This is a genomic window from Exiguobacterium sp. S22-S28, from assembly GCF_043359615.1.
In the GTDB taxonomy this organism is placed as follows: Bacteria; Bacillota; Bacilli; order Exiguobacteriales; family Exiguobacteriaceae; genus Exiguobacterium_A.
The window spans coordinates 1-57,671 of the sequence record NZ_JBHFFC010000001.1 but is presented as its reverse complement, the minus strand read 5'-3'; the positions used below and the strand labels follow the sequence as shown (position 1 = coordinate 57,671).

Below are 57,671 nucleotides of genomic sequence, written 5' to 3'. Positions count from 1 at the left end.
AAATTTCTTGAGAAAAAATTTGAGAATGAAGTCGATCGTATTACATATCTCTCGACATTGCTTGAGCCATTAAAAGATGACTTTGACTTCATCTTTATCGATGTGCCGCCAACGATCTCTATTTATACTGACGCTGCTCTCTATGCATCGAACTTCGTTGTAGTGGTTTTACAAACGCAAGAACGTAGTCTACAAGGGGCTGAAGTCTTTACACAATACCTTCAGGATCTATTAAATGACTATGACACGGACTTTGATGTTCTAGGCATCTTACCGGTTCTTCTGAAAAATGGAGCAGCTGTGGATCTTGCAACTCTTGAGAGTGCAAAAGAAATCTTCGGAGAGAACAACTTGTTCGAAGGGGTCATTAAAAACATGGAACGCTTAAAGCGTTATGATGTCGAAGGAATTAAAGAAGATGATATGCACGATCGTCGTGTCATGAGCACATATGATTCAGTGGCTGATGAATTTTTATCACGACTTGAGTATGAATTAGCTTATGCAGAACAAGAGGTGGAATAAAGAATGGTGAATAATCAAAATCAACCTCAAAGAAAGCGTCTACTTGAGCGTAAATCAGTGGCTACACCACAGAAGACTTATTCTCCGGAAGACGTAGTAGTTGAGAGTAATCCAATTGAATCCAAAGAAGAGGTAACTCAATCCAAGCGTAAAAAGACAACACAACGAGCAGTGACAAATGGAAGTACAACCGTTCGTGTGTCCACAAACACTAAAAATCAATTGGCTGCGCTGGTTACGATGGGAATGGGAGAGTCAGTTGACGCAGTCATTTCGACGTTCATTGACGACTACGTCGAAGGTATGGCGAGTGATCAGAAAAAAGAATACCAAATTCTGAAAGACATCATGATGATGAAAACGCGCAAATCATAAAAGAGACTCTGCTGAGAGTCTCTTTTTTTAGGAAAAAATAACACTAAAAACTGATCAGTCCAAACACGTCTACATGTAGACGCATCTACAAATCTACAAATCTACATGTAGACGCATCTACAAATCTACAAATCTACATGTAGACGCATCTACAAATCTACAAATCTACAAATCTACATGTAGACGCGACGTTTTTTGAATCCATTGGTACGTAAGGGATTAGACGATGTCCGATGACATCTACATGTAGACGCATCTACAAATCTACAAATCTACAAATCTACAAATCTACATGTAGACGCATCTACAAATCTACAAATCTACATGTAGACTAATCTACAAATCTACATGTAGATTTCAAACCTAAGCTTATAAAAAAACCTGTTGTGAAGCCGTTTTTTTTATGAAATGATACAGATAGTTGTAAACAGAAAGCATCTCTTCACGCAAAAAAATCTGATAACAAAGGTTATCAGATCCTTGATGCAACTGACCCGCCAGTCAGGAGTGCATCGATTAAACATCGCGAGCAGCACAGAAAAAAGAATCAAAAAATAACTCTTTACGACGTGAAAAAATTCACGCTTCATTGAGGGCTCTTTCTTATGCACTGAAATTAACTTCAGTGTAGCATGACGCAATTTTAGAGACAATTCTTTTTCGACATAAAACTAAATCATAGATCAATCAGAAAGGAGGAAGACGAATGGAGTCTTTACGTCAGTTGTATCGTGATCAGTTAACGGAAGCACCAAAGCGCGCGTCTCAAAAAGAACAAAGCGGTCCAAGCAACCATTTAGGTTGGGTCTTTGTTTGCAACGACTTCGCGCAGCCAAAAGCAGTCCGTACATACAGCTCATTGTTTCAAGCACAAGCTTCAGCAACGTACTTCACACCGAATACATTCTATCGTAACGATCAGCGTCATGCGGGAACGTTGCGCTGGCTAAATGCACTTGTCATTGATATTGACGTCAAGATTGCCAAGAACGCTGGCATGATCTATCCGGATGTGATGGAAATGGTCACAACAGCAGGTCTTCCGACTCCTTCTTTGATTGTCCAAACGCCATCAGGTGGCTTCCATGTGTACTGGTACCTGGCGGAGCCACGTCGTGCATTTCCAAAAGTCGTAGAACATTACAAACGGATTCAACAAGCGATTGCTGAAGAGCTGTCAGGTGATCTACAGGCTGTAGGTGCTGAACGGTGGTTCCGTTTACCGACGCCTCAAAACACTGTACATCGGTCTGCAGAGCGTGTTTCTTTTGACGCGCTTTGTAATTGGTATTCGGAGCGCAATGAAGAGCTATTACATCAACGAAAAGTCATGGTACGTAAGCAAGACATGATGCAACATCCTGCGATCCAGTCCCTCCTTCAAGGTGTTGAGCAAGGACGACGTGATAACACATGCTATACCTTGGCATTAGCTTTCAAAGCGACAGGATACTCAGAAGAAGATACGCAAATCTATTTGTATGCTTGGAATGAACGAAATACACCGGCTATGCGTCAGCTTGATGTTAAGCGAAAGGTTAAGAGTGCCTTTAAAGAAGGCGCACCACTAGGTCCTTCTGCGTACTGGATTGAGACATTGTCTGGAATGGAGTTTAAATATCAACTTTGGGAAGGTGCAAAGCCGCGAGAAGAGCGTACATATAGTCATTTAGAAGAGTGGAAAGAAGACGTCCTATCTATTTTAAGAGAAAATGGAGGGGTTCTTTGTGGTGCACAGCGTGACATTGCGAAGATGATCTGTTCTTCAGTAGACAGATCTAAAACGCTCTCATACGCGACATTTAAACGAGTAATTGAACTCTTGATTCAAGAATGCTTGATCGAGAAGACGGTTGAAGGAAGAGGTCGTGCAGCTTGTACAACGATCAAGATAATAAGTTATAACAACGTTATTCAGTTCCCCAACATAATCAAAAGTAATGGGCTCAATCCGTATACATTTATAGATACGGTGGTTGGCGGGTCTCTTTATCAGAACTACGGTACTAGAAATAATATTGATTGTTCTAATACTACTTAGAGAGATTTGGCATCTTCCGGTGTATCTTTCTCTAAACGGTCAAGTCGTATCCTTGACTTGTCAATACTTATTCCCTCAAGAGAATCTATGTTTTCCAATATATAATCTAATCTTTCATTTAAAGCAGTATTTCTCTCAATTATATATTCTTGAGCGGACATACCAACAGCTAATCTATTGCCTGTATTCTTAGTTTCATCCCAATTATCTTTAGTGACTAAGTATTCTTCAAAATCCTTATGTAACCTGCTTCCAGCAACCCATATATCTCCTGAACGGATATGGTTTTTTAATTCGGTTAATGCTGCTAATTCATAATACTTTCGATTAATATTTCCATCTTCATCATAGACATGTTTCTGCCATCTCTTTGGCACAAAATCCAATGGCGCGCCTTCGGGAATATGGCGTTTCTTATTATTGTTAATTTCACGCAAGACATTTAGAGCGCGCAATAAAGGCTCAGAACCCTGAGTCGTACGGAACTCCAATTTACTGAGAAGTACCGGTGTATACTTTCTAAGGTAACTAAACCGGGTGACCAACAAATCTAAGTAATCGTAGTCCATAGGACGAGCTAAACGTTTTGCTTCTTCTATAGAATCAACAATCCTTTCCCAAGGCATTATTTTCTCTAATACTTCAAATGGATCTAGCTCTTCATTTCGTGCTTTTACTAAAGCTTCACCAATATCCGCAAAGTGCAGTACTTTTTCATTGATAGATTTTCCATTTTGCTTTTGCAGTTCTTCTTGTGCTTTTCTACCCTTTGACTGTAAGATCATAATTTGGCGGTCATGAATTTCGATAGCTTGATCGATTAGATCTTGACTAAGAGTTAAAAGGTGAGCTACAAGAATAGCGTACCTTTTATTCTCATTAAACCTCCGAAAGGAATGAGGGTGATATCGGGCGCCTAGCCTAGCAAGCTGAAGCAGCCTATTCGAGTGAATATTTTCGGACTCTGTTGAAAGATTTAATAAACGAACATATTCTAATCTCTCAATTACTTTTAAAAAAGCATCTGGTGATGACTGACCTGGTATTTCCCTTAGCCATCCAAGCTTAGTTTTGGATTTATCGGAAGGGGTATCAATTAATTTCTCCAATTGTTGTTTTTGCCATGGAGATAACGGTTTATAGAGTGAATTATATACTTTCTCCTCTGCCCTTCGCCTTGTTTCCCATACTAATCTTTCAATCGTTGTCATAGCAGGCAGAATGATTTTTCGTTTTTGCATTTCTTCTAAAGTCATCCTTATTAGGAACAGTGCATTTGAATTTTTAATTGCATGGGGGAGTAATGCCTGTGAAATAATCCGATATGACTGTGCTGAAAAATTAGAAAAACCATAATAATTTCGTATTTCCTCCATATGTTCATGTTTCGTTTGCTCTCGTTCAGAATATAGCTTAAATTCACTTGCATCTACTTGTAACTGATTAGCAACATAGTTTATCACCTTATCAGGAACATTCTTGATATCTGAAAGAGACCAACCAGGGTAACGAAAAAGACAAATTTGAATAGCGAATCCCAATCGATTATGATCTCTTCTTCTACGTCTTATTACCTCAATATCATCTTGTGTAAGGGTATAGTAATACGCTAATTCCCAATTAATTAAAGTAGACGGGATTAACAAAAAATCCTTTCTTTGATCAGGTGTAAGTAGTTCTCTTGCTCTTAGATACACAGGAAAATCCCCCTAATCCAACCCGAAGGTTTAATTTTTTTCTAAAGCTCGATACAACACTGATTTACTAACACCCGTCATATCCGTAATTTCTTTGATGCTATATTGTTTAGATGAATGTAGTTTTAAAGCACGTTCCACCAACTTGGGGTCTTTGGAAGGTCTCCCCCCATTTCGGCCTCTCATTCTTGCAGATTGTAATCCTGATTTTGTACGCTCACTGATAATATCTCGTTCTAGTTCAGCAATATTCGCCATTGTTCGGAAGAAAAAACGTCCCATAGCTGTTGATGTATCAATATTATCCTGTATGGAAATAAAATTGACCTCTTTTTCTTCAAAGGTTTCAACCAATTCAATTAGATGTTTTGTAGACCTTGAGATACGATCCAACTTATAAACGACCACAGAATCACCTTTACTTATAGCCTTTAGGAGTTGTTCTAATTCTGGACGTTCTTTTCTCGTTCCAGTTATTTTCTCTTTGTAAATAACAGCTGCGCCTGCTTTTTCTAAAGCATCAATTTGAAGATCTAAAATTTGATCTTGAGTAGAAACACGAGCATATCCAAAAACTTTTCCCATTAAATTCCCTCCCCAAGAATAATTGTTCCCTAATTTGGATTATAAGTAAATTTTAGGGAAGATGAATATGGGAAGGGTTTAGGGATTAGAAAACGCCAAAAATCATGTGTACTATAGATAGGTAAAGTTTTTCCCTTAAACATTCGTTAACGGGAATTACTATTAGAAAAATCATTTTATGTTTTTCATTCAAATATTCACTTGAATATTAACCAAGGGAAGGTATATACTATATTCAAGTGAACACTTGAATATCAATGGGGTGATAATGTGAATAAGAAAGATACTTGTGAAATTTTTTGTTATGACGAGGAAAAGGTCAATCGAATACAAGGTGATTTAAAAACAATCGATATTGTTAGTGTTGCCCAAATGTTAAAAGCAATTGCGGATGAAAATAGGGCAAAGATTACCTATGCTTTGTGTCAAGATGAAGAGTTATGTGTGTGTGATATAGCAAATATTATTGGTATTACGGTGGCAAATGCTTCTCATCATTTAAGGACCCTTCATAAGCAGGGGATTGTAAGATATAGAAAAGAAGGAAAACTAGCGTTTTATTCGTTAGACGATGAACATATTAGACAAATAATGATGATTGTACTAGAACATAAGAAAGAAGTGAATGTCAATGTCTGATCAAAAGGCAATAACATCTGAACAAGAAATGAAGGCCTATCGTGTACAAGGTTTTACTTGCGCAAACTGCGCGGGTAAATTCGAAAAAAATGTAAAACAGCTATCTGGAGTTGAGGATGCAAAAGTAAATTTTGGTGCATCTAAAATTGCTGTTTATGGTAATGCAACGATAGAAGAACTAGAAAAAGCAGGTGCATTTGAGAATCTCAAAGTGACACCTGAAAAATCTGCTCGCCAAGCATCACAAGAGGTAAAAGAAGATACGAAAGAAGATAAAGTGCCGTTTTATAAAAAGCATAGTACTCTACTTTATGCTTCCTTATTGATTGCCTTTGGTTATCTTTCCTCGTATGTGAATGGAGAAGAGAACATTGTTACTACCTTATTGTTTTTAGCATCCATGTTTATCGGAGGATTATCACTTTTTAAAGTTGGTTTGCAAAACTTACTACGTTTTGAATTTGATATGAAAACCCTTATGACAGTGGCTGTTATAGGTGGTGCTATTATTGGAGAATGGGCAGAAGTTGCCATTGTTGTTATTCTCTTTGCAATCAGTGAAGCACTTGAGCGATTCTCTATGGATAGAGCAAGACAATCGATTCGTTCATTAATGGATATCGCTCCTAAAGAGGCACTTGTTAGACGTAATGGACAAGAAATAATGATTCATGTTGATGATATTGCTGTTGGGGATATCATGATTGTAAAACCTGGTCAAAAGATTGCGATGGATGGTGTAGTTGTAAGTGGGTACTCTGCCGTTAACCAAGCAGCTATTACAGGTGAATCAGTCCCTGTCGAGAAAACGGTTGATAATGAAGTATTTGCAGGTACCTTAAATGAAGAAGGATTACTTGAAGTAGAAATAACGAAACTTGTAGAAGATACAACAATTTCTAAAATTATTCATCTTGTAGAGGAAGCACAAGGGGAACGTGCTCCTTCGCAAGCATTTGTTGATAAATTCGCAAAATATTACACACCGATTATTATGATCATTGCAGCATTAGTTGCTATAGTCCCTCCATTATTCTTTGATGGCAGTTGGGAAACATGGATTTATCAAGGATTAGCTGTTCTTGTTGTTGGTTGTCCTTGTGCGTTGGTTATATCGACTCCTATTTCTATTGTTTCAGCGATTGGAAATGCTGCGAAAAAAGGGGTCCTTGTAAAAGGCGGAGTGTATTTAGAAGAAATGGGCGCCTTAAAGGCTATTGCATTCGATAAAACAGGAACATTAACAAAAGGGGTCCCAGCTGTAACTGATTATAATGTGTTGAACAAACAGATAAATGAAAAAGAATTACTATCCATTATTACTGCATTGGAGTATCGTTCTCAGCATCCTCTTGCTTCAGCCATCATGAAAAAAGCAGAAGAAGAAAACATTACTTATTCTGACGTACAGGTAGAGGATTTCTCTTCTATCACAGGAAAGGGTATAAAGGGTATCGTAAACGGGACGACTTATTACATCGGTAGCCCGAAACTCTTTAAGGAATTATTGACTAATGATTTCGATAAAGACTTAGAGCAAAATGTTACTACTCTTCAAAATCAAGGTAAGACAGCCATGATTATTGGAACCGAAAAAGAAATACTTGCAGTTATTGCAGTTGCTGATGAAGTTCGTGAGTCAAGTAAGGAAATTCTTCAAAAGTTACATCAACTTGGAATCAAAAAAACAATTATGCTTACTGGTGATAACAAAGGCACTGCGAATGCTATCGGAGGGCAGGTTGGAGTATCTGATATAGAGGCAGAATTAATGCCACAGGACAAATTAGACTTTATTAAACAGTTGAGATCCGAGTATGGCAACGTAGCAATGGTAGGAGATGGGGTCAATGATGCACCTGCATTGGCGGCCTCAACAGTTGGGATTGCAATGGGTGGAGTTGGTACAGACACAGCCTTAGAAACTGCAGACGTCGCTCTAATGGGAGACGATTTAAGAAAACTTCCATTCACTGTAAAACTTAGCCGGAAAACTCTTAATATCATCAAAGCTAACATTACTTTTGCAATTGCTATTAAATTAATTGCCTTACTATTGGTTATCCCAGGTTGGTTAACGCTCTGGATTGCCATCCTTTCTGATATGGGCGCAACCCTCCTGGTAGCTCTAAATGGTTTGCGACTAATGAGAGTGAAAGAATAAAGGAAAAAGTGCTAAAAAGGACTCTTCCAGACAGATGGAAATTCCTTTTTTAAAAAGGACTCATTATTAGTATAACTTCTAAATATAATAAAAAATCAGTTAGTGAGTTGATGTAATTGACTTTAATTTTGAACGTTATTTCTGCAATAGGGGCATTTATAGTTACCAATATTGATGATATTTTTGTTTTGATGCTGCTATTTTCACAGGCAAAAGCACAGGTGAAAACGAGTGAAGGTTTAAAAGGTAACCAGACAGAGAATAAGCATATATCCCCTAAGGATATAATTATTGGACAATATCTAGGTTTTACCTTGTTAGTAGTAGTTAGTCTCTTAGGAACTTTTGGAGTTATGTTAATTCCAGAGAAATGGGTAGGATTACTTGGACTAATCCCAATCTATTTAGGGATTATGTTGTTTATAAAGGGAGAAGATGAGGATGAAAATGCAATTCTTTCAAGTTTAAATTCTGGAAAGTATAATAGTGTCTTTTTAAGTGTAGCATTTATAACATTTGCTAATGGCGGAGATAACATTGGAATATATGTTCCTTTCTTCTCTACTTTAACCATGAACCAACTAGCAGTAACGGTTATTACTTTCTTTATTATGGTTGCGATTTGGTGTTTTATTGGATATCGTTTGGCAGCTTTTAAACATGTCTCTGAAACCTTAGAGAATTACGGTAGATGGATTATACCCATTGTCTTTATTGGTTTAGGAATCTATATCATGGTGGAGAACGAAACTTTCAGTGCCCTTTTGAGTTTAATAAATTATTAAAAAATAATCTGAACTGCCCCCCGTCAAGTAGACAGTGGAAATAATAAAAGTGATTTAAGCGGCTTTCGCTCTATATTCTTTAGGGCTGAGGCCGTTTAATCGTTTTTGGTATCTTTCGTGATTATAAAAATAGATGTACTCATTTATGGCAATGTTAAGTTCTTCAAAGGTCTGATACTTATGTAAATAATACTTTTCACATTTTAACGTGCCGAAAAAAGATTCCAATGGTCCATTATCAATACAGCGACCAACCCGTGACATACTTTGAGCCATTCCTGCCGCCTCTAATTTACGCTTGAACGCCTTAGAGGTGTATTGGAATCCACGATCACTATGAATCAGTGGGTGTTCTTGATGCAATCGTACGATTGCCTGGTCAAGCGTTTTAAATACCAGTTGATTATTATTAGAGTGTCCCAGCACATAGCTAATAATGGATCCGTCATAAAGATCACTGAGATAGGCCTTCTTAGATAGGCCATATTTAAATTCTGTCACATCCGTTACCCATTTCTCATTCGGCTTTTCAGCTGTGAATTCACGGTTTAATACGTTCTCTGCCACATGTTGAGGGGCAGAGGGTTTATATCGCTTTTTTTTGACACGAATGACAGAGCGTAAGCCAGCCAGTTTCATCAACCGATAGATTCTCTTGTGATTTAATGTCTCTTCAAACGTTCTATTCATATGAAGGGTCATCTGACGATAACCAAATATGCCCTCTACTTTTTGATAGAGCGCTTTGATCTCTTCAGTGATTTTCTGGTTCAGTCTTTCTCTGAACGAAGGGGTACGATTAAGCCATTTATAGTAGGCAGATCGTGCAATACCGGCAATGTCACAAAGCAGGGAAATGCTTAACCCTTTTTCCTGGTGAAGCGCTTGAATCGCAAGATACTTATCCTCAAATCGGATCTGACTTATTTTCGCCTCCTTTCGATCTCTTCTAACTTTTTTATGAATAAAAGCTCTGCACGTAATCGATCATTTTCTCTTTCTAACGCTTTCATTCTAAGATTCGCTTTATCTTCTGGCGTGAGTTGATCTTCCTCTTTCTTGTGCCCACGCTTATCCTTCAGTGCTTCATCTCCACCATCTTCGTACTTCTTCACCCATTGATAGACCTGTTGATAAGAAACCTGATGAGTAGAAGCTGCTTTTTGATAATCTTTTCCGTTCTTCAGACATTCAAGTACAATTTGTATGCGTTCATCCCAAGTTGTTTTTCTTCCTTCCTTTAGCCATAGAGCTCGTCCTTCCTTTTGAAGTATCTTTTAACTCTCTATGACTAGTATAATGGTTGATCCACCTTTGAAGGACACTTCTACTTGAGATTTCATATTTTTCAACAAGATCCCTTTGAGAATATTCCCCTGAGAGATAGTCATTTACAGCTGCTTCTTTTAACGCTTTTGAATATGGCTTCCATGTGGTCGAACGTTGTAACCCTTCTATACCGTACTTCTCATAAAGCTTCATCCACTCACTTAATGAATCCTCGTTAATATTGAAGTATGTGCAGAGCTCTTTTACAGTGCACTCTCTCTTTTCATAGGCTAGTAAAACGTCAGTTTTAAACTCAAGAGAATAACGTTTATAAGACATAGAAAAGCTCCCCCCCCTAGGCAAACAGATTTTTGTTTTAATCTGTCTACTTAGAGGGGAGCATATCATAACAGTTGGGACTTTTGTTTTTCTTATTTACAAATAACGGAACCTACCTTAACCAACTAACTATTGGATATAAGTAATTGCTTGTCTACCCAGTTGCACCCATGCAGCTTCAAAGTCTGCTATTTTGGCCTTTTTATTCTTTGTGTTTGCTAGTGGATCACTAAAGTAAATATAGCATTGGTCATATCATATCCTGTTACTAATACAGAGTGCAGCTTATGAAGCCCTATTAGATTAATTTGCAACACAGGTGAAATAGAAAAAACTGAGGAGTTACCACAAAGGAACCCTAAAAATGGTAAGTACCAGCATGTTTGGATTGATTGCATGAATAATCAAATGGAAATATGTCTGGAATTATACAGATAATAAAACTACTATAATAGTTACTAATAGGCCTATGATTTCTTAGCGTAGGAATCATAGGCTTATTTTATGTCGAAATTTGCTTAGCGTGGGTTTTATGTCAAACTGTTGGTGGTACCCCAATATGAAGAAGCATTACTTAAATATATACGTCGTGCCAAAAAAAGGTCTATGGATGCTGCTTTGCTTGTTGGAACAAGTAAAGATTTATTAGAAGCAGTCTCTTATCACGTGATTTTAAAAAAGATGGGAACATACAAGCAAAAGCATTTTCCTACCCTTTTAGGTCTGGCTTTCAATTGTTTGGGTATGACTACACCAGCGGATAAAGGAGAATTTTCTCATGTGGAAAGAATGGAGTCTTCTTTCTATGAACTAGGCTGTTCGATAAATAATTTAAGAAATCGAGAAGGGACTGGTCATGGAAGACCGTTTCTTCCGTCAATAGCAGATCATGAAGCGACTGCAGCGATTGAATCAATGGGGATGATCTCTGAGTATATGATGAAGAAACTTGAACAGAGTCATTAACCAAAACAAGCAGAACTTCATTTACGTTGTTCTGCTTGTTTTTTATATTTATAGAATGTGGCACGTGAGATATTCAAAGTACGAGTGATGTCTTCAACAGTCATATTCGCTTCATACATCATAAAAGGGGTACAGCCAACATTTCGGAAATTTTGTACGGTAAGCAAAATTCGACACGAAAAAAGCCAAATACCTGTACGCTAAGGGATTTGGCTTATGTTATGGATTAGTTTTTATTTAAGGGCCTTAGCGAATTAGCTGGTAATCTATTTGAATCAAATTTATATTCTCCAAGAAAATTAATATGTTCCCATCCTAAAGGTGAAATGTGTGGAAGTAATTCTTCTTTTAGGACATTATTTTTCTTAAATTCTTTTGTTACTTCACTTAAATACACAGTATTCCATACGCTAATTGCATTGATCAATATATTTAACGCACTGGCTCTTTGTAGTTGATCTTGTATGCCACGCTCTCTAAATTCTCCACGTTTACCAAAAAATAAAGCTCTAGCCAATCCATTCATGGCTTCTCCTTTATTTAACCCACGATGTATCCTTCTTCTTAATGTTTCATTAGTTATATAGTCAAGAATAAAGATTGTTTTTTTCAATTCTCCCAATCTCTCTAAGAGCTGTAGCTATTTTATTTTGTCTTGCATATGAACCTAATTTCCCCATGATTAATGATCCAGAAACTCTTCCTTCTCGAATTGAATGTGCCAGCCTTAATACATCATCAAAATTCTCTTTAATAACGTTTGTGTTAATCTTTCCTCGAAGTATGCCTTTTATGTTTGAAAAATTATTAGGAGAAGAAATGGTATATAATTTAGCGTCACTTATATCTCTTAGTCTTGGTGCAAAACGAAACCCTAACAAATGACTTAATCCGAAAACTTGATCCGTGTAACCAGCTGTATCAGTGTAATGCTCTTCAATTGAAAGGTCAGATTCATGATGTAATAATCCATCTATCACATGTACGGCATCCCTTGCATTTGTATTAATAACTTTTGCATAAAAGGAAGAAAACTGATCACTTGTAAAACGATAAATGGTCGTACCTTTCCCAGTTCCGTAATGCGGATTTGAATCTGCATGTAACGATGATACACCGACAGGAACACGCATACCATCAGAAGATGATGTTGTCCCATCTCCCCAATATGAAGTTAATGATATACGGTGCTGATAATTTACCAGTGTAGCTTGTGCGCGAGTCATCGCATCTTCATGTAATCTCCATTGCATAACATTGGCCATCTGGCGATATGAAATATCAGGAGTTGCTTCTGCCATTTTAGTTAATCCAATATTTGTCCCCATTGCCATTATTGAAGCCATCACAATAGACTTTTCCTCACCTTTAGGCGGTTGATTTGAAGAAGCGTGAACAAATGATTCGTCAAATCCAGTCCATTCAGCTACCTCCATTAATAAATCAGTAAGTTTAACTCTAGGAAGCATATTATAAAGCGATAAGCTGAAATTTCTAGCTTCTTCAGGAGTATCAGCTTGAAGTCTCTCAATATGTATCCTTTGTTTTTCAATGTTGATACTTTCAACTTTATCAATATTTTTAGAAATCGATTGAAGTTTAGTATTTAAAGTTTCGCATCTTTCCTGTATATACTGTTCAAAACTTATATTAACAGCTATATTAGTCCCTTTAGTCTTTGCTTTTCCCCAATCATCTTTTGACACTAAATATTCTTCAAAATCCTTATGTAATCGACTACCTTCAACCCAAACATCACCAGAACGGATAGAGTTTTTGAGTTCTGTTAAGGCAGCCATTTCATAATATTGACGGTTAATGTTACCTTCATCATCAAAAACATGTTTTTGCCAACGTTTAGGAACAAAACTCAAAGGTGAGCCATCAGGGATTTTCCTTTTTCCAGAATCATTTAATTCGCGTATGGTATCTAATGCTTTTAATAACGGCTCTGCTGATTTAGTAGATTTGAACACTAAAGAATCCAACAAGCTCGGAGTATATTTCCTTAAATAGTTATATCGAGTTTTTATTAAATCAAGGTAATCATAATCCATTGGTCTTGATAATAATTTAGCTTCCTCAATCGATTCTACAATTTTATCCCACGGCATTACTTGCTCTAGTGCCACATAGGGATCAATACCTTCCTCTTTGGCTTTAATTAAAGCCGTTCCTATATCTGCGTAATGCACAACTTTTTCATTTACTGACTTTCCATTTTGTTTTTGCATCTCTTCTTGTGTTTTTCTGCCTTTTGCTTGTAACACCATCATTTGTCTATCATGAATTTCAATGGCATGGTCAGTTAAGTCTTGGGAGAGAGTGATTAAGTGAGCGACTAATAATGCATATCTTTTATCTTCGTTAAATCTTCTAAAAGAATGGGGTTCATATCTTGCCCCAATTCGTGCCAATTGTAAAAGTCTATTGGGGTGTATTAATGCCGTATTGGCTGCAATATTCATTTCTTTAATGTACTTTAATCTTTTTATGACTTTTATGAAAGAATCTGGTGACGACTGTCCGGGAATTTCCCGAAGCCAAGCTAATTGGGTTTTATTATTATTTACCGTTAAATCGATTAACTTTTCTAGTTCACGCTTATGTCTTTCGGAAAGATTACTTGTTAGTATGGCATATATTTTTTTCTCTGCACGCGTTCTTGCTATCCAAACCATCCTTTCGATTGTTGGTATGGCAGGAAGAATTATTTTTTCCTTTCTTAATAAATCAATTGCTGTGCGTACTAGATACATTGAATTCCCATTTTCCAATGCGGCTTTTAAAAGAACATTAGAAATCGTACGATAATCACTGTTATTAAAGTTTCTATATCCATATACTTGACGTATTTCTTCTAAATGCTCACGTCTAGTTGTATCACGTTGAGCATATGAAGAGAAAACCTCTGGATCTACATTAATTTGATTAGCGATATATTTAATAAGGTTTTCGGGTATTTCTAACATATTAATTAAAGAACAACCGGGGTTTCTAAGAATGCATAATTGGAGTGCGAACCCTAAGCGATTATGATCTCTTCTATGACGATTTATAACATCAATATCATAGTCAGATAGATTGTAATAAGAAGTAAATTCAAATTCTGATAAATTATTAAGATTTAAAATTTCCTTGCGCTGTTCTTGTGTCAGCAGTTCTTTCACACTCAAGTTAAATCAATCCTTATTAATAATTTTGGTATGAGCCTAATTTACTTTGTCTAAGTATCTATACAGTGAGGTTTTGCTAATTCCTGTTGCTTCTGTAATTTGGTTGATTGTATAATCCTTGCTCTTATACATTTTAATTGCCATTTCAACTTTGTCCTTTTTCTTCGATGGTCTGCCACCTTTCCTTCCTCTGGATCTTGCTGCTTGAAGCCCTGACTTTGTCCTTTCGCTAATAATATCTCGTTCTAACTCTGCAATATTTGCCATTGTACGAAAGAAAAACTTCCCCATTGCAGTTGAAGTATCAATACTGTCATTAATAGAGACAAAATCTACGCCCATATCATTGAATGATTCACTAAGTTCAATTAGATTTTTTGTAGAACGTGAAATACGATCCAGTTTATATACAACAATTTTGTCACCACTGCGTAAGACTTTAAGGAGTTCTTCTAGTTGGGGTCTATCTTTTCTAGTTTCGGTCAATTTCTCTTTATAAATTTTTTCCACTCCAAATTTTGTAAGGGCATCAACTTGCATATCCAAGTTTTGCTCCTCCGTACTTACACGTGTATAACCAAATATCATCATTCATCACCTGCAAAAGTAATTTATAACCTTATATTAGCACCAAAAACGGCATTAGATATTAAAAATGTTACTTTGATTTTGGGAATGAGTTTTGGTTCTATAGATTAATAGAAATAGGTTGTTTTTTTTAAAATATTTATCAGTACCATAAACGGTCGATTTCGGTATTGGAATCATTTAATTGAAGGTAGTAAAAAATATATTGACCCTGTACTATGGTACAGGGTTTATATTATATGTGAGGTGAAGTAAATTGCATTTTCGAGTCGGGGATATCGCTGAGAAGTGTAACGTTAACAAAGAGACCATTAGATATTATGAGCGTTTAGGCTTAATTCCAGAGCCTGATCGTACCGAAAAAGGATACCGAATGTATTCACAACAAACGGTCGATCGGTTGAATTTCATAAAACGGATGCAGGAATTAGGATTTAGCTTAAATGAAATTGACAAATTGCTAGGGGTCGTCGATCGCGATGAAGCAAAGTGCCGTGATATGTATGATTTCACCGTTCTTAAGATAGAAGACATCCAGCATAAAATTCAAGATCTCAAAAGAATTGAACAAATGCTGATGGATCTTAAAGAAAGATGTCCTGAAAACAAAGATATTTACGAATGCCCCATTATTGAAACATTGATGAAGAAATAAGAGGTGAAACAGGATGAAAAACACAATAAAAAGTTCAGGCTGGTTTCTTGTCGCACTAATCACATGCCCGTGTCATCTGTTTTTACTGCTTCCGTTGGTTGCAGGAACGGCACTGGGTTCATACTTCACGGACTTTAAAGATGTTATTTTCATCGTGATGGGTCTGTTATTTGTCTTTGCTCTTTTCAAGGGCTGGAGAAAACTTGACCCAGAAACAAAAAAGGAAATAAAAAAGGAAACAAAAACGCATGATTGTTGCAGTATGGAGAGGTTTAAATCATGAAGGAAAAAGTGTCGCAAGTAGCTACTGTATTTTCAGCTTTTGTTATGGCTGCATGCTGCCTAGGTCCACTGATTTTCATTCCTCTTGGACTAACTGGATTTGCAGGAGCATTAGCCTTCTATTCACTAAAGTATCGGTTATTGTTCAGCATCGTTACCATTATCCTTCTTGCTTACTCGTTTTACATGGTTTATGGGAGAAAGGGCAAAAGTAAAAGTTCTGTCATTGGCTTATGGATTACGACGTTTTTCGTTTTCGGCATGTTTCTTTTTTTATTTCTAGTTGAAAGTTGACTATAAAGATTGGGGTGCTATAAATGAGAGTACAGATAATCAGGATTATGATGGCATTATCCCTTCTGCTGGTGGTTAGTGCGTGTAGTAACGAAAAAAAAGCACAAAATACTATGGATGCTAAGCAGGAAGCAAAAGCTACCATTGAAACATCTAAAACGGGGACATTCACGGTTTTGGGGATGGATTGTTGTCCGCCGTCTGTTGTAGAAAGCGTCCTGGAACAGGTAGATGGCGTTAGCAAAACAGCCATTAAAGTCAGTGGAAGCAAGGGCGAAGTAACGGTTTCCTTTGATGATAAGAAAACGGATTTACAGGCAATTAAGACGGCAGTTTCGGATTTCGGGCTTGGAGTCGAATAAAAGGAGGGAGTTAACATGAAAAAATATCGAGTGAACGTTCAAGGGATGACTTGTACGGGTTGTGAAGAGCATGTAGCTGTTGCTCTTGAAAACATGGGTGCAGGAGGGATTGAAGTAGATTTTCGTCGTGGCGAAGCTGTATTTGAGCTACCAAATGGCTTAGAGGTTGAAACAGCGAAAAAAGCGATTGCTGAAGCGAAATATCAACCAGGCAAAGCAGAAGAAGTACAATCGCAAGAAATGATGCAGTTAGGTGATGAAGGTGATTATGACTACATCATCATCGGTTCTGGTGGGGCTGCCTTTTCATCTGCCATCGAAGCCGTGAAATACGGAGCAAAAGTGGCAATCATTGAACGTGGTACGGTTGGTGGAACATGCGTGAACATCGGCTGTGTTCCTTCAAAGACTTTGCTTCGGGCTGGCGAAATCAATCATCTGGCAAAAAATAATCCATTCATCGGATTGCACACGTCAGCTGGCGACGTTGATTTGGCACCATTGATCAAGCAGAAAAATGAACTGGTGACGGATCTTCGAAACTCAAAATATGTGGATTTGATTGATGACTACGGCTTTGAATTAATCAAAGGTGAAGCGAAATTCGTAGATGAAAAAACCGTTGAAGTCAATGGCATGCAGTTGTCAGCCAAACGATTCTTAATCGCGACAGGTGCTTCACCAGCAGTGCCAAACATTCCTGGAATGGATGAAGTCGATTATTTAACAAGCACAACTCTACTTGAATTAAAGAAGGTGCCTAAGCGTCTTACGGTCATCGGTTCTGGCTATATCGGGATGGAATTGGGACAACTCTTCCATAATCTAGGTTCAGAAGTCACATTGATGCAAAGAAGCCCGCGTTTATTAAAGGAATACGATCCTGAGGTTTCAGAAGCAATCACGCAAGCCTTGACAGAACAAGGGGTCAACTTAGTGACGGGAGCATCTTTTGAACGAATCGAACAAGATGGAGACATTAAAAAGGTCCATGTTGAGGTAAATGGCAAGAAGCGAATGATTGAGGCAGATCAATTACTGGTTGCCACAGGAAGAACACCAAACACGGCAACCTTGAATTTACAGGATGCAGGCGTTGAAGTAGGCCCCCGTGGTGAAATCGTAATCGATGAGTATTCAAAAACAACGAATTCACGCATCTATGCAGCAGGAGATGTCACGCTTGGTCCTCAATTTGTATATGTAGCAGCTTATCAAGGTGGAGTTGCGGCAGGAAATGCTATCGGTGGACTGAACAAAAAGCTGAATTTAGAAGTGGTTCCGGGGGTTACATTTACAGCTCCAGCAATTGCAACAGTTGGTTTAACGGAGCAACAGGCAAAAGAGAAAGGATATGAAGTGAAAACATCCGTCTTGCCGTTAGATGCCGTTCCAAGAGCACTGGTTAATAGGGAAACAACAGGCGTGTTTAAACTGGTTGCGGACGCGAAAACGTTGAAAATATTAGGGGCTCATGTGGTGGCAGAAAACGCAGGAGACGTGATTTATGCAGCGACATTAGCTGTCAAATTCGGTTTAACCGTAGAGGATCTTCGCGAAACCCTTGCACCATATTTGACAATGGCAGAAGGACTGAAGCTGGCTGCTCTAACGTTTGACAAAGATGTATCCAAACTATCTTGTTGTGCAGGATAACCATCTTTTAATATCAAGCTGATGATTCCTTAACGTAGGAAAAATCGGCTTTTTTCATGTCGAAATTTGCTTAGCGTACAAAATTTCCGAAATGTTGGTTGTACCCCTAAAAGCACGATCTAATATATCTTGATTAACAGGATTGCGTCCGCCTAGACGCCCACGACTTCTAGCTGCTTGCAATCCTGCTTTTGTGCGCTCTCGAATCAACTCTCGTTCCATTTCAGCTAATCCAGCCATCATAGTGAAGAATAGCCGTCCAGCTGCAGTGGAAGTATCTACACCTAACGTGAGTATTTGAAGATTAATTCCGCGATCCCTTAAATCGTCAATTAGTTCAAGCAGTTTTTTCGTAGTCCGACCTAATCGATCAAGCTTCCAAACAACTAGAGTATCACCTTCGCGCAAGTAGTCGAGGTATTTTTCGAGCTCTGGTCGTTTTTTCACACTAGATGCTTTTTCTTGAAAAATTTTCGTACAACCGGCTTTTTCTAGTTCATCTAATTGCAGATCTAGATTTTGATCCGACGTTGAAACGCGAGCGTAACCAATTTTACTCATAAAAATCCTCCGTGTGTATTTTTACTCAATTATACCATCAAAAAACAGACATTGATGAAAAGATGAGTTAATGAACAATATGAGTAAAATAAAAAAAGCTGTTTAAAGCCCTTTTTATTTTACTAAATGTAATAATGTGAATATGTCTGTTTAACGGTCGTTTAATATAAGATCAATGCGTGTGTGAAATTCAAAAAAATCCTCCTGGTCTCAGTCCAAGAGGATCTTCAAGAAATCATCACTCAATGTGTACAGCATCTTTTTCTTCTTTTTCAAGAGCGGTTACTAATTTATAGAAGCTTGTTTTTTTGACTCCGGCTTCGTGCATCGCTTTGACTGCCGTTATTTCTTTACGCTTCCATCTTTGATAGACTTCCCTGAATTCGTCTGAGATTAAAACCTTGGGTCTCCCGAATTGAACACCATTTTGTAGGGCTAAGTCGATGCCTTCCCGTTGCCTTTTCCGAATTCGTTGCCTTTCTTCCTCAGCCATCCAAGAAAGGATCTGCAATACTAGATCTGCAATGAATGTCCCCATGCTGTCTTTGTATTGGGTAGTATCGAGTAATGGCATATCTAATACAATGATGTCAGCTTCGATATTTTTGGTTAGATCGTTCCATTCTTGTAGGATCTCTTCTTTATTGCGACCGAATCGATCGAGTGAATGAATGCATAACACATCACCCTTTCGGATGATCCGTTTGAGTAACTGATAATTTGCGCGCTCGAAATTCTTTCCACTTTGTTTATCGAGATAAATGTCGCGCTCGTTGATGCCGACGTTTTTCATGGCCTCTAGTTGTCGACCTTCATTTTGATCTTTACTGCTGACCCGTATGTATCCAAATTTACGATTTTCCATAATTCACCTCGAAAATGATTTTCTTCACTCATTATACCCGAAATCAGTTCGTAAAAGTGTGTGTAAAAAAGTGGACGTTCGTAAAGTGATTTAATACTTTTTAGGACGTTATTTTGATATGGAAGGTGATGATTTTCATACGTTCGTAAAAGTGTACTTTTACGAACGTAAGTTAAGGTCATACATACGGGGATAAAAACATTTGCTATAGAAATCATGTAAGGGAGAAAATGAACGATGAGCATTCTCATAATAGGCTTTAATGGTAATGTGGGTTTTGCAGTCGGTCATGCGTGGAGGGCAGAATCGAATTTTTCACCAAAAGTCAAAAAGCAAGATGATACGTTTAATAAAATTATTTTTATTTTCAATTTTATAGCTCAATAAATTTTATTATAAAAATTAAGACTATCTTTTATTGAAATTAGTACAAAAAAATCAAAAAAGCAAAACTATTTGTGAACTGCTTACGTTATCTGTGTGTAGTTCAAAAAAACAAAGGGGTGTTCATAAAATGAAGATGAAAAAGTCGTATCTCGCCGTCCCACTTAGTGCCGCATTATTGATTCCAGCAGCAGGCGTCAGTGCCCATGGTCATGAAGATCATAGCAAGATGTCCCACAGCTCGGGCAAAGTATCTCTAGATGTCTCGTCTCCCGCATCGGATTTGCGAGCGACACTTGATCAACTATTATCTGAACATGCCTATTTAGCAGTCGTCGCCATGCAAAAAGGCATTGACGGTAAAAAAGATTTCGATCAGGCAGCCGCTGCGTTAAATCAAAATACGGATGATTTATCAGCAGCAGTCGGATCCGTCTACGGGGATGAAGCCGGCGAAGCGTTCAAAAAGATTTGGTCGAGTCATATCGGCTACTTCGTGGATTACGTCAAAGCAACGGGTGCCAAAGATGAGGATGCTAAACAAAAAGCATTAAAAGAACTGGATGAGTACCGCGTCGAACAGGCTGCTTTCCTCGATAAAGCAACAGAAGGACGCTTGAAAGCAGCCGATTTGGAAGCCGGATTAAAAGTCCATATTACGCAATTGTTGACATCGTTCGATAGTTACGTCGCCGGTGATTATGACGCCGCCTACAGCAATATGCGAAAAGCAATCGAGCATATGTACATGGTCGGAGAAGGTTTATCCGGCGCGATCGTCACGCAGTATCCGGATAAATTCAAAAATACGAAAGTTGATACACCGGCCGCTGATCTTCGTGCCGGACTCAACCGGAACTTCTCGGAACATGCGGCACTGGCCGTCCTCGCGATGCAAAAAGGAATCGACGGTGCGAAGGACTTTGATGCGGCAGCAGGTGCATTAAATGAAAATACAGAAGATCTATCAGCTTCCATCGGCTCGGTCTACGGCAGTGAAGCCGCGCAACAATTCAAGAAAATCTGGTCGAGTCATATCGGCTACTTCGTTGACTATGTGAAAGCGACAGGGGCGAAAGACGATCAAGCGCGTGACATGGCAGTAAAAGAACTGGATGAGTACCGGGTTGAACAAGCCGCCTTCCTTGATGCTGCTACAGAAGGGCGTCTGAAATCAAAAGATTTGGAAGAAGGACTGAAAGTTCACGTTGATCAATTGTTACTGGCCTTCAACAGCTACAATGAAAAAGACTACGACAAAACGTACCCGGCGATCCGTGAAGCCTACGGTCATATGTACGGTGTCGGTGAAGGAACAGCGACCGCAATCGTCGATCAGTTCCCGGATAAATTCAAAGGCGCACCGGCTGGTATGCCGAACACCGGTCTTGGTGGAACGGCTGAATCACAATCATCGACATCAAACGGCATCCTGTGGTCATTACTTGGAATCGCAGCCGCTTCGATCCTCGGATTCTTCGCACTCCGTCGTCGTCCTCAGCAATGAACTTAAAAAGAAAAGATGATGTCCTCGGACATCATCTTTTCTTTTGGTTACAAATAGTTCATTGGGTTGACACTATTAGCTGCAGAATAACTGCTGTATTTATAACTGTTTTTATGAATCTCGAAGTGTAAGTGATTTCCGAACGAGTTTCCTGTATTCCCAACTGTTCCAATCTTCATACCTTTAGAGACTGTCTGACCACTTTTTACGGAAAGACTATTCATATGAGCATAAACGGTTACGTATTTTTGATTCTTTAGACTATGTGAAATCATAACGTGTTTACCATATGCACCACTGTTTTTAGATGTAGTGACTTTTCCACTAGCAGAAGCATATACGGGTGTGCCTTTTGCTGCAGCTAAATCAACGCCATTATGGAATGTATAGCCGTAAGCGCCATTAGATTTTCCGTATCCTTGGGTCAATCTTCCTTTAGTAGGAGAAGCAAAAAGAGAGTCATTATAAGACGCTTTTTTGGCAACATGGCTCTTATACTTCTTCAAATAAGAACTATAAATATACCGTGTGTTTCCTTTGTAAAGTACTTTGGTCCAAGCTCCTTTTTTTCCTAAATAAGAAAAGGTCTGGCCAGTGTTAGCGACGCCTACTATTTTGTAATTGAGAGAAGGACCAGTCCGAACACGAAGATCGTCTGTCTTCACTTTTACTTTATATGCACTACTTGCTTCTACTTTTGGACTATGCATTGAAAAAGTTGTTGTGAGTAAGACACTAGAAACGATAAGTATTATCTTGTTTTTCATTAGTTGTACTCCTTTAAAGGTAAAGATACAGTGACAGACAATTTGTTAAAAGGAGTATAGCATCACTATATTACAAAAAAGTATATCAAATTCATTTCAAAAATTTGCACGAGATTTAATCAAAAAATACATAGATTTTTCACAAACGGATTTTATGATAAAAATTAAACACATTTCTTTATATATATATCTTCTAAAAAATAAATCTATTATCAGAGTGCAGGAGGAATTCGATGGAGTTATCTTTTTTGTTAGCTTTTGGAGCAGGTTTTTTATCTTTCATTTCGCCATGTTGTCTGGCTTTGTATCCCGTTTTTTTATCTTACATTACAGGGGTTTCAGTTAGAGAGTTGAAAGAAAATGAAAAGTGGAACTGGAATGGAGTTCCCCATACATTAGTTTTCCTACTTGGATTTTCGAGCGTATTTTTAGTGATGGGTTTTTCAACGTCCTACTTGGCTGATTTTTTTATAGTGTATAAAGATGTTCTACGGATGAGCGGTGCACTTATTTTATTCATATTTGGTGTTATTCTGACGGGTCTATGGACCCCAACATTTTTACTGAAAGAACGAAGATTGAACTTAGGAAAAAGAAAGCGTGGCTACATCGGAACGTTTTTGGTCGGAGTCGGATCAGCTGCTGGATGGACTCCTTGTACAGGACCAATTCTCGCTGGAGTTATTGCTTTGATTGCCACGAATCCTAGTAATGGATTTTTATATATGCTCTTTTATGTTCTAGGTTTCTCCATTCCATTTTTCTTAATGTCATTTTTGGTGGGGAAGTCAAGATACTTAATGAAATATTCTTCAAAGGTTACGAAAATAGGTGGAGGGTTTATGATTGTATTAGGTATCATATTGTATTTCGATGGTCTAACGAAACTAACGACAATATTGATCGATTTTACAGGATTTAGAGGGTTCTGACGCTCTATTTTTTATCTCGAGAGGAGATGAATCATAAATGTTTGGTAAAAACGTCCTGATAACGGGTGTAGAGGAAAACTGGAAGGTAATGGAGAACATAAAACAACTTAAACCCGCAGGTATAGATATTCATATTTCTTCAAAAGAAGGATGGGTTCGAAAGCTACTTCCAGATTTTAAATATTTTGATTCATTTTCCAATAAAGAATCAGAAGAAGGGTATATTAGTAATCTGATTGCATATTGTACTTCTCAAAAAATCGGTTGGATTATTCCTTTGAGCGAACAAGAAGCATCTACGCTATCAAAAAACAAGTTAAAAATGAGAGAAAATAACGTAACATCTATAACATCCTTTGACTTGGATAAAGCAATACTTCATGATTCATTTTCGGTTCAAGGTAATACCTTCACCTTTTCTTTTGACCAAATAAAGAAGGAGTATGAATGTGTAAAGCTGGGGAAAATTGATGCATATGTCGATTATCGATCTGATGAAGTGATTTGCTGTTTTATGAGAGAAGAGTATCAACGATACCAAGATACTGTACTTTCTTACGAGGTGTTTTCTAACTCGGTTTTGAAGCAGTGCGTAGCAATAATTGCTCAAAGGCTTAACATAAAGGGTTCTTTTTCTTTAGATTATCAACGTGATTCGGAGGATATGTATACGATTACAAGAATAGAATGCTTTATGACGCATTCTACTCGCGAGGCTATTTTAAGTGATTATGATTTCGCTAACTATTTGTGGAGCAATATTCAAGGAATTGTCCTTTTGAAAGAATCAAATGATAAAAGCCCTTTTGTGTATCGCTTAAATGAAGAATACTTTCTTTTCTAAACATCTATTTCGTTTTACTTCTGAATTTAATCATCTTAAATGAGAAAGGTACTTTATGAATAAACTTTCTTTTAAAATAACACTATTTTATTTTTTCGGGATTCTTATGATTTTCATCCTCTCATCTGCTATCGTATACAATATTCTCGAACATCAACAAGTAGAAAGTGAACTGGAGAGCCTTCAAGACAGAGGCAACAGTCATCGTGATGTTCTTTCCACAAACTTTGATAAGCAAACAGTTGGACATGTTGTTTTAATGGAGGAGAAGGCGATGACTGATGTGATTATTTTAGACAAAAATAATCAAGTCGTCGATTCCTCTAACGACGCCGAACGATTTTTGAATCCGGATTGGATTCAAAAAAAGGAAGGAATCGTAGAAGGAAATTGGAGACAGGGTAAATTTTTAGTGACAGTGAGTCCTATTGAAGATGGCGGTCAAATAATCATGTTGGAGCCAACAAAGTATATACAGCATTTGATGGGGGAATTGAAACAACAAGTAGTGTTCTCTCTATTCTTGTTAGTCCTTTTTCTATTAGTGAGTGTTTATTTTTTGAGTTATATCATTATAAAACCTCTTCTATCAATGAAAGAGGCGACGGTAAAGTTAAGTCAAGGCGAGGTACTGAAAATCAGAGAAGCTGAGAGAAGCGATGAAGTAGGAGATTTAGCACGAGCAATCACTAAGTTATCTGTTGATTTACGTCATATTCAAAATACAAGAAAGCAATTTCTGACTTCGATCACACATGAATTGCGTACGCCGATTACCTATATCAAAGGATATGCAGGACTTCTCAAAAAAGACGAATCGAGATTTGGCGACATTATCTACGAGGAGTCCGAAAGACTTCAAGAATTGATTGAAGACTTGTTTGAACTTGCTAGATTGGAAGAACCACATTTTCAGATAGATCCTCAGATCACAGAAATGAATGATTTCTTAAAACAGATTAGTGAAAGAATAATTTTTAAATTTGAGGAGAAACAAGTGAAATTGATTCTTCAAATTAATAAAACCCCGATCTATAAAGAGATAGATCAAGCTAGATTCGATCAGGTTCTCTTGAATTTACTCGACAATGCGCTGAAATATACAGATACGAACAAACGCGTATTTTTAAAACTAGATGAAAACGTTATTGAAGTTATAGATGAAGGTGGCGGCGTGGATGAAAAATCACTCCCGTATCTTTTTGATCGTTTTTATCGAGTAGATTCTTCACGAAATCGTGAAACAGGAGGTACTGGACTCGGTTTAGCCATCACGAAAGAAATTGTTGAAGCGCACAAAGGGACCATTGTAGCTAGTAATGTAGAAAACGGGCTGAAGGTTGTCATTGACTTGAGGGGGATTCCAGGATGAGAACCATTGCTTTGGTAGATGATGAGAATCGAATGTTAGAACTGATTGAACTTTATCTGCAAGACAGTTATACCTGTATTAAGCTGAACAGTGGAAGACAAATATTGAACATGATTGATGTAGAGGAGCCAGACTTAGTCATATTAGATGTGATGATGCCTTTAATGGATGGTTTTGAGACCTGTCAAAGGATAAGGGAAGTTTCGAATGTACCAATCATTTTATTGACAGCACTCGACGGAAAAGAAGAAATCGTAAAAGGATTGCAACTGGGAGCAGATGATTACATTGTGAAACCGTTCGACGAGGCGGAATTGAAGGCAAGGATTCAATCGATTTTTAGACGAACTACAGTTTCCTCAGGGTCAAAAATCGAATCGTCGGGTCTAATCTTAAATGAAGAAGCCCATGAACTGTATTACGAAAATCATTTAGTCAAAGTCACGCCAAAGGAATTTTCATTACTTGCTAAATTATTAAAAAATCCAGAACGTGTCTATTCAAGAGAGGAACTACTCTCAAGTTTATGGTTAGCAAATGAGTGGACGGATGAACGAACGGTCGATTCTCATGTAAGAAACTTAAGAGAAAAGCTTAGGAAACTCGAGTTTCCTATTGAAGACCACTTTCGGACAGTATGGGGAATTGGTTATAAGTGGGTTCCTTGAATAAGTGAAAAAGAAGACAAGAGAGGAACGGTTAAAAAACCGTTCCTCTCTTGTCTATCGTTCATTCTGCAGACAGTTCGTCTTCAGTCACCCACTTATGATTTGTCACTTTTTCACCTGTAGTCGATTCGAAATCAATCATATACACTGTTGTTTGCTTAGCTGAATCGATGGTGGCCGTAGCATCTTTCATTCCTTTCATATGATCCGCGTCTACTTTTACTTCATCGCCTACTTCATAAGGAGATGACTTGGCATCTGCAATCTCTTCTTGAATAATCCATTTATGATCTGTGACACGTTTCCCACCATTTGTAGGGTCATAAGAAATGCTATAAGCAGTAGTATCATAAGCGCCTACAACTTTTGCTTCGGCCCCTTTCATACCTTCCATGTGTGCTTCTTTGATCATCGCCATGTCGCCAACCTTAAATTTCGGGTTTTTAGCCTCTTGTAGCCCTTTTGGGACCTCTTTTGATCCAGACATGTCCATCGTCGAATGATCCATACCATCCATATTTTTATCCATACTCCCCGTTGATTTAGAATCATCACTATTGCTTCCGCACGCAGCAAGTGCTAAAGAAAGCGAAGCAGCCATAGTTGTCATAAAAATCTTTTTCTTTAATTTCATAAAAATTACCTCCTGTTTTTTTATACTTTCCATAGACTCTATCACATAAATTTGCAGAAAGTTTGCAGAGCGTAGAAAAGTAGCACATTGGAAAAAATATAAAATTCATTGGTGGAAAGACATATTTCTTTCACAATCATTCTTTAAGTTAAAAATAATAATTAGTTGAAAGGAATGATCAATGTGAAGAAAACATGGTTAATCGCAACTATCGGTATCTTTACTCTCGTGATTATAGTGGGCGGTTCGTATTTACTTCTTACCCGAGGTACTATGTCAAATAACAAACAGCACATGGGATCTATGATGAATGGAGGAAACACTAGTACAAATCAGACTATTATGGAAGGTATGGGACATGGTGCGAGTGTCGATTTAAAATCGACTGAAGAAAAAGAGCGACGATTAAACATCCCTAAGATGCTAAAAGCCGATCGTGAAACCAAGAATTCCATTCAATACACGATTGTCGCTAAAAAAGGGGAAACACAGTTCTTTCGGGATGGTGAAAAGACTAAAACTCTAGGGTATAACGGAAATTATTTAGGTCCTGTAGTGGAGTTGAAAAAAGGAAAGACGGTAACAATCCGTACGGTGAATCGCTTATCAGAAGCGACTACATTCCACTGGCACGGTCTTGTTGTACCATCATCCGTAGATGGCGGACCACATCAGGTCGTGAAAGCTGGTGAGACGAAGGTAGTAAAGTTTAAAGTGAAGCAAAATGAATCGACATTGTGGTTTCATCCACATCCAATGGGTAAGACTGCTGAGCAAGTATACAAGGGGTTAGCAGGATTATTGTACGTAAAAGATGAAAAAAATAGTGAGTCAATATTCCCTCAAAAATATGGTGAAAATGATATTCCGTTAATTCTTCAAGATCGAAAAGTTAAAAATAAAAATATTCTTGACTATGCTGATGTAGAAAAAGCAGACGGGGCTTTAGGTGATACCCTTCTCGTAAACGGGACGATTAATCCATATTTTAACGTAAAGTATTCGCAACTTAGAGTTAGATTGATAAATGGATCTAATGCACGTAACTATACAGTAAAGTTGTCTGATGGTTCATCCTTCAAAAAAATTGCTGATGATGGTGGTTACATCTCAAAAACGAAAAACGTAAAGAAAATTGATTTAAGTCCAGGCGAACGTATAGAGGTATTGGTAGATTTTTCAAAAAGAAAAATTGGTGAGACGGTTGCATTGGAGACAAATGGAGTGAAAGTCGTTAACTTCAAGCTGAAGGAGAAACAAGGAACGAGCCTAAGTGCATTGGCACCGAAAAGTGTAAATGAAAAGCTGCTCAAGACCTCATCTAAAGTGAATCAGAAGTTAACTCTCTTCGGAATGGGCAAAAATGTTGAAATCAATGGAAAGAAGTTTGATGAGACAAGAATCGATATTAAAGCAAAAAAAGGAGAGACGGAAGTCTGGGAAATCTATAATAAAAAAGACATGATGGGCGGAATGACTCATCCTTTCCACATTCATGGAGTCCAATTTAAGGTATTAGAGCGAAACGGACAGAAAATGAATGAGCAAGAAACAGGCCTAAAAGACACTATCGCCATAAAACCTGGAGAACGAGTTAAGATTCAGATGACTTTCAAGGAAAAAGGGGTATTTATGTACCATTGCCATATCCTTGAACATGAAGAGAACGGAATGATGGGGCAGTTGAAAGTAGATTAAAAAATAGGTAGCTGTTTTCATCTTTTCTTCACAAATTAAGGAAATAGGCTTTGTGTAACTCAAATAAAAAAGATGAAAAATGGAGGTTTTTTTAAATGAATACTGGACAAAAAGAAGTCTTAGATGTTCTACACAACTGTATAGTGACTTGTAATGAATGTTTTGATGCGTGTTTGAGTGAACATCATGTTTCTTCGATGGTAGAGTGCATACGTTTAGATAGAGATTGTTCTGAAATTTGTAGTCTTTTAGTACAAGCTATTTCTCGAAACAGCAGCAATATCAGTGTTCTTGCTAGAAGCTGTGTTGAAATCTGTGAAAAATGTGCCGACGAATGTTCGAAACATGATCACGATCATTGTAAAAAGTGTGCTGAAGCCTGTAATGAATGTGCAAAAGTCTGTCGTAAATTGATTGCTTAAAGATTAGCGTGAAAAATGAAGGAGCATCTATGCCTCTATACTGACAAAAAGGTATGAGCTAAAAAGGTGATGCTCCTTTATTTATAAGAATTACGATACTTAGTTATGAAAAATCTCATAACCTTTATAGACCAGTAATATGGTTAGAAAAAAGAAGGATACATAGAGGACAACGATTAAACTCTTCATAAACGCTCTCATGAAAATCAACTCCATCTCATAGTTTGAGTTGATTATATAGAAAGTTCGTGAAATTTATGAGGAAATAGCTTAACAATCATTCAGAATTAAATTTTCATGTAAAAGGTGGTGACTAGGATGGATAAAATATTAATTGTTGATGATGAAATAAGAATGAGGCAATTATTAAGACTCTATCTAGAACCAATAGGATATGAATGTAGTATGGCGAATGACGGGATTGAAGCTTTAGAGAAAGTGAAAAAAGAAACCTTCGATTTGATTTTACTGGATGTCATGATGCCAATGTATGATGGGTTCGAAGTATGTAAGAAGATAACGGATTCTCATCCCGAAGTCCCTATCATCATGATAACGGCTCTAAATGACGCTGAATCCATCGTCAAAGGACTAGATGCTGGAGCTACAGACTATGTTACAAAGCCATTTAACGGGGACGTACTTCTAGCAAGAGTTCGATCTGTCATGAGAAGAAAAGCAAAGGAACCCGTTGTATACCAAGGACTTACGTTCGATGAGAGCAACGATTTAATTGTGTTAGATGGTAAGTCGATTGATTTCACACCCAAAGCACATGCGTTACTGAGGTTATTTCTTCAACATCCAGGAAGACTATTCAACAGATTGGAGCTTTACGAATTCGTTTGGTCTTATACATCAGAATCGGATCCAAGGACAGTGGACTCTCATATTAAAATGATCAGAGAGAAGTTAAGAGAGTTAGATTATCCAATTGATAGCCATCTGAAAACAATTTGGGGAAGAGGATATCGTTGGAGTGAGGATGAAACATAATGACACTCTTGCTAGATAAGCAAAAGTGTCATTATAAAAATCATAAAGGAGTGGGTGTCGGTTTCGAGTAGCCATCTTTATAGGAAGAATCGATTTCAGAACGAATATCTTTAATCGATTCTCCATCCCGTTGCTTCAAAATAGACTTTACAGCAATCTCAAGACATGTGCTGCATGTTGTCCCGTGGCTTGTCCATTTCACCGACCCATCCGTCGTATTTTCTTCTATGAAGCAATCATAATTATTTTTGTGATTGACTGTTTCACCACATCCACAATAACAAGGCATTTTCTCTAGTAGTTTACGATTTTTCGCTACAGCTTGATAAACATTTCGTACATCTTCAGGTTGAGTTTTTAAAAACGTAGGGAGTATCGACGATGAGGATGTTTCTTCAATCTTGTCACCGCTCATATGTTTCGCATGATTGACTTCCTTTGAAGGATTGTCAGTAGAAGACTTCGTCGGGTCTTGAGCACAACCGACCGCGATCAAGGATAGGCTAATAAGGCTTACGCTTTTTAAGAGTATGTTAAGTTTCACGATGCTATTCTCCCTCGAGATAATTTTGTAGGTGCATAAAACAAAGCCTTCGAATAAGCATTTTTCGTATTTTCTAGTAGCTCATTTTTCTGTTCATGATAATATCTATTCATCCATTCGAGCATAGTTTTCATTGGTTCAGTTAATTCACGAATCGTCATCAATCGTTTGATGTATACCTCGAACTTGTCCTTCAATCCCTTTTAAAGTTCCAGCACTTGTTTTTTTTACGCTAAATAGTCTTCTTCAAAAAAGGGTCTTATTTTAAAAGATATACCCTACCTGTATGATAGTTTTTAATTTTTAATGTGTCAAAATACATTTTATATATAAAAATAATTTAAAGAAAAACGATAGGTCACTCTATATGAGTAGGATATCTATATATACACCATACGGGTATACAGTACGTAAAAGGGGGCTTTCTTATGGATCACCATATCGATCACGAACATACTCAGCATGAAGATCAACAAATGGGTGCTTCACATCATGAACATGAAGGAATGATTGGAGACTTCAAGAAAAGATTTCTCGTATCGTTAATATTGACTATTCCAATCCTGCTACTTTCCAAAATGATTCAAGAGTGGTCGGGTATCAACATTAGCTTTCCGTATGACGACGTTGTTTTGCTCTCTTTATCCACAATTGTCTACTTCTATGGTGGATGGCCGTTCTTAAAAGGTAGCTTAGACGAAATGAAACAAAAAAATCCGGGGATGATGATGTTGATCGCTTTAGCGATTAGCGTTGCATACTTTTATAGTGTTGGCATCATCTTAGGTCTAGGAGAGGGACATGACTTTTTCTGGGAGTTAGCAACGCTCATAGATATTATGCTTTTAGGACATTGGATTGAAATGAAGTCAATCATGGGCGCGTCTAACGCGCTACAAGAATTAGTGAAATTGTTACCCAGTATTGCGCATCGAATTGATGATGAAAAAATAGAAGATATTGTGGTGTCGGAATTACAGACTGGTGACGTGATTCTGATCAAACCTGGGGAGCAAATTCCAGTTGACGGTAAGATAATAAAAGGAGCAACGACAGTTGATGAATCGATGCTGACAGGTGAATCTCTTCCCATCGAAAAGAAAGTGGACGATAACGTAATTGCTGGCTCCATTAACCAAGAAGGAAGCTTGACCGTTGAAACGAAAAATACGGGTGAAGGCACATATCTATCAAAAGTAATCGAATTAGTCAGCGAAGCGCAGGCATCTAAATCTAAAACACAAAATTTAGCGAATCGTGCAGCAAAAATCCTCTTCTACGTCGCTGTTTTGGCCGGTGTACTGACATTCATCATTTGGCTTGCACTAGGATATCCGCTCAGTATTGCGATCGAGCGTATGGTGACTGTCATGGTCATTTCGTGTCCCCATGCACTAGGACTTGCAGCGCCATTGGTCGTCTCTGTCTCGACGGCCTTGGCTGCTAAGAAAGGGTTATTGATTCGAAATCGGACACAGTTTGAAGAGGCGCGGAAATTAGACGCCATTATTTTTGATAAGACAGGTACTTTAACGCAAGGTAATTTTGGAGTGACTGATATAGTGCCAGCTGATAAAATTTCCTCAACCGAACTACTTCGTCTAGCAGCTGGAGTCGAACGTTCATCCCAACACCCTCTTGCTAAAGGTGTAGTGAAAAGAGCAGAAGAGCTACAACTATCACTTCCATCGGTTGAAGATTTTATGTCGATGACAGGAATCGGATTGGAAGGAAAAATAGAGGGTACATTAATTCGTGTAGTGAGTCCTCGATATATTCGTCAAGAAAAAATAACGATTGATGAGCTCGCTTTTGAAAAATTATCTGAAGAAGGAAAGACTGTCATATTTGTATTGAAAAACAAGCAACTACTAGGAATGATTGCACTTGCTGATTTAGTAAGAGAAGAAGCAAAAGAGACTGTGACTGCTCTTAAAAACAGAGACATAAATTCAATCATGCTCACCGGTGACAATAAAAAGGTCGCACATTGGGTTGCCAAACAGTTAGGTATTGACGAAGTTCATGCAGAAGTTTTACCTGATGATAAATCAAGACAAGTAAAAAACATCCAATCGGAAGGTAGGAAAGTAGCCATGGTCGGTGATGGCATTAATGATGCACCCGCACTGGCGCAAGCTGACGTAGGGATTGCGATTGGTAGTGGAACCGACGTGGCAGTTGAGACCGCTGATATCGTACTGGTCAGAAGTAATCCGAAGGATGTTCTCGCTATTCTTGAACTTTCCCGAAGCACTTATAACAAAATGATTCAAAACCTATGGTGGGCAGCTGGTTATAACATTATAACAATACCACTAGCAGCAGGCGTTCTAGCTCCCTATGGTGTGATCTTATCTCCAGCGATTGGGGCAGTACTAATGAGTCTTAGCACCGTCATTGTTGCTGTAAATGCTAGAATGTTAAAAATATAAAACCATTTGAAGTGATTAAAAACATTACTAGTGGTCAAGTACTGGATTTGATCGCGTGTAAAAAGTCTATGAGTATTCTAAGACTTTTGTACACGCGATTTTAATTTTATTAGAATATGTGATTGTGATCTATATAGAGAACATGGAACAGAGCAGTACCTTTCTGTGTTATTGAAAGGCACTGGAAGTTTTACTGTTTCAGTACTCTAGATCGCTCTTCGTCTTCCTTGTAAGGTTGAGGTTATGTATGGATGCCCTTAGCTATACAGAGGCAGGAGTTCTCGTGAAATTGAATGCCCTTTGGTTATTAAAAGTGAACACTTTGATAGTCTAACAACCTACCACCCTAAGCACTAAAAACGGAAATCGTGTAGGTTGAATAGTAAAAATAGATTATCATCCAAATGATAGTAGTGGAATGTCAATTCCATTAGTATCATTTTTTATTACCATGATTATATAAAAGGGTCGTTTTACATATGAAATATTAAATTGAGATCGAATATTTTTTTAGAAACCTGTAGTTCTTATAGGAGGAAATTTTCAATCATGTAAGTAAACTAGAGGGTATAAGATTTTCTCCTGTTCCTTCCAAGTTTTTGTTCTTTTCGATTTGCACTTTCTAAATTCTAAAAAAAGTAAAAATGAGTACTCCTTTACCGTCTTAGAGGATGTAAAGTCGAAAATGGTACATGCCAGTTCTCTGACCATGTTGTAATTCCGGTTGTCACTCCCAAATATATTTTATGCAGCACCAAAATTCGAACCACTATATTCAAATGAATGTTTGAATGTAGTGGTTGTTGTGCTATAGTTATGTTAGAAATTAAAAGTTAAGAGGAGGCGATTCTGTTGGCACACGATCATGACCACAGTCATAATAACGTAAATATAAAGGCACTGAGATTGTCCTTTATACTGATTTTTTCTTTCATGATTATCGAAGTTATTGGAGGTGTCTGGACCAATAGTCTGGCTTTACTTTCAGATGCCGGACACATGCTAAGTGATGCAGCTGCACTCGGACTCAGTCTAACAGCATTAATGTTCGGACAACGGCAGGCTACGGATCACAAGACGTTCGGATACAAGCGTTTTGAAATTTTAGCGGCCTTCTTGAATGGAATCACGTTGATTGCTATCGCACTCTATATTTTCTATGAAGCATATCGACGTCTCCTTGAACCCCCTGCAGTTCTCAGCTCAGGCATGCTGATCATTTCAACTATCGGCTTGCTAGTTAATATTGTTGTCGCCTTCATCCTCATGCGTGCGGACAAAGACAAAAATTTGAACGTCAGAAGTGCCTTTTTACATGTGATCGGAGATCTGCTAGGCTCAATTGGTGCCATTATTGCGGCAGTGCTGATCATATTCTTCGGTTGGACGATAGCTGATCCGATTGCGAGCATAGTAGTCGCGATTCTTGTCTTTATCAGTGGTCTGCGTGTAACAAAGGATTCATGGCATATTTTGATGGAAGGTGTCCCGTTGAATTTGAATGCCAGTGAAATCAAAAGGGCGTTACTCGCCATAGAGGAGGTAGAAGAAGTGCATGACTTTCATCTATGGTCTATTACATCTGACTATCATGTACTAAGTTGCCATGTAGTAGTCAAATCGGATGAAGCGCGAACAAATGTACTTAGACATGCGCGTGCGTTGATTCATGATCAGTTTGGTTTACAAAATCTGACGATTCAGATTGAACGTACAGGGATTGATGAATGTTCGCATGCGTTACATGAGAGTCACGCTCATGGATAAATGAACGTTATAAAATACTTTAACCAAATAAAAGGAGGTGTTGACCTTTTCCTTTTCTGATGGGCATCAGACAGTAGGAAGGTCGAATCATGTTATGAAACAAAAGAAAGGTTTAGTTGTTATAACGTTGCTTATCGTTTTTTTAGTAGTTCTTTCCATGTTTTTGATTAAGAACAATGCCGTTCAAGAAAAAAAGAGTACGGTCCTAAATGAGGCGATAGATATAGACGGTCAACCGACACAAGGCGAAAAATCTGCTCCTGTTTCAATCGTCGAATTCGGAGACTACAAGTGTCCGTCTTGTAAACAGTGGGGCGAAACAGTTTATCCGAAGTTGAAAAATGAGTTTATCGACACTGGTAAGGTGCAGTTCAGCTATATCAACGTTTTATTCCATGGGGAAGAATCCATTTTGGCTGCTAAGGCATCAGAATCTGTTTATCGCCAAGACAAGAAGGCGTTTTGGACATTCCATAAGGCAATTTATGAGGCACAGCCGAGAGTTGAACAGCATGATGCTCCATGGGTGACTGAAGAATCTTTGTTAAAAATTGCTGAAAAATCAGTACCAAAAATCGACCAGAAAAAACTTACATCTGATTTAAGAAATGAGGCGGACATCCTTGATGAAGTGTCGAAGGACGATGCACTCGTTAAAAAACACGGTGTCGAGCTCACACCGACGATCGTAATCAATGGTGTCAAACTCGAAGATCCATTTGATTACGAGACGATTTCCCGTGTGATTGAAGAACAGGTAACGGCCGATGAATGAGCAGATACGACGTCATGGTATCTATATAGCGTGGATCATTTCACTCGCTGCGACACTCGGTAGCCTTTATTTCAGTGAAATTCGTGGATTCATACCGTGTGAGCTCTGTTGGTCACAACGGATTTTCATGTATCCGCTTAGTATCATCCTCGGCATCGCTGTATTTCATAATGATTCAGGTGTAGTGCGATATGCTTTGCCACTTACTCTTATCGGTGGAGGAATTTCTGTATACCATTACATGGTTCAAAAGATTCCGGGGTTTGCTGAGATCAAGCCATGTCTTCAAGGTGTCCCTTGCAACATACAATATATCAATTGGTTAGGTTTCATAACGATTCCCTTCCTTGCCCTGACGGCATTTTTGCTAATTACCCTGATTATGATTGGAGTTCGACAAGCGTTTAAAAAAAATTAAGTTAATAAGAGAGAGTTCCTTCATCTCATCTAGCGATTTTCTTCATGTCAGGAGTACGACTAGAACATAAAGAGGCAAAACATAAAAGTTTCTTTTTTAATTTATACCTCATTCTCTGATTGAATCGACGGGACAAGGAAAAGAAAATCGATCATAGCAAAAAAAGACAATGTCTCATTTCACTTTCGAAATGAGACATTGTCTTTTTTATGTTCGTAATTCTTTCGAAATAACACCTGGAATTTGATTGAGAGTATTTTTCTTTTTTTCATACGACTGGAAGATGGTGTATCGTTAAAACTCTTGATCAACGAGATACTAAATTGAATTTATTTAATCAAAACGTCAACGAAATACTATACAAGAAAGCTAAAAATAAGGAAATAGACATTCCTATTCCTAAAAAAACTGTTTTTATCGTTTCGTTGGTTTTTCTCAGAAGGAATACGAGCAATACCCCGAAAAGAAGACCAATCACCAGGAACAAGACGGATGTCATCCCTGGTTCAAACGCAATGTTTGAATATGCGAAGCGTAGATCAGGGAAGACGAAAGCAGACAGCTGTCCGGCCCCGCTTGATTTGAGTGTATCCTCTACGGAGTGAGGTGGCTCTTGCTGGCCGAGCAATGCAGTTGCTGCGAAGATGAAGAGAATCAGTGTGCCTTCCATACGCATTCTCATCTGTTTGACTTTAAGCGTTTGTTTGGAAGATGCATAACTCCACTTCCCATTCATGAAACCGATGATCAGCACAGGGAGAATCAAGACATGTTTCCATAGTAAGGCTTGACCATACGGCAAAATCCATGAATTCGGATAGTCGTCTACCTTCACGACGACGGACATCAAATAGATACCTGATCCGAGAATGATCAAAAAGCATAGTGTCACGAGCGGTCTGAACCATTCCAACACGTCGTCCCAATGAGGAGTCGTTGTGCTGGAAAAGCCTAATACGAGTAAGCCGCCTGTCCAAATGAAGACAGATAAAGCATGAGCGGTATGTACGAGTAATCCTTCTGCACCTGTGATGCTGGAGGCATGTCCGGACCATGCGAGTGTAACGATCATGGCAAGTAACAAAAAAAGAGCAACCGTTAAGCGTCCGGAATGGAGCGGCGTAGTCCTAATGACCAGAAAAAGTAATACGCACCAGATTGTCATCAAGATCAAGGCATTACCAGCTTCGAATGTGAGCAGAACGGATCGCACTGTCAACCATAGTCCGATGTCTTCTTGCAAATAAAGTACGATACGTATGACCGATAATGAAAAGAAGACAGGAATTAATACGATGAGAAGTCGTATCCATCTTATCGGGAACGGTACATCAGGTCGATAAGTGTGGGGAATGAGCTGTAACGAGAAATAACCGATCAACAGTGCAAAACAGGTGTACAGCAATGTATCTCCCAAAATATAGAGCAAAGTCATTTTGTTCGCTCCTTTAAAACAATCTGATAAAAAAAGAACAGTAACATGATAAGTAATCCACCGGCGACTAGGAATGGAAAGAAATCAGTTTCTTCAGCGGGAGACGCTGTCGTCTTCACTGTTTCCATGTCGGCGTCTTTCTGTTGGATAGGTTTCGGCTGATCGACCGTTTCGTTCGAGGTCGTTTGGGTTGCGATAGTGAACAGATAGGTTCCTTCAATAGGATGTCCGTCTGTACCGATGATCTTCCATTCGGCACGATACCGACCAGATGTAAGCTCTCGATCGAGCTGGAACGTCATACGTCGCCTTTCTTGTGTAAAAGTTCCCTTCAGTGCATCCGAAGAAGTGGAATCAAATACTTGAATACTTCCACCGGCTTCGATGTTCGTCTCGAAGTCCAACGTGATGGTGTCTGTAGGCGGAACGGTCTCATCTGCCTGGGGTGTGGAGGATTCGAGCCCGGTGTGAGCCGAGACTTGGACAGGACACCACAAGAGGATTCCTGATAGCAGTAACAGTAGATAGTTTATTCGAGGCATCTTATCAACTCCTTTAAGTTTGTTGTGTACGGTCAAAATCATAAAGGATAGAAACAGACATCCTCAATATTTTTTTGACGCTTACATTAGTAAATGCTAATATGATGATAACATATTAATGAAAACGAATATGAAAAAGGAGTGAACATTTTGGAACAATTACTGGAACCATTGGACTTGAAGGTGAGGGTCGTTCATGGTTTTTCTAATAAAACACGACTTCAAATCCTAGAGTGTATCTATGATGGTGAAAAGACCGTGACAGAAATCGTCGAGGCGGTCCAAGGGAATCAGTCCAACGTTTCACAGCATCTAGCTTGTCTAAAAGGATGCGGATTGATTCAAAAACGGACGCAGGGAAAGTATGGCTATTACTCCCTACGCAACGAGACAGTCAGGGAACTGTTACGACTATTCGGGACACTGACGCTCGAAATCGGACAGGAATCTGCTTGTTGTGAACATCACATCGAGGAGGCGGAATGATGGCCCGTTCCTGTTGTAACAACAGCTCTACAAAGGAAAGCGAAGCAAGTGAACCGAAAGATGTTTCTACATCAATAGCAATTACGTGCTGTGCCTCGAATGAGGACGATCGACTCCGCACAAAGGATATACAGTCGAGTTGCTGTTCGAAATCGACATCCGAGATAGCCGGTACGAGCATTCAAACCGAATCTTCCCTTCCTAAGGAAGAGGATACTTGCTGTAGCACGATATCAAAGACAGAGGAAAAAAAGTCGGACACAGATCCCTGTTGTTCTTCGGGTAATGTGTCTTCGGATTTGATTCAGCCTGATCATACAACTCATACCTACCGAATAGAAGGGATGGATTGTCCATCCTGTGCAGCGACTCTTGAGAAGGGATTAGTGACGATAGCGGAGTACCAGAAAGTGTCCGTCAACTACGGTGCGGCCCGTTTGAAAATCGAGAGCGAATCAGAACTGGATGATCGTCGGCTTCAAAACGAAGTGAAGAAGTTAGGATTTCAACTTATTGTTCCAAATAAAGAGGAAAAACATGTTCAGACGTATGCGGTTTCGGGGATGGATTGTAGTAGTTGTGCTAAAACGATTGAGCAGCATTTCCAAAAAATAAATGATGTGCAGACTGTCACGGTATCTTTTGCACGTGGAGAAATGGAGATCGAACATCATCTTGATGCACAACAGGTGAAAAATGAGCTAAATAAGATTGGCTTTGATGGACACATCAAGGGAGAAGAGCCTTCGGAACCTTCAACACGTTCATTCGAGGGGATATCATTGGTCTTATCCGGTATTCTGATTGGATTAGGGCTACTCCTCCAAACCATAGAGGTTCTTTATCTCCCGAACGCGCTGTTCGGAATCGCATTGATCCTAAGTGGATGGAAAGCTTTCCGGAGCGCATTTTATGCGGTTCGCGCCCGATCGCTCGACATGAACGTGTTGATGAGTGTGGCGGCCATCGGTGCAGCACTCATTAGTGAATGGCTCGAAGGGGCGACTGTCGTCTTCCTCTTTGCCATCGGGAACCTACTCCAAAATCATTCACTTGCCCGGACGCGGAATTCAATTCAGAAACTCATCGAACTTTCCCCGAAGGAAGCATTCGTGCTGACAGCAGAGGGCGTTATACGGAAATCAGTGGAAGCGGTGCGGATCGGAGAGAAGATTCGGATTCGACCAGGTGATCAGGTCGCGTTGGACGGAATGATCTTGAAAGGGACGACGACCATCAATCAAGCGCCGATTACAGGAGAATCGATTCCGGTCGACAAAAGTGAAGGGGATCAAGTATTCGCCGGGACGCTCAACATGGATCGTTCGTTCGACATGATCGTCGAAAAAACATATCAGGAGACGACGCTTGCTCATATCATCGAATTGGTGGAAGAAGCACAGGATAATAAAGCACCAAGCGAAGCCTTCATCGATCGTTTCGCAAAAATATATACCCCATTCGTCTTCTTAGGCGCATTGTTACTCATGATCGTCCCACCATTACTTCAACTTGGTAGTTGGGGGGAGTGGTTCTATAAAGGCTTGGAACTGATTGTCATCGCCTGTCCGTGTGCACTCGTCATCTCGACACCGGTCGCAATCGTGACGGCAATCGGGAATGCTGCACGAAATGGTGTATTGATCAAAGGCGGTGTCTTCTTAGAGAAGGCAGGGAAGATAGATGCCATCGCCTTCGACAAAACAGGAACACTGACAAAAGGTACACCCATTGTTCAGCAGTTCATGTTGCTATCAGACAATCGTGAACATACTTTACGCATCGCACACTCACTCGAACGGCATTCCAGTCATCCCTTAGCAAAAGCAATCGCTGAACATACGGTCCAAGAAGGTGTACAACCACTTGAATCGGACACTGTCATAAATCGTGTCGGGAATGGCGTGTCGGGTGAATTTGAACACATCCTGTATCATATTGGAGGCGTGAAATGGTTTCGTGAAATGGGTTATGAGTTGGGAATGCTTGATTCAGCTATTGAAAATGCTGAAAAGCAAGGGCAGACCGTCGTTCTTCTCGGAAGTGACGCCGACTTACTCGGACTTTTTATACTTTCAGACGAAGTACGAGACGAGAGCGTCGACGCTATACGCAAGTTGAAGGAAAAAATCAAAATTAAAAAATTAGTCATGTTGACTGGTGATAATGCAGGTGCAGCAGCACGTATTGGAAAAAAACTGAGTTTGGATGAAGTGCATGCTAACCTTTTGCCTCAAGAAAAGGTCCGTATCGTCGAAGACATGAGGAGACAATCGTTTCAAACGGCAATGGTCGGTGACGGTATCAATGATGCACCTGCTTTCGTCACAGCGGACGTCAGCATTGCGATGGGGGGAGCCGGGACGGATACGGCTCTTGAAACGGCGGATATCGTGTTGATGGCAGACAACCTAAACAAATTATCCTATACATTGGACTTAAGTAAAGCCACGTTGACGATCATCAAACAGAACGTTATTTTTTCAATTCTCATTAAATTGATCGCGTTGATGCTCGTCTTCCCTGGATGGCTGACGTTGTGGATGGCTGTCCTCAGCGATACAGGTGCAGCGGTACTCGTGACATTGAATGCCCTTCGATTATTAAAAAAGCGAACACTTTGATGGTCTAGCAACCTGCGACTCTGAACACGAAAAAGATGAAGCACCCGGTTCTCTAAATCACTGGAGATGATTGGGTGCTTTCTTCTGATTTGCATACTCAAAACATGATATTAAGAGCGTGGAACAGAGCGTACGGCTCTGTCTGATGAAAGGGACCGCAAGCCGTCCTGTTTCCGTACTCTAGCTCGCTCCTCGTCGGCGCAAGGGCCATCAAAAAAAGCCGCTGCCGCTCCTCGTCTTCCTCCGCGTTTTGACTCAAAGCAAGCTTTTCGCTCGCGGGCTCCGGAAGCCTTCGTCCCGGTGCGCTGTCCGCTTTTTTTGCTCTTTCCCTGCGGTCACCCTTGCCCCGTCTCGCGACGCTCGCTGCGTTCCCGTCAACAGGACGGCACCGTGTCGGACTGCATCCCACTTGCGAAAGGAGCTTTTCCATGAAACTTACCAAACTCGTTGAAATCACCCGTATCCGCCAAGAGGTCCGTGAACCGGATGTCGCCCTCGAGACGACACATATCACGTCACCAGAGGACGCCTTCCTTGTTGCTAGACGCTTCATTCAGGACGATGACCGTGAGGTATTCCTCGTCATCTTGCTGAACACGAAGAACCGGGTCATCGCCGTTCACCGGGCACATGTCGGGAGTATCAACTCGAGTATCATCCACCCACGTGAAATCTTTAAGTCCGCCATTCTCAACAATGCGACGTCGCTCATCGTCAGCCATCAGCATCCGAGCGGTGACCCGAAGCCATCCCTCGAGGACATCGAGGTGACGGAACGCTTGCAGGAAGTCGGACGCATCATCGGTATCCAATTGCTTGACCATATCGTCGTCGGGGCAGGAGACGATTACGTCAGCTTAAAAGCTCAAGGATTGCTCTAAATTTACCCTTCAGCGTAGACAGGCGGGACACTCCCGTCCTGTCCGCGCGTAAAGCATGGACGAAAAACGGATTCGTTTTTCTTTGAAGGATGTACAAGCAGATACGGAATGGATTTGTACCAAATCCAAGTGAGGAAAGAAGCCCGCAGTGGACGAATCCACTGCGGGCCAGAGAGGCTTCGAATCGTCTTATTTCGATTCGTGAGAGGTGCTGGTTGTTGAGGAAGTGGTCATAGAAGAAGTAGTAGAATTGTTGTCGGTATACGTATGTACATCTTTTATCTTTGAGTAGATCATCCTCTGTACGTTTCGATTTAGTTTGTATGTGTTAGTAGAAGCTTTCGGGCTCATGCGTGAGGCTGTAGGCTGCGTGGCAGCGACATCCTCATCGCACCGCTGCCTTCCTGCCGGATCGATAACGAGAGCTGCCGAGGCAGCTCTACGTTCCTGATCCTTGCGACGAAAGGCACGGAGCGTGAAAAGACCATAAAAATAAGTTTAGGAGTCTCAAACTGATTTAATCTGCAAGTACCAGTTATGATGGGATTCCTATTCTAAATGATTCGCCGTGTTCTAAAGAATAAAGTGGAAATTGTCCTAGATGTCTCCTTAATTCCTCCGTTGGTTCAGCTATGACCGTTCTTATTTCAATTAAACGGATTCGTACGATGTCCTTCACGACTGTATGCTGTGTTCAAGCAAACCAAAGAGGAGTGACGAAAATGAATACAACTTTGGAAAACGAGGAGTCGAGAAAATGGATGGACATGGTGGAGCACTCGCAAAAAGTGACCATCATCGATGCGCAGGTTCGATTGGTACGAGAAGTAGATGGTTCGATCGAGCATGTGACTTGGTTCGTTGATATTGATCTATTGCTCACTTTTATTCAGCAACATTATTTGGAACAGACCCGTTAAAGGTCTGTTTTTTTATATACTCCTTCGTTGGAATACTCCACCTAGCAATAAAAAGTATCAGGTGGAAAATATCTCCAACCTTATCCTGATGCTCACTGTATAATGAAAATAACTTACGAACAGAGAATGGAGCGATGCAAGATGAAACGAAAATGGATGGGTGCCAGCCTGGCACTCGCGAGTGTTGGTTTATTAGTAGGACCGTTAGAGAGTGCAGAGGCCGCGACGCCGAAAATCAAGGTCCACTATATCGATATCGGTCAGGGAGATGCGATTTACATCAAGATGCCGAGTGGTGAGGACATCGTCATGGACGGTGGGAACAAAGGAAAGGGTGATGAGCTCGTCGCCTATCTGAAGAAACAGAAGGTCGGCGACATCGAGATGTTGATCTCGACACATCCAGATGCCGATCACATCGGTGGACTCGATGAAGTCCTCGACTCGTTTAAGGTCAAGAGTGTCTATGCACCAAAGGTCAAACACACAACGCAAGCCTATAAGGACTTCTTGCTAGCCGTCAAGCGTGAGAAGCTGACAATCAAGACAGCGAAAGCGGGTGTCTCACTTCCTGTGAAGGGAGTGAAGGCGCAGTTCGTCGGACCGGTGAAGGATTATGCGAACAGTGATTTGAACAATTGGAGCGCCGTGTTGCACGTCGCGTATAAGAAGAATACTTTCCTGTTCACGGGAGACGCGGAACTGAAATCGGAGCAAGACATGATTGCGAAGAAGAAGACGTTGCGTGCGGACGTCCTCAAGGTCGGGCATCATGGGGCGAAGACATCGACGAGTGCGACGTTCCTCAAGTACGTCAAACCGAAATATGCCGTCATTAGCGTTGGGAAGAACGCTTACGGACATCCGACGAACGAAGTCGTGACGAACCTGAAGCGTGCGAAGGCGACGATGCTACGGACGGATAAGAATGGGACAATCGTCTTTGAAGGGAACGGATCGTCCTACACGATCAAGAAGTCGAAATGAGTAAGCGTAAAGGGATCATCGATCGCATTGAAGGAAAATGGGTCGTCGTCGAGTTCGAAGATGGAATGCGGGACATCCTGATTTCTCGCTTTCCCATGACGGTTGAATCCGGAGATGTCATCTGGATCGATGAGTACGGTCATATCGAGAAGGATGACCAAGAGCGGCAACGACTCTCCAACGAAATCGATGAGTTGATGGAAGAACTATGGGAAGACTAAAAACAAAAGAAATGAGCTGAATTATATGAATAAGTTAGGAAGAGCGGTCGTCATCGTCGGGTTGGGATTATCACTTGTCGGATGTGGGACAGAAGAAGCAGCACAAGATACACCTAAGAAGGCGGCAAATCCGACCGAAAAAGTCGAGGTAGCGGAAACGAAAAAAAGAGGATGTTTATTTCAAGGATGATACTCTGAAAATCGACATGGCGACAGTCAAGATCCTCTCGACAGAAGTGCTTGAGCCAAGTAAAGAATACTTCCGCGAGAAGCCACAACTCGTCTTCACATATGAGACGACAAATGATAGTAAGGAACCATTGAATGGAATGACTACGTGGATTGCCTGCTTCGAAGCGACACAGGAAGGAACCGATACGATCAATAAGTTAGAGGTAGGCATGACGCCACAAGAAGAGAAGTATGCCTCTTATTTAGAACATCAGCTCGATGACATCAAACCAGGTGGTACCGCGAAGGGAATCATGGCTTACGACATCGATGATCCACAAGCGGTCGTCACATTGAAAGCAACTCAAGGAATGGCGGGAAAAAAATTAGGTGAAAAAAAGATTGAATTGAAATAAGCAGATGAATAAAGAGAATCACGTTGAATGAAGTTTACAGCAGAAATATTTCAAGTAAGCAAAAACAGCAATATCGCTTCTTTTTTTAAAGCGATGTTGCTGTTTTATTTTATCCCTTTAAGATAGTAGCTGCTTTCTTTTCTGCTGTTTCTTCATCCGACCAGTCCATCTCAGATAGCATGCTAGCTTGAACTTTTTCGATCTGCTCGATTGTATAGCCAAGTTGCTTCATGGCAATGACGGCGTAAGCGATTGCTTGGTTGTTGTTCATAATTATTCCTCCATTCGTTGATGTGTTGTGATGCTTTCCTTCAATTGTATTATATCGTAGTATCTGTTTCAGATATTCTATTTGTCACTGTTACATCATTCGTTGCAAAAAGAATGTATAAAACCAGTAAAGAATAAAATAGATGACAAGGAATTTTAATAAAAAGAGTTTTTTCTTTTTTTTATTTTGAGGTTTTATTGAAGCATCGAAATCGACTATAGGGTATAAACTTTCTAATCCTTCTTCTAAAAATTGGTCTGTCCGAGAAAGCGTCATATAGATAATCACAAGGAGCAATACGAATAAGTGAACTTGAGCTGCATCTTCCTCTAAAAGCAAGCCATCTAAGAACAAGCGCTCCAAAAGTAAGCAAATAAAACTAGAAACGAGTATGCCTGAGGTGATTCGAATACGTATCTTCCATGACGGGTGAGAAAGATAATAATTTTGATTCGGAGTGGCTGCAATGACTCTTTGGATTTGTAGTGATTTTTCATTCACCCAGTCACAGTCCTCACTCTTTACGGAATAGATATTATTGTCTACCGTATTGTTCGTATTGATATCAATGATGATGGATACACCGAGATTTTCGTTAGTAAGACTCAATAATACCGATTGTATCGGTCTACTCTGATTTATTACAGCTTGATCAAATCCACTATCAATCGTTCCGTCTTTGTATTGAATGTTGTAAGACAATTCAGTTTTTTCGTGATTTAATTCTTTTTTTGTCGCAAGTAATAGATCCATCAAATGAATAATATCTCGATCATAAAAGATTTTATATTCAATTTTTCCACTTTTTTCAGTTTCCATTTTAGGTACTCCCTTCAAGTGACTAAAGGCTATTTTAAAGTATATCGCACTGTTAGAAGAGGAGGACAATTTTTGGTAGAGAAATTTACCATTTTTTAGACTATGCGATTAAATAAAAGAGTCAGGTTTAAAATACCTAACTCTACACATTTCAAGAGGCTATGATTTCTTTTATGCTCTTTCATCTTGTATAAAAGTCTTTCGATGGAACATGAAGTTGCCGACTTACGATTTGCTTTGCCTTTTCCAAATCTCGATCCTCGGTCGATATCATCTCGTCATACCACGCTTTCTCAAGTACTTGCTCTGTCTCTTTGCTGACGACTTCTGTCTTCAGGATATGATGTAACGGGCTACTGGCTTCCTCAAGACCCTGGAAGTGTTGACTGATCGGTTCTTCACCAGGAATGACCAACGTATAGGCAGTCATCTTATGTTCGTCGAAGTCGCGGTCGTTGGCTTTCGCGAACGGTTCGAAGAAGTCTGTCGCCCCATGGACGAGCATCATTGGCTCCTTGAATGCTGAAAGATCTTGCTGCGTGTCCTGCTTGGCGATATTCGTCAGGTAAGCTTCGACGTCCTCCGGTGTGTGTTGCATGATCTGCTCGAGCCGTTCGGCTAATGGCATCCCCTGATCCGTAATGTGTGCCACGTTCTCGATATGTTCGATCATCTTGAGAGGCGATGCTTCTCGTTCAAGGACTTGCTCCTGCTCGAGCGAAGCATGGATCTCGCGGATGAAATGACCGGATGTCTGATGGACTTCATGCAACAAGTCTTCCTTGTCACGCAAGTCTCTCCCTTGCGTCCAGCTGGCGAGATACGACAACGAAAACTCGTCTGTTGGAAAACCGAAGTGAGCCGCAACGGTGTAGGCGACCATCTCCGCTTGGAATTCCTTCTCATGCGTATTCAACTCTATTTCACGTTCTTCGTTCCGGTTCATATTATGCAGATTAGCGTGCGCGAGTTCATGAATCAGGACGGTCACGTTCTCGATGTCCGAATTCCGCAGATTCAAGGCGATCGCGTTCAGTTCTGGATAAAAGCATCCTTTTGCGGTACCAAGTTCGTTTAACGGCTGATCAAGTAATGTTACGTCTTGTGTTTCAGCAATCCCGTTTAACGCGCGGCGAAACGATTCCGCCTCACGTATCGATCCATTTCGATGATAGGAAGCGAACAGTCCAGAGACCTCGAGTCCCTTCTCTCGGGCATCGGTCTGCGTGTACTCGAAGACGTGACCAATCTTATAGTACATCGCTTTTCGTGTCGGAAGAAATCCTTCTTTGGCACGCTTTTGCTCGGTCTTCGTCGCATCCTTCCATGCCACCCAATCTGTCTCTCGTTTGATGAAGGTAACAGGGGAGGGGACAAAAATCTTGATCCCTTTCTCGCCTTTTTGGACCTGGACGCCTTGCTTCTCCCAGTACGCATAGGAACCGACAGCACGTGCGCCTTGGAACTGTTCCTCGATCAATAGCATGTTCCGTGTCGAGTAGCGGTGGAACCGGCTCATGAAGTCGAGATGTTCTTTGATACTCTCCTGACTGACAAAGTGAGAAGCGAGCTGCGTCTCCATCTTGTCGGTCAAGGCTTGTACTTCCTTCTGATAATCCTCACGTGTTTTCTTCTTATATCCCACGAGTCTCACGCTCCTTCAGACGAGAAAGACGAATTAGCAGCACCTTCGAAATCTTCTAGTTCTTGCAGAACAATCGGATCGGCAGCGAGTCGATCCAGTAGTAGATGACGACGATCACGTGATACCGGTAGCAACAACAGAGGCTCTTCTTGCAGGATCTCAAGGAACGAATATTCGTCATATGAGACAGGGATGTCGTATCGCGCTTGATGAATCAAGACTGTGACGTGGGTCGGTTGCAGTTCGAGAAACGTTGCGAGTGTGAAAGCTTCCAGTCGTCTCATTTGTGGGTCATCCTTTCCTCATCCGAATGCTTGTACTGCTTTCGTTGGTCGATCCGTGATTTGACGGCCGTCTCCGCTGTCTCAAGGAACGAAGGACGGTATTCTGTCGTCGGGATGATATCCTCGATGCTTTCCGTCTGCATTAAGGCTTGCACCAGTTCAATCAATACCTGTGTTTGAAGGTCTGTCTGTTGGACGCTCTTTCGTAACGGAGAGAGAATCTTTGTGATTTGTTCTTCCCAGAACGTGGTCAACTCTTGTTCGATCTGTTTTGATACGGAACGACTGATATAGTTCAAATCCCATTGCTTCTTGATCATCTCTTGATAGTCGCGGATGATGTGATCGATTGCCGGACCGATTCCTGACAGTCGTTCTCTCTCACGATACTCCTCTAAAAATTCAGCGGTTACGGCACTCAGCCGGATCCGGACTTGCTTCGTCTCTTCCATCCCATTTCACCTTACCTTTCATGTTGGACTTCCTGTTCGAGTTGTTCAAAAGCACGCTGATTCTTGAGGTGGTCCCACTCATCATTCATATGTCGTCCGATCCGATAAAGCGTCTCTTGCATGATCCGTTCACGTCGAAACGCTAATCGAATGTGTTGTTTGGATGACGGGACAGAAGATGTTTTCGCAACCTTCTGAGGTGGATTGGACGACTCACGCATCTCGGACAGAATGGCGTTTCCCATCCGCGTGTAGAGATCCTGTTCCTTCGTCTTGCGATAAGCCGATGCTTGGGATGCCGATCCATAACTCCGCTCGTAGAATGCGACCTCGGTATCGAGTTGTTGTTTAAACTCGCTGTGCTCTTTCTCGAAGTAGGTCGCAAGATACGTGTCAGTCAATTGATTGAGTGAAGGACGCAGTTCGTGCATGCCGTTCATGTTGTAATACCACTGCCGCTTGTCGTCCGGTAATTGTTTCTGAATCGTTTTGTACTGCCGAACGAGTTCCGGGTGCAAGATTCGATTCGAAGCGGACGTCGTCGAACGATTTCGTTTGTGTGCGAGGACTTCTTCCCGGATGAAGGTATTCAGTTTCTCTTGTTCACGTGTCCGGTCGGCAAGCGTATGGACGACTTGCGCCTTCATCTTCTCGATTGTTTTCGGTTTCCGTTTACCGCGTTCGCGTGGATGTATCGTTTCGACTGTCGCGACATGGACGTGGATGTTATCCGTGTTGTAGTGGATCGCTGCGGTCCATGTCGCGTGCAGCATCTGTTCCTTTTCGATCATCAGCGCGGTCGCGTTCCGTGTCGCCTGCATCAACCGTTGTTCATCGATGTAGCGATTTTCTTTGACGCCGACTTCCTGTAACCACGCTTCGTCGAATGAGATGACGTCCTGCCAGAGGATGCTGCCGTTCTCTTGTGCCCGTCGGAAGATATCTCGTAACTGCTCTCGTTCAGTCGCATTCAATCGGTCTTGCGTCGCCGTGAAGAGACCACTTGATTTCAGTTCATCTTCCATATAGTCATGGTAATTCTCAAATTGATGCGTCCGTGCTTTCGTCTCCGGTCTGTCGATGTAATTGAGATACGTCGTATAGCGACGCGCACGTCGGGTTGCTTGAGGGAGTTTGAACTTCGACTTGATGATGACACCGGGCACCTTAGTCATTTTGCATCACCTCACGGAAGAGTTTAGTTAATACTTCGAGTTCGGTTGCGCTCCGCTTCAGGTGTAAGGTGTTCGCTTCGAGTTGTCGTTCGAGTCGCTCGATTTGTTTCGACTGGATGCCATCCGCACACCAGGTGGTCAGTAATCCTTTTAATAATTCTTGTCGGGAACACATCTGTTTCTCCGCTTGTTCGTCGAGTTGTTTGACGAGGACGGGGGCGATGTCGCGAATCAAGAGATCCATCTGTCTTCCTCCTTCCATCACGAAAGTGAATCTCTACTTTCAAAAAAATGAAATTCTTTCCGAACAATTCATTCGTTCCTCCTGTCATTAGAAGTGAGAAAGGGGATACCACTCAGACAAGGAACGGAGGGATCAACATGCAGTCAATTATTGAACAGAGTCACACCCTTGGAGAAGCCGTGAGCGTCTCCTTGATCGTCGAACTTCTGAAACATATTTGCTCGAAGATGCAACAACATGTAATGAAAAGGATTGAAAGAAGTGACGTAACTGACTCGAGTTAAGCGTTGATGAATGTTGATAGAATTGCTAAATGTGCATTGAGTTTTTAAAAGCTTAAAAACCACAAACGGTTCAAAAGCGTGAAAAAGAGCATAAGGGGAAACTGCTATCACGGAGCGTGCTAGCCTAGGCGGAGCCTAGTGTTTCCCTGATATCATCAAAATCGCCAAAAGGTCACACCGCGTGCCACTAAAAACGGCATTTTGGCACGGTGTGTGCCACCTTACCATTTCAGTTCACGTCCTTTAATGCGCAGCTGATCTTGTCTTTTTTCTTCTTGCGTGAGTTGTTTTTTCAATTCCGTTTGTCTTAACAGTGCGTCCTCTTTGTCTTGCTTCAGATTGAAGATCTCGTCCTCACGTTCGACTTGTTCATCGAGTGTCAGATCGAGTAAGGTGGCTTGCTTCGTCTCGATATCCTGTTCGATTTGCTGGATGAGAGAAGCTTGTGCCATCTGTTCGCGCTTCATTTTCTTGATCCGTTTTTGACTTTGCACGTGCTCGTCAGCGAGAAAAAGTTGCGCATAGTCGTCTGCTTGTTGAATAGAAATTGATGTTCTTAAGACACGTCGCTGATCCATATAGAGTGATTCGATGAGCGCCTCTTCTCGCTTCGTAGCACTCAGCTTCTCGAGTGACTGTTGTGGTTCAATGACATACAAGCGGAGGGCTAGCTGATCAAAGTTGCGCGGTACATCTTCGATTTCGAAGACATAGTGCTCGTCCTGGTGATAGACGACTCGGACGCGTTGCTCATCCGTCGGTCGTTCCTTGTAGGCGACGCGCGTGACAAGTTTCGTCGCGTAGTCCTGGGGTTGGTCGAACTGGAGGCGGACACGCATCTGTTTCCGCTCTTCATCATAAGACCAGTTGAGAAGCGTGACGGTCTGTCCATTCGTCAACCGTTTTTCTTCACCGATTGATGTTGCATTGATCGGTTGTTCCTCAGCAAAGAAGAGGGAAGAGAAACCGAAAAATAGAAAGCCGATTAAGAAAAACATCCCTGTTCCGAGATACAAGCGCGACCAGTCACGGGTCAACGTCTTTCGTTTTCCTCTTCGCATTTAGACACCTCCTGATGACTTGAGACTCTTCATTTGGTCGACGATGTAACGACTGTCTTGGTTCGTGAACGTCAGTTCGACCAGCTCATCGGATGTCTCTTCATAGCCGTTTGAATCAATCGTCAACGTCCGTTTGAAGCGGACAAGGCAATGCTCCGGATTGTCACGGTTTGGAAAGACTTCGATGTCCGAGACTGAGGCAGTGAACTTGCTATCACTTCCGCTACTTACGAACAACGTCCGTTTGATTGAATCCGACATGTACTGGCTGGCCTGTCGCTTACGCGTCGGATAGGTCCCGTCTTTCCACGTGAATGCAAACGAGATGAAGCGTTCTGCATTCTTAGAAATGGACGACTGCTGCTCTGGCTCCTCTGCGTCAGTGATGACAGTTGAGTCTGGTACAATCATTTCTGGTGACGAATCCTTTCTGTGTTTTTCTGAAGTCATGTGTAGTCCATCTGATGCCGACGAACGGTATTGGTAGACGTTAGCACTGATTGAAAGCAGCAAACAGAACAACACGAGCCACAGGAGATGACGACTCGTCAATGCCATCTTGCATCCCTCCTTATAGAGAAAAGAGTGGTGCCGGATCAATGTGTCCGGACCAATCACTCGTCTTGAATTCGATGTGGAGATGGTTCCCGGTTGAACGTCCGGTCGAACCGCACATCCCAATCTTTTGTCCAGCTTCAATCTTTTGCCCCGTCTTAACCTGGCGTGCGGAAAGATGTGCGTAGGCGGTAATCCAGTCGCCCTGCTTGATCTGAATCAACTGACCATATGGTCCGCGTAAGCCGCTATAGGTGACGGTACCGGAGCGGACAGCGTGGACGCTATCCGTATTGTGGCAACTGAAATCGATGCCCGTATGAACATCCGTCTTTCCGAAAACAATTCGGGATCCGAACCCCGATGTCATCTGAAGCGGGATGTCGAGGGGGGCATGGAGTTTCCCTTTGATCGGTCCCGTCTTGCCTTCTGCCAGTACCGTCGGCGTCAGATAACGGAGGACGGCATCGACATATTCGATGTCGCCATAACAGGCTTGATGCTCGATTGCGCTCGGACGATGGCACTGATAGATGCCACTCTTCCTGACGCGTTGGTACATCATCTGTGAAAAGGAAATCGCAAGTTGTTTTGTGTAGCGTCCACCGTTTTCTTGGACATACTCGATGAAGCCACCTCCGAAGTTGTAACTCTGGAGCGTCAACTTGACGTCCTCGTTCGCTCGCCGGAAGACCGACGCGAAGTGTTTCACTCCGTACTGAATGCTCTCATCAGGAGAGGTGATGCAGCCGATCCGTCCGCACTTCGATTCACTCGCTTGCATCGGATCATTCCCGCGTCCGCCACTCTCCTGCATCATCAGGGCGAGTACGACGTTCGTCTGTCCCTCGAGCTTTTCCTTTTTCAATTCACGCGCGATCGCTTCCCGGTATTGGAGAACATCATCACTGACTTGCAGACTTGCGTCTGAGTAAGTGATCGACGTCTCCGTCGCCTGCTCATTCTCGAGCCCAGTCAACGAATCGAGAATGCCTGCGGCGATGATGATGAGCAGGAGGAGCAGGAGCGCGATACCGAGGGCAATCAGACGATACTTTAAGGTCAGGAGTCGCCATTTCATCCGGACGGCGACACGTGCCGACTGCCGGACCGTACTCCACATCAGGCACCACCTCCGAACAACGTCAGCTCCTCGGGTGAGACATCGACATCGAAGATCAGCGTCTTCACACCGGAGATACTAAGAACGATGCGTCCGGTCTCGAGCGATGGAATCAACCGCGTCTCACTCTCGGTCAACTGTCCGTCGAAGACGGTCTGGATCGTCGGGATGCTCTCGGCATCCTGTTCGCCGATAAACTTATACTGCGTCAGCTGGAACAGGGTTTTGACGTTTTCCGCGTTCTCCGACTTCGAACCGGTCGGAACAAAGTCCGTAATCAAATGCGAAGCGAAGAAGATACCGCCGAAATATTTCCTTGCTTCGCGCATGAACTGTTGTAGGTATAGAATCGCGGGTTGGGCGATATCGCGCGTGTTGATCAGGTGATGTGCCTCATCAATGACAATCAGATACTTGAAGGCATCCTCGATTAATAGCTCGCCCTGGTTGTAGCTGCGGAGTTGTCCGGCACCGTTGAGGATCATCCCGTCCCACAGCATGTTCATCAGGTTGAAAACCTGTGCCTGAAAAATCTCGTCCTTCAAATTCGTTAGGTTACGTAGCGGGAACGAGACAATCGCTTCCTCATCGAACCGTTCGATTGAAGAGTGTCCGTCAAAGATGTTGCCGTAGTTGTGGACGAGGTTCGTAATGGCGAGTTCGATGTTCTCGAGCCGTCTGATACGGTTCATACTGATGGTCTCGCGGATTGTTGTCCGCATTGCGTCCGTATACAATTCGGAGCGAACCAGCGCTAAGAAGTCGGAGAAAACGGGATAGGCGTTCGCAGGATGCGTTGTAATCGGAGCGTCACCATCCTCGTTCCAGAGTCCCTTCTCAAGATAGAGCTGACGGAGCAGAATCTCGAACTCGTTTGCCTCTTCTTGCGTCGCTGCCGGATTGATGTAGTGATAGAAGACAGCGATTTTCGATAGGTGTTGCATGAACGAGAGTGCTTCGTCCGCCGAGCCGTCGGCGTGCGTCACCGTCTTATAGACATGGAGTGGATTGATCCGACCAGCGGAACCATCGAGTGCGATCTCTTTTCCACCAAGTTGCCGCACGAGGTCGGAGAACTCGCCCGTCACGTCCAAGATGCGGACGTGATTACCTTTGATCGCTTGATCGAGGACCGTTTTCTTGAGTAATGTCGACTTGCCCGATCCCATCTTGCCGATCATCAAGGCATTATAGAACTTCCGTTGCTTGTCCTTATGAAACAAGTCGAAGATGACGCTCCCGTTCGTATCCGTCGTCCCGTAGTACGTCCCGGTCGGATCCTGTAGCGACGTGAAGTGGAACGGATAACCACCTGCAATCGAGAGTGACGGAATCTCTTTGCCGCGACGATGATTCGGTAGTTTTTGCTGTTGCTCGTAGCTAAGAAAGAGGCTCTGCCATTCCCATTCCTGTTCGTTCAGGAAGACGGTTGCGCGAAAGTTCCGTGCTTCGAGTTCTTCCATCACATCCTGTACCTGGCGTTCAAGTGCTTCGAGTGTCTTCGCTTTGACGTAAAGCCGGAGATGCAAGTACTTCATCGTCTCCCCTTGCGTGATCTGTTCGTAGAGCTCATTTAGTTCCTTGTACGTCTCACGCGCATCGATCCGGTCGACATTATCCTTTGCATTCTCGAAGCGCGTATTCTGCTCGGCCATCGATTTGTTGATCGTCCGGATCATCTCCCGTTTGTCCGCCGTCCCGATATCGAGCGTCGTCAAGACACCAGGCAGATTGAGGATCGGTTCGAGCCAGAAGTCATAGACGGTCGACTGGTATTTGTAAACATGGAGGCAGGCGAGATAACCGTCACCGGTCCGGACATAGTTCGGTTCGAAGCGGAGTCCGCCTTGCGGCTGGATCGCTTGGACGAATGTCGGATTGTAGCCGTCCTGTTGTTTGATCGTCTCAGGATCTTGCTTCCGTAAAAAGCGCGTACGCCACATGATGCCATCACTCCTTTCCGTCCTGGGTCGGTTTCGTATTCGGGTTGTGTAGTTGGAACAACACATGCATTTTCTGCTCGATCGTCAGTTCGACCATCGGGTTGCTGCGTCGAAGGAGTTTCGTCAATTGATGCTTCCGTTCCCGAAGCATTGCCTCGTCCGGAGCATAAAAAAAGAGGAGATAATCGCGATTCGTGCGATGCTCCTCAAGGTAGATCAGTTCTTGTTTCTTCTTTTGAAGAAACGGGCGATAGGCGACGTTTTGATTTTGCCGCAGCTGTCGTTCGATCCGTTGTTTCTGTTTTTCCAGATTGAGTGGTGTATTGAGCGGAATGACCTTCAATGGATGGACATACGCCTGTAAGAGATAGGCGAGGGAGAAAATATCATGGTCCTTCTCCGTCTCAGATAGTCCGTAAATATCTTTTGAAGTCAGTTGAATGATGTCGCAAAACGTCCTATCCTGCATCTCGAAAACATCGAGCACTGTGGAGTCGACGATTGGCAAGAGGGAGGCGACAGAAGGTGGGATTCGGACGCGCTTCTCCTTGCTTGCTTTCGATGTCGTCAACTGGACCTCGTCGAGCCAAGTGATATCGGTCGTAGCACTCGTCTTCAATCGTGTGTCTTCTGATAAACTCATCTGATCACGCTCCTTTCGAAGATTCATTCCGGTCAGCCAACGCGATATAGGTGTCTTTCTTCTTGATCAGTGCGTAATAGAGCACGTGGACCATCCGCTTTTCCGGATTCGTCGTCGGTCGGATGACAAGGAAAAGTCCGAACCCGACGAGGAAACACGTGAACGGTAGATGCAAGACGTCCGGGATAAATGGAAGAGCAATCAAACGGACGATGATCAAAGCGACGAGAAATAGTAAATCATAGAGGTAGAGCATCTTGTTGATCTTGAGTTCGGTCGTGACTTCGTTCGGAATCCGGTATTGGCGCTGTTGCATGGTCTCACTCCTTTTTCGGGTTTAGACGCGGAACGTCCGTCGAGTACATCCGGGATGATTCCTGCGTTACGCGCGTCTGGGTTTGTTCAACATGTTTGAGTTCTTTCTGCGTTGTGGTCTCCAGTGTCTGATAGATCGACTTTCGCTGACGCTGCGTTCCGGATGACGTCTCCTGCGGCAATTCACTGATAGATGGTGAGCCACTGGAAGAGCCAGACAAGGTAACGCTCGGAGACACATTCTCTGTTGTTTCCACAGAATGAGCAGATGCGCTAGTAGTCGTTTTGTCGAACGGTGCCGAATCCACTGAAGATGTTACCGGCTTTCGATTTACTGTAGAAGTCTTCGCAGATGGTGAGACTAGTTGAGAGGAATCAGACGTTTCAAGTGACTCGAATGCATCAGATGAGTGTGCACTTCTTTCAATCGTCGGTGAATCGGAAGTCTTTGGTTGCGTAGCAGATAGTGTCGATTGCGAAGTCGATGGCACAGGTTTTGCTTGTGCGACAGCATCTGGACGATGTGGAAAGAATTCGGGTGCTGCTGCTGCCTGAGCCTCTTGCGCCGTACCATGCATTGGCATCTCAACCGAATCGCTTTGTTGGTTCTCTGGTCCTGCTGGACGAGATGTCCGCTCTTGTGCTTGTGATGGAGTCGGAACACTCTCAGGCGAACGATCGGGACGACTCGCGGGTGTACCGCCATTCGGTGGCGGGTTCGGTGGCAATTTCGCACTTGCTGCTTCCGAGACAGAAGGAGTGGCAGGGCGTGATGCCATCTTCATCGTCTGACCGGCGACACGAGCCCCGACTTTCGCTGTTCCTTTCCCGACAGCATACGCACCGAGTGCGAGACCCCAACCACGCTTCAGACCGGCATCAATCCCGAAGAGACGTTCGACCATGTTTGGTCCATCAATCAAAGCGGCAGAGAAGGCAATCAACGCAATCAAATAGGCGAGTCCGTCCAGTGTATCGGCCAAGTATGCCGTTCCAATCGTATAGAGTTTGATCGAAACGAAGATCAGAATGATGACGAGAAAGGTGTTCAAGATGCTTTGAATGACCTTCTTCGTCTTTTGTCCGCTGTGTAAATCAGCGGGTGCCACTAAAATCGCCAAGACATAATTAAAAGCCAACTCGAACGAGAGTCGAGCCAGCTTGTAGGCAATCGAGAAGAGGGTGAAGCCCATCACCCCGAGCGTGACAAGAATCGTCAGCCAGTTCGGGTGATAACGGTAGTAGTATTGGTTATTCCAATCAAGTCCGCTTTGATCGAGTTCGCCTAGTACTTCTTCACTACCGTCCCAAAGGATAAATGATTTTGAAAGTTTTGATCCAGTAGTGGATACGTCTAGTTTATTGCTATCGAACACCTCATTAATCTGTAATCCTTTGATCAATTTGGTCGGAACATTATTTTTCACTTCATTTTCTGTATAGTTGTCAAAGTCATTTTTATCGTATGCTACTAAATCGTTTAAATTTTCTTTGAGTATTGTTTCAGATATAGTTTCCTGTTGAGAACCGTATATACTACCACTCTTGGCTTGATTGACTGCTTGGTCGGTGAAGTCATTTAGTTGTTTCATCGTAGGTGAGAGTAGTCCTAAAATCATCAATGAAATGAAAATATTGATAAGAAGCCCTTCTCGATCGAATTTCTTCTGAAAAATGATGAGATAGCCTGTAAAAACAAAGCTAGCAGCTAAAAGTACATACAAAAAAGGTTGAATCGTCTGAACGAATTCAACCACTTGAGGATTATTAAAGAATGTTTTGATCATCAAAATATCATCTGTAAGACTTTCGAGTGAATCTATCAACAAAGAAAGACCTCTGACAAAAATCCATCCCACAGTCCGCAGAGCATCGTTGACTAAATTACTTAAATTAAAAAGTCGTTCGAATTCGGTAAGCTTCTGGATAACCTGAGCATCAGACATATCTATCCAGACCTCCGTTTCATCCTATTTATTATTAGCTACAAACTCATTTACTGTATCAGTAAAGGTTTCATCGGTCAGGCGATTGACGTTTAGCGTATCTTTAATCTTACCTTTAGACACATAGTACAAACTCTCACCCTTTAGAGTCGAGGTATACTCAAAGTTCGCCCGATTCACTATTTTTTTAGCATCGGGCTGAAAAGTATTATAGATGTGAATAGGTACTTCATTTTTTTTT

At 41.4% G+C, this 57,671-nt stretch carries 57 protein-coding genes and 4 pseudogenes (1 of these 61 running past the window's edge); 32 read left to right on the top strand and 29 right to left on the bottom strand.

The annotated features are described in order from the left end of the window. The 3 genes from ACHA8N_RS00300 to ACHA8N_RS00290 all read left to right on the top strand — a co-directional run. Nucleotides 1-525: the 3' portion of a ParA family protein gene (locus ACHA8N_RS00300; protein WP_119924048.1), read on the top strand. The gene continues 330 nt to the left of window position 1, outside the view; the window shows 525 of its 855 coding nt (coding positions 331-855); the start codon falls outside the window, past its left edge; it ends in the stop codon at nucleotides 523-525. A 3-nt stretch (nucleotides 526-528) separates the two neighbouring features. Continuing rightward, the gene (locus ACHA8N_RS00295; protein ID WP_119924047.1) at nucleotides 529-900 is read left to right on the top strand and encodes a DUF5388 domain-containing protein; all 372 of its coding nucleotides are present in this window, start codon (nucleotides 529-531) and stop codon (nucleotides 898-900) included. Nucleotides 901-1,606: 706 nt separating this feature from the next. Next, nucleotides 1,607-2,941, top strand: a complete 1,335-nt coding sequence (locus ACHA8N_RS00290; RefSeq protein ID WP_393964372.1) for a primase C-terminal domain-containing protein — start codon at nucleotides 1,607-1,609, stop codon at nucleotides 2,939-2,941. On the opposite strand, the pseudogene ACHA8N_RS00285 reads toward ACHA8N_RS00290, so the two are convergent. Further along, nucleotides 2,941-4,638: pseudogene (locus ACHA8N_RS00285) on the bottom strand (DUF4158 domain-containing protein); the annotation flags it as partial. The gene ACHA8N_RS00290 and the pseudogene ACHA8N_RS00285 overlap by 1 nt on opposite strands. 30 nt (nucleotides 4,639-4,668) lie before the next feature. Beyond that, nucleotides 4,669-5,223 carry a recombinase family protein gene (locus ACHA8N_RS00280; RefSeq protein ID WP_393964371.1) on the bottom strand — a complete coding sequence of 185 codons (555 nt, stop codon included), beginning with the start codon at nucleotides 5,221-5,223 and terminating at the stop codon, nucleotides 4,669-4,671. A 270-nt stretch (nucleotides 5,224-5,493) separates the two neighbouring features. Here ACHA8N_RS00280 and cadC point away from each other — a divergent pair, with 270 nt between their 5' ends. The 3 genes from cadC (at nucleotide 5,494) to ACHA8N_RS00265 (ending at nucleotide 8,811) form a co-directional block, all read left to right on the top strand. Then, a complete protein-coding gene (gene cadC, locus ACHA8N_RS00275) occupies nucleotides 5,494-5,862 on the top strand; it encodes a Cd(II)-sensing metalloregulatory transcriptional repressor CadC (protein ID WP_003322301.1) in 369 nt (122 codons plus the stop codon). Beyond that, nucleotides 5,855-8,026: a heavy metal translocating P-type ATPase gene (locus ACHA8N_RS00270; protein WP_393964370.1), complete on the top strand. Its 2,172-nt coding sequence runs from the start codon at nucleotides 5,855-5,857 to the stop codon at nucleotides 8,024-8,026. Before cadC ends, ACHA8N_RS00270 begins: the two co-directional genes overlap by 8 nt. 116 nt (nucleotides 8,027-8,142) lie before the next feature. Then, nucleotides 8,143-8,811 (top strand): CadD family cadmium resistance transporter, encoded by a 669-nt coding sequence (locus ACHA8N_RS00265; protein WP_003322298.1) that lies wholly within the window; start codon nucleotides 8,143-8,145, stop codon nucleotides 8,809-8,811. Nucleotides 8,812-8,865: 54 nt separating this feature from the next. Here ACHA8N_RS00265 and ACHA8N_RS00260 read toward each other — a convergent pair. Both ACHA8N_RS00260 and ACHA8N_RS17555 read right to left on the bottom strand, forming a co-directional pair. Next, nucleotides 8,866-10,419 (bottom strand): annotated as a pseudogene (locus ACHA8N_RS00260) (IS3 family transposase). 129 nt (nucleotides 10,420-10,548) lie between these two features. Further along, a pseudogene (locus ACHA8N_RS17555) lies at nucleotides 10,549-10,709 on the bottom strand (C39 family peptidase); the annotation flags it as partial. A gap of 316 nt (nucleotides 10,710-11,025) precedes the next feature. Here ACHA8N_RS17555 and ACHA8N_RS00255 point away from each other — a divergent pair. Next, nucleotides 11,026-11,385 (top strand): abortive infection family protein, encoded by a 360-nt coding sequence (locus tag ACHA8N_RS00255; RefSeq protein WP_393964369.1) that lies wholly within the window; start codon nucleotides 11,026-11,028, stop codon nucleotides 11,383-11,385. A gap of 17 nt (nucleotides 11,386-11,402) precedes the next feature. Here the strand turns inward: ACHA8N_RS00255 and ACHA8N_RS00250 are convergent, their stop codons facing one another. From ACHA8N_RS00250 to ACHA8N_RS00240, 3 genes and pseudogenes are all read right to left on the bottom strand, one after another. Further along, a complete protein-coding gene (locus tag ACHA8N_RS00250; RefSeq protein ID WP_393964383.1) occupies nucleotides 11,403-11,504 on the bottom strand; it encodes a helix-turn-helix domain-containing protein in 102 nt (33 codons plus the stop codon). A 107-nt stretch (nucleotides 11,505-11,611) separates the two neighbouring features. After that, nucleotides 11,612-14,561, bottom strand: a pseudogene (locus ACHA8N_RS00245) (Tn3 family transposase). Nucleotides 14,562-14,597: 36 nt separating this feature from the next. After that, a complete protein-coding gene (locus ACHA8N_RS00240) occupies nucleotides 14,598-15,149 on the bottom strand; it encodes a recombinase family protein (RefSeq protein ID WP_393964368.1) in 552 nt (183 codons plus the stop codon). Between the two features lie 256 nt (nucleotides 15,150-15,405). On the opposite strand from ACHA8N_RS00240, the gene merR1 reads away from it, so the two are divergent. The 5 genes from merR1 to merA are packed head-to-tail and all read left to right on the top strand — an operon-like array spanning nucleotide 15,406 to nucleotide 18,398. After that, nucleotides 15,406-15,804 carry a mercury resistance transcriptional regulator MerR1 gene (gene merR1 / locus ACHA8N_RS00235; protein ID WP_393964367.1) on the top strand — a complete coding sequence of 133 codons (399 nt, stop codon included), beginning with the start codon at nucleotides 15,406-15,408 and terminating at the stop codon, nucleotides 15,802-15,804. 13 nt (nucleotides 15,805-15,817) lie between these two features. Next, a complete protein-coding gene (locus ACHA8N_RS00230) occupies nucleotides 15,818-16,087 on the top strand; it encodes a hypothetical protein (RefSeq protein ID WP_393964366.1) in 270 nt (89 codons plus the stop codon). After that, on the top strand, nucleotides 16,084-16,380 hold the full coding sequence (gene merT / locus ACHA8N_RS00225; protein WP_169189107.1) for a mercuric transport protein MerT: 297 nt from the start codon (nucleotides 16,084-16,086) through the stop codon (nucleotides 16,378-16,380). Before ACHA8N_RS00230 ends, merT begins: the two co-directional genes overlap by 4 nt. 23 nt (nucleotides 16,381-16,403) lie before the next feature. Further along, complete coding sequence (merP, locus tag ACHA8N_RS00220; RefSeq protein WP_393964365.1) at nucleotides 16,404-16,742, top strand: mercury resistance system substrate-binding protein MerP; 339 nt, start codon at nucleotides 16,404-16,406, stop codon at nucleotides 16,740-16,742. A 15-nt stretch (nucleotides 16,743-16,757) separates the two neighbouring features. Further along, nucleotides 16,758-18,398, top strand: a complete 1,641-nt coding sequence (merA, locus tag ACHA8N_RS00215) for a mercury(II) reductase (protein WP_393964364.1) — start codon at nucleotides 16,758-16,760, stop codon at nucleotides 18,396-18,398. Between the two features lie 54 nt (nucleotides 18,399-18,452). Here merA and ACHA8N_RS00210 read toward each other — a convergent pair whose 3' ends face one another. Further along, nucleotides 18,453-18,959, bottom strand: a complete 507-nt coding sequence (locus ACHA8N_RS00210) for a recombinase family protein (RefSeq protein ID WP_393964363.1) — start codon at nucleotides 18,957-18,959, stop codon at nucleotides 18,453-18,455. A 238-nt stretch (nucleotides 18,960-19,197) separates the two neighbouring features. Further along, complete coding sequence (locus tag ACHA8N_RS00205) at nucleotides 19,198-19,824, bottom strand: recombinase family protein (protein ID WP_393964362.1); 627 nt, start codon at nucleotides 19,822-19,824, stop codon at nucleotides 19,198-19,200. Nucleotides 19,825-20,338: 514 nt separating this feature from the next. Here ACHA8N_RS00205 and ACHA8N_RS00200 point away from each other — a divergent pair. Next, nucleotides 20,339-21,715 carry a copper amine oxidase gene (locus ACHA8N_RS00200; RefSeq protein ID WP_393964361.1) on the top strand — a complete coding sequence of 459 codons (1,377 nt, stop codon included), beginning with the start codon at nucleotides 20,339-20,341 and terminating at the stop codon, nucleotides 21,713-21,715. A 47-nt stretch (nucleotides 21,716-21,762) separates the two neighbouring features. On the opposite strand, the gene ACHA8N_RS00195 is transcribed toward ACHA8N_RS00200, so the two are convergent. After that, complete coding sequence (locus tag ACHA8N_RS00195) at nucleotides 21,763-22,482, bottom strand: peptidoglycan DD-metalloendopeptidase family protein (RefSeq protein WP_393964360.1); 720 nt, start codon at nucleotides 22,480-22,482, stop codon at nucleotides 21,763-21,765. A gap of 233 nt (nucleotides 22,483-22,715) precedes the next feature. Between ACHA8N_RS00195 and ACHA8N_RS00190 the strand changes: the two genes are divergently transcribed. From ACHA8N_RS00190 to ACHA8N_RS00175, 4 genes are read left to right on the top strand one after another with little or no spacing between them, the layout of a single operon-like run. After that, nucleotides 22,716-23,414 (top strand): cytochrome c biogenesis CcdA family protein, encoded by a 699-nt coding sequence (locus ACHA8N_RS00190; protein ID WP_393964359.1) that lies wholly within the window; start codon nucleotides 22,716-22,718, stop codon nucleotides 23,412-23,414. 37 nt (nucleotides 23,415-23,451) lie between these two features. Next, the gene (locus ACHA8N_RS00185) at nucleotides 23,452-24,258 is read left to right on the top strand and encodes a hypothetical protein (protein ID WP_393964358.1); all 807 of its coding nucleotides are present in this window, start codon (nucleotides 23,452-23,454) and stop codon (nucleotides 24,256-24,258) included. A 55-nt stretch (nucleotides 24,259-24,313) separates the two neighbouring features. After that, a complete protein-coding gene (locus ACHA8N_RS00180; protein ID WP_393964357.1) occupies nucleotides 24,314-25,630 on the top strand; it encodes a sensor histidine kinase in 1,317 nt (438 codons plus the stop codon). Further along, nucleotides 25,627-26,298: a response regulator transcription factor gene (locus ACHA8N_RS00175; protein ID WP_393964356.1), complete on the top strand. Its 672-nt coding sequence runs from the start codon at nucleotides 25,627-25,629 to the stop codon at nucleotides 26,296-26,298. The genes ACHA8N_RS00180 and ACHA8N_RS00175 overlap by 4 nt, the downstream gene beginning before the upstream one ends. A 61-nt stretch (nucleotides 26,299-26,359) precedes the next feature. On the opposite strand, the gene ACHA8N_RS00170 is transcribed toward ACHA8N_RS00175, so the two are convergent. Then, on the bottom strand, nucleotides 26,360-26,932 hold the full coding sequence (locus ACHA8N_RS00170) for a YdhK family protein (RefSeq protein WP_393964355.1): 573 nt from the start codon (nucleotides 26,930-26,932) through the stop codon (nucleotides 26,360-26,362). Between the two features lie 183 nt (nucleotides 26,933-27,115). Between ACHA8N_RS00170 and ACHA8N_RS00165 the strand changes: the two genes are divergently transcribed. From ACHA8N_RS00165 to ACHA8N_RS00155, 3 genes are all read left to right on the top strand, one after another. Beyond that, nucleotides 27,116-28,630: a multicopper oxidase family protein gene (locus ACHA8N_RS00165; RefSeq protein WP_393964354.1), complete on the top strand. Its 1,515-nt coding sequence runs from the start codon at nucleotides 27,116-27,118 to the stop codon at nucleotides 28,628-28,630. Between the two features lie 95 nt (nucleotides 28,631-28,725). Beyond that, nucleotides 28,726-29,052: a four-helix bundle copper-binding protein gene (locus ACHA8N_RS00160; RefSeq protein ID WP_318092283.1), complete on the top strand. Its 327-nt coding sequence runs from the start codon at nucleotides 28,726-28,728 to the stop codon at nucleotides 29,050-29,052. 318 nt (nucleotides 29,053-29,370) lie between these two features. Beyond that, nucleotides 29,371-30,048, top strand: coding sequence for a response regulator transcription factor (locus tag ACHA8N_RS00155; RefSeq protein WP_318092284.1), 678 nt, complete (start codon nucleotides 29,371-29,373; stop codon nucleotides 30,046-30,048). Between the two features lie 40 nt (nucleotides 30,049-30,088). Here ACHA8N_RS00155 and ACHA8N_RS00150 read toward each other — a convergent pair whose 3' ends face one another. Then, entirely contained in the window at nucleotides 30,089-30,592 is a 504-nt protein-coding gene (locus ACHA8N_RS00150; protein WP_318092285.1) for a PCYCGC motif-containing (lipo)protein, read from the bottom strand. Nucleotides 30,593-31,020: 428 nt separating this feature from the next. On the opposite strand from ACHA8N_RS00150, the gene ACHA8N_RS00145 reads away from it, so the two are divergent. From ACHA8N_RS00145 to ACHA8N_RS00130, 4 genes are all read left to right on the top strand, one after another. After that, entirely contained in the window at nucleotides 31,021-33,027 is a 2,007-nt protein-coding gene (locus ACHA8N_RS00145) for a copper-translocating P-type ATPase (protein ID WP_393964353.1), read from the top strand. An 852-nt stretch (nucleotides 33,028-33,879) separates the two neighbouring features. Then, nucleotides 33,880-34,794, top strand: a complete 915-nt coding sequence (locus tag ACHA8N_RS00140) for a cation diffusion facilitator family transporter (RefSeq protein WP_393964352.1) — start codon at nucleotides 33,880-33,882, stop codon at nucleotides 34,792-34,794. 94 nt (nucleotides 34,795-34,888) lie between these two features. After that, nucleotides 34,889-35,569 carry a DsbA family protein gene (locus tag ACHA8N_RS00135; RefSeq protein ID WP_393964351.1) on the top strand — a complete coding sequence of 227 codons (681 nt, stop codon included), beginning with the start codon at nucleotides 34,889-34,891 and terminating at the stop codon, nucleotides 35,567-35,569. Beyond that, nucleotides 35,562-35,987, top strand: coding sequence for a disulfide oxidoreductase (locus ACHA8N_RS00130; RefSeq protein WP_393964350.1), 426 nt, complete (start codon nucleotides 35,562-35,564; stop codon nucleotides 35,985-35,987). The genes ACHA8N_RS00135 and ACHA8N_RS00130 overlap by 8 nt, the downstream gene beginning before the upstream one ends. 337 nt (nucleotides 35,988-36,324) lie before the next feature. On the opposite strand, the gene ACHA8N_RS00125 is transcribed toward ACHA8N_RS00130, so the two are convergent. Together ACHA8N_RS00125 and ACHA8N_RS00120 are read right to left on the bottom strand one after the other, a co-directional pair. Beyond that, the gene (locus tag ACHA8N_RS00125) at nucleotides 36,325-37,422 is read right to left on the bottom strand and encodes a copper resistance D family protein (RefSeq protein ID WP_393964349.1); all 1,098 of its coding nucleotides are present in this window, start codon (nucleotides 37,420-37,422) and stop codon (nucleotides 36,325-36,327) included. Then, entirely contained in the window at nucleotides 37,419-37,964 is a 546-nt protein-coding gene (locus ACHA8N_RS00120; protein ID WP_393964348.1) for a copper resistance CopC family protein, read from the bottom strand. The genes ACHA8N_RS00125 and ACHA8N_RS00120 overlap by 4 nt, the downstream gene beginning before the upstream one ends. A 150-nt stretch (nucleotides 37,965-38,114) precedes the next feature. On the opposite strand from ACHA8N_RS00120, the gene ACHA8N_RS00115 reads away from it, so the two are divergent. From ACHA8N_RS00115 to ACHA8N_RS00080, 8 genes are all read left to right on the top strand, one after another. Next, nucleotides 38,115-38,450: an ArsR/SmtB family transcription factor gene (locus ACHA8N_RS00115; RefSeq protein ID WP_251135787.1), complete on the top strand. Its 336-nt coding sequence runs from the start codon at nucleotides 38,115-38,117 to the stop codon at nucleotides 38,448-38,450. 74 nt (nucleotides 38,451-38,524) lie between these two features. Beyond that, the gene (locus tag ACHA8N_RS00110) at nucleotides 38,525-41,074 is read left to right on the top strand and encodes a heavy metal translocating P-type ATPase (RefSeq protein ID WP_393964382.1); all 2,550 of its coding nucleotides are present in this window, start codon (nucleotides 38,525-38,527) and stop codon (nucleotides 41,072-41,074) included. Between the two features lie 428 nt (nucleotides 41,075-41,502). Continuing rightward, the gene (locus ACHA8N_RS00105; protein WP_393964347.1) at nucleotides 41,503-41,955 is read left to right on the top strand and encodes a JAB domain-containing protein; all 453 of its coding nucleotides are present in this window, start codon (nucleotides 41,503-41,505) and stop codon (nucleotides 41,953-41,955) included. Between the two features lie 722 nt (nucleotides 41,956-42,677). Beyond that, on the top strand, nucleotides 42,678-42,875 hold the full coding sequence (locus tag ACHA8N_RS00100; RefSeq protein WP_393964346.1) for a hypothetical protein: 198 nt from the start codon (nucleotides 42,678-42,680) through the stop codon (nucleotides 42,873-42,875). 141 nt (nucleotides 42,876-43,016) lie between these two features. Further along, nucleotides 43,017-43,862, top strand: coding sequence for a ComEC/Rec2 family competence protein (locus ACHA8N_RS00095; RefSeq protein ID WP_393964345.1), 846 nt, complete (start codon nucleotides 43,017-43,019; stop codon nucleotides 43,860-43,862). After that, nucleotides 43,859-44,083 (top strand): DUF3006 domain-containing protein, encoded by a 225-nt coding sequence (locus tag ACHA8N_RS00090; RefSeq protein WP_393964344.1) that lies wholly within the window; start codon nucleotides 43,859-43,861, stop codon nucleotides 44,081-44,083. Before ACHA8N_RS00095 ends, ACHA8N_RS00090 begins: the two co-directional genes overlap by 4 nt. Nucleotides 44,084-44,108: 25 nt before the next feature. Further along, entirely contained in the window at nucleotides 44,109-44,273 is a 165-nt protein-coding gene (locus ACHA8N_RS00085) for a hypothetical protein (protein ID WP_393964343.1), read from the top strand. Nucleotides 44,274-44,289: 16 nt separating this feature from the next. Beyond that, nucleotides 44,290-44,670 (top strand): DUF5067 domain-containing protein, encoded by a 381-nt coding sequence (locus ACHA8N_RS00080; RefSeq protein WP_393964342.1) that lies wholly within the window; start codon nucleotides 44,290-44,292, stop codon nucleotides 44,668-44,670. A gap of 109 nt (nucleotides 44,671-44,779) precedes the next feature. Here the strand turns inward: ACHA8N_RS00080 and ACHA8N_RS00075 are convergent, their stop codons facing one another. From ACHA8N_RS00075 to ACHA8N_RS00005, 15 genes are all read right to left on the bottom strand, one after another. Further along, nucleotides 44,780-44,941, bottom strand: coding sequence for a hypothetical protein (locus ACHA8N_RS00075; protein ID WP_393964341.1), 162 nt, complete (start codon nucleotides 44,939-44,941; stop codon nucleotides 44,780-44,782). Nucleotides 44,942-45,031: 90 nt separating this feature from the next. Continuing rightward, the gene (locus ACHA8N_RS00070) at nucleotides 45,032-45,760 is read right to left on the bottom strand and encodes a hypothetical protein (protein WP_393964340.1); all 729 of its coding nucleotides are present in this window, start codon (nucleotides 45,758-45,760) and stop codon (nucleotides 45,032-45,034) included. A gap of 181 nt (nucleotides 45,761-45,941) precedes the next feature. Then, entirely contained in the window at nucleotides 45,942-47,405 is a 1,464-nt protein-coding gene (locus ACHA8N_RS00065; RefSeq protein WP_393964339.1) for an ArdC-like ssDNA-binding domain-containing protein, read from the bottom strand. Between the two features lie 5 nt (nucleotides 47,406-47,410). Next, nucleotides 47,411-47,689, bottom strand: a complete 279-nt coding sequence (locus tag ACHA8N_RS00060; protein ID WP_393964338.1) for a hypothetical protein — start codon at nucleotides 47,687-47,689, stop codon at nucleotides 47,411-47,413. Then, nucleotides 47,686-48,141, bottom strand: a complete 456-nt coding sequence (locus tag ACHA8N_RS00055) for a hypothetical protein (protein WP_393964337.1) — start codon at nucleotides 48,139-48,141, stop codon at nucleotides 47,686-47,688. The genes ACHA8N_RS00060 and ACHA8N_RS00055 overlap by 4 nt, the downstream gene beginning before the upstream one ends. Before the next feature lie 11 nt (nucleotides 48,142-48,152). Continuing rightward, complete coding sequence (mobP2, locus tag ACHA8N_RS00050) at nucleotides 48,153-49,316, bottom strand: MobP2 family relaxase (protein WP_393964336.1); 1,164 nt, start codon at nucleotides 49,314-49,316, stop codon at nucleotides 48,153-48,155. Further along, a complete protein-coding gene (locus ACHA8N_RS00045) occupies nucleotides 49,309-49,560 on the bottom strand; it encodes a hypothetical protein (RefSeq protein ID WP_393964335.1) in 252 nt (83 codons plus the stop codon). Before ACHA8N_RS00045 ends, mobP2 begins: the two co-directional genes overlap by 8 nt. A 505-nt stretch (nucleotides 49,561-50,065) precedes the next feature. Beyond that, complete coding sequence (locus ACHA8N_RS00040) at nucleotides 50,066-50,905, bottom strand: hypothetical protein (RefSeq protein ID WP_393964334.1); 840 nt, start codon at nucleotides 50,903-50,905, stop codon at nucleotides 50,066-50,068. Beyond that, complete coding sequence (locus ACHA8N_RS00035) at nucleotides 50,906-51,463, bottom strand: hypothetical protein (protein ID WP_393964333.1); 558 nt, start codon at nucleotides 51,461-51,463, stop codon at nucleotides 50,906-50,908. 13 nt (nucleotides 51,464-51,476) lie between these two features. Further along, nucleotides 51,477-52,583 (bottom strand): lysozyme family protein, encoded by a 1,107-nt coding sequence (locus ACHA8N_RS00030; protein WP_393964332.1) that lies wholly within the window; start codon nucleotides 52,581-52,583, stop codon nucleotides 51,477-51,479. Next, nucleotides 52,583-54,526, bottom strand: coding sequence for a VirB4 family type IV secretion system protein (locus tag ACHA8N_RS00025; protein WP_393964331.1), 1,944 nt, complete (start codon nucleotides 54,524-54,526; stop codon nucleotides 52,583-52,585). Before ACHA8N_RS00025 ends, ACHA8N_RS00030 begins: the two co-directional genes overlap by 1 nt. Before the next feature lie 7 nt (nucleotides 54,527-54,533). Beyond that, nucleotides 54,534-55,169, bottom strand: coding sequence for a hypothetical protein (locus ACHA8N_RS00020; RefSeq protein WP_393964330.1), 636 nt, complete (start codon nucleotides 55,167-55,169; stop codon nucleotides 54,534-54,536). A 4-nt stretch (nucleotides 55,170-55,173) separates the two neighbouring features. After that, the gene (locus ACHA8N_RS00015; protein ID WP_026831506.1) at nucleotides 55,174-55,485 is read right to left on the bottom strand and encodes a DUF5592 family protein; all 312 of its coding nucleotides are present in this window, start codon (nucleotides 55,483-55,485) and stop codon (nucleotides 55,174-55,176) included. 4 nt (nucleotides 55,486-55,489) lie between these two features. Continuing rightward, nucleotides 55,490-57,430 (bottom strand): pLS20_p028 family conjugation system transmembrane protein, encoded by a 1,941-nt coding sequence (locus ACHA8N_RS00010; protein ID WP_393964329.1) that lies wholly within the window; start codon nucleotides 57,428-57,430, stop codon nucleotides 55,490-55,492. A gap of 24 nt (nucleotides 57,431-57,454) precedes the next feature. Then, a partial coding sequence (locus ACHA8N_RS00005) for a hypothetical protein (RefSeq protein WP_393964328.1) occupies nucleotides 57,455-57,671 on the bottom strand: 217 nt, incomplete at its 5' end.

Coding starts and splice junctions, on each gene's coding strand:
- ACHA8N_RS00160 (WP_318092283.1), top strand. CDS start 28,726: ATGAATACTGGACAAAAAGAAGTCTTAGATGTTCTACACAACTGTATA.
- ACHA8N_RS00295 (WP_119924047.1), top strand. CDS start 529: ATGGTGAATAATCAAAATCAACCTCAAAGAAAGCGTCTACTTGAGCGT.
- ACHA8N_RS00255 (WP_393964369.1), top strand. CDS start 11,026: ATGGATGCTGCTTTGCTTGTTGGAACAAGTAAAGATTTATTAGAAGCA.
- ACHA8N_RS00010 (WP_393964329.1), bottom strand. CDS start 57,430: ATGTCTGATGCTCAGGTTATCCAGAAGCTTACCGAATTCGAACGACTT.
- ACHA8N_RS00015 (WP_026831506.1), bottom strand. CDS start 55,485: ATGCAACAGCGCCAATACCGGATTCCGAACGAAGTCACGACCGAACTC.
- ACHA8N_RS00170 (WP_393964355.1), bottom strand. CDS start 26,932: ATGAAATTAAAGAAAAAGATTTTTATGACAACTATGGCTGCTTCGCTT.
- ACHA8N_RS00130 (WP_393964350.1), top strand. CDS start 35,562: ATGAATGAGCAGATACGACGTCATGGTATCTATATAGCGTGGATCATT.
- ACHA8N_RS00070 (WP_393964340.1), bottom strand. CDS start 45,760: ATGGAAACTGAAAAAAGTGGAAAAATTGAATATAAAATCTTTTATGAT.
- ACHA8N_RS00095 (WP_393964345.1), top strand. CDS start 43,017: ATGAAACGAAAATGGATGGGTGCCAGCCTGGCACTCGCGAGTGTTGGT.
- ACHA8N_RS00230 (WP_393964366.1), top strand. CDS start 15,818: ATGAAAAACACAATAAAAAGTTCAGGCTGGTTTCTTGTCGCACTAATC.
- ACHA8N_RS00270 (WP_393964370.1), top strand. CDS start 5,855: ATGTCTGATCAAAAGGCAATAACATCTGAACAAGAAATGAAGGCCTAT.
- ACHA8N_RS00190 (WP_393964359.1), top strand. CDS start 22,716: ATGGAGTTATCTTTTTTGTTAGCTTTTGGAGCAGGTTTTTTATCTTTC.
- merP (WP_393964365.1), top strand. CDS start 16,404: ATGAGAGTACAGATAATCAGGATTATGATGGCATTATCCCTTCTGCTG.
- ACHA8N_RS00210 (WP_393964363.1), bottom strand. CDS start 18,959: ATGAGTAAAATTGGTTACGCTCGCGTTTCAACGTCGGATCAAAATCTA.
- ACHA8N_RS00030 (WP_393964332.1), bottom strand. CDS start 52,583: ATGTGGAGTACGGTCCGGCAGTCGGCACGTGTCGCCGTCCGGATGAAA.
- ACHA8N_RS00180 (WP_393964357.1), top strand. CDS start 24,314: ATGAATAAACTTTCTTTTAAAATAACACTATTTTATTTTTTCGGGATT.
- ACHA8N_RS00040 (WP_393964334.1), bottom strand. CDS start 50,905: ATGCGAAGAGGAAAACGAAAGACGTTGACCCGTGACTGGTCGCGCTTG.
- ACHA8N_RS00035 (WP_393964333.1), bottom strand. CDS start 51,463: ATGGCATTGACGAGTCGTCATCTCCTGTGGCTCGTGTTGTTCTGTTTG.
- ACHA8N_RS00205 (WP_393964362.1), bottom strand. CDS start 19,824: ATGGAAAATCGTAAATTTGGATACATACGGGTCAGCAGTAAAGATCAA.
- ACHA8N_RS00125 (WP_393964349.1), bottom strand. CDS start 37,422: ATGACTTTGCTCTATATTTTGGGAGATACATTGCTGTACACCTGTTTT.
- ACHA8N_RS00105 (WP_393964347.1), top strand. CDS start 41,503: ATGAAACTTACCAAACTCGTTGAAATCACCCGTATCCGCCAAGAGGTC.
- ACHA8N_RS00025 (WP_393964331.1), bottom strand. CDS start 54,526: ATGTGGCGTACGCGCTTTTTACGGAAGCAAGATCCTGAGACGATCAAA.
- ACHA8N_RS00100 (WP_393964346.1), top strand. CDS start 42,678: ATGAATACAACTTTGGAAAACGAGGAGTCGAGAAAATGGATGGACATG.
- ACHA8N_RS00085 (WP_393964343.1), top strand. CDS start 44,109: ATGAATAAGTTAGGAAGAGCGGTCGTCATCGTCGGGTTGGGATTATCA.
- ACHA8N_RS00175 (WP_393964356.1), top strand. CDS start 25,627: ATGAGAACCATTGCTTTGGTAGATGATGAGAATCGAATGTTAGAACTG.
- merT (WP_169189107.1), top strand. CDS start 16,084: ATGAAGGAAAAAGTGTCGCAAGTAGCTACTGTATTTTCAGCTTTTGTT.
- ACHA8N_RS00185 (WP_393964358.1), top strand. CDS start 23,452: ATGTTTGGTAAAAACGTCCTGATAACGGGTGTAGAGGAAAACTGGAAG.
- ACHA8N_RS00090 (WP_393964344.1), top strand. CDS start 43,859: ATGAGTAAGCGTAAAGGGATCATCGATCGCATTGAAGGAAAATGGGTC.
- ACHA8N_RS00120 (WP_393964348.1), bottom strand. CDS start 37,964: ATGCCTCGAATAAACTATCTACTGTTACTGCTATCAGGAATCCTCTTG.
- ACHA8N_RS00240 (WP_393964368.1), bottom strand. CDS start 15,149: ATGATATTTGGTTATACACGTGTAAGTACGGAGGAGCAAAACTTGGAT.
- ACHA8N_RS00020 (WP_393964330.1), bottom strand. CDS start 55,169: ATGAGTTTATCAGAAGACACACGATTGAAGACGAGTGCTACGACCGAT.
- ACHA8N_RS00075 (WP_393964341.1), bottom strand. CDS start 44,941: ATGAACAACAACCAAGCAATCGCTTACGCCGTCATTGCCATGAAGCAA.
- ACHA8N_RS00290 (WP_393964372.1), top strand. CDS start 1,607: ATGGAGTCTTTACGTCAGTTGTATCGTGATCAGTTAACGGAAGCACCA.
- ACHA8N_RS00250 (WP_393964383.1), bottom strand. CDS start 11,504: ATGTATGAAGCGAATATGACTGTTGAAGACATCACTCGTACTTTGAAT.
- ACHA8N_RS00045 (WP_393964335.1), bottom strand. CDS start 49,560: ATGGATCTCTTGATTCGCGACATCGCCCCCGTCCTCGTCAAACAACTC.
- ACHA8N_RS00055 (WP_393964337.1), bottom strand. CDS start 48,141: ATGGAAGAGACGAAGCAAGTCCGGATCCGGCTGAGTGCCGTAACCGCT.
- mobP2 (WP_393964336.1), bottom strand. CDS start 49,316: ATGACTAAGGTGCCCGGTGTCATCATCAAGTCGAAGTTCAAACTCCCT.
- merA (WP_393964364.1), top strand. CDS start 16,758: ATGAAAAAATATCGAGTGAACGTTCAAGGGATGACTTGTACGGGTTGT.
- ACHA8N_RS00195 (WP_393964360.1), bottom strand. CDS start 22,482: ATGAAAAACAAGATAATACTTATCGTTTCTAGTGTCTTACTCACAACA.
- ACHA8N_RS00135 (WP_393964351.1), top strand. CDS start 34,889: ATGAAACAAAAGAAAGGTTTAGTTGTTATAACGTTGCTTATCGTTTTT.
- ACHA8N_RS00200 (WP_393964361.1), top strand. CDS start 20,339: ATGAAGATGAAAAAGTCGTATCTCGCCGTCCCACTTAGTGCCGCATTA.
- ACHA8N_RS00145 (WP_393964353.1), top strand. CDS start 31,021: ATGGATCACCATATCGATCACGAACATACTCAGCATGAAGATCAACAA.
- ACHA8N_RS00155 (WP_318092284.1), top strand. CDS start 29,371: ATGGATAAAATATTAATTGTTGATGATGAAATAAGAATGAGGCAATTA.
- ACHA8N_RS00080 (WP_393964342.1), top strand. CDS start 44,290: ATGGCGACAGTCAAGATCCTCTCGACAGAAGTGCTTGAGCCAAGTAAA.
- ACHA8N_RS00280 (WP_393964371.1), bottom strand. CDS start 5,223: ATGGGAAAAGTTTTTGGATATGCTCGTGTTTCTACTCAAGATCAAATT.
- ACHA8N_RS00060 (WP_393964338.1), bottom strand. CDS start 47,689: ATGAGACGACTGGAAGCTTTCACACTCGCAACGTTTCTCGAACTGCAA.